56 protein-coding genes and 1 riboswitch are annotated in these 54,913 nt (G+C 66.3%); of the genes, 34 read left to right on the plus strand and 22 right to left on the minus strand.

Annotated features, from left to right (window positions below; all coding sequences use genetic code 11):
- Window positions 1-201: 201 nt before the first annotated feature.
- Together ACVILH_RS18315 and ACVILH_RS18320 are read right to left on the minus strand one after the other, a co-directional pair.
- The gene (locus ACVILH_RS18315; protein ID WP_456714125.1) at window positions 202-471 is read right to left on the minus strand and encodes a hypothetical protein; all 270 of its coding nucleotides are present in this window, start codon (window positions 469-471) and stop codon (window positions 202-204) included.
- A gap of 192 nt (window positions 472-663) precedes the next feature.
- The gene (locus ACVILH_RS18320; protein WP_456714126.1) at window positions 664-1,485 is read right to left on the minus strand and encodes an AraC family transcriptional regulator; all 822 of its coding nucleotides are present in this window, start codon (window positions 1,483-1,485) and stop codon (window positions 664-666) included.
- A gap of 73 nt (window positions 1,486-1,558) precedes the next feature.
- Between ACVILH_RS18320 and ACVILH_RS18325 the strand changes: the two genes are divergently transcribed.
- Window positions 1,559-2,497 carry an NmrA family NAD(P)-binding protein gene (locus ACVILH_RS18325; protein ID WP_456714127.1) on the plus strand — a complete coding sequence of 313 codons (939 nt, stop codon included), beginning with the start codon at window positions 1,559-1,561 and terminating at the stop codon, window positions 2,495-2,497.
- Window positions 2,498-2,532: 35 nt separating this feature from the next.
- Here the strand turns inward: ACVILH_RS18325 and ACVILH_RS18330 are convergent, their stop codons facing one another.
- The gene (locus tag ACVILH_RS18330) at window positions 2,533-3,525 is read right to left on the minus strand and encodes an alpha/beta hydrolase family protein (RefSeq protein WP_456714128.1); all 993 of its coding nucleotides are present in this window, start codon (window positions 3,523-3,525) and stop codon (window positions 2,533-2,535) included.
- Between the two features lie 869 nt (window positions 3,526-4,394).
- On the opposite strand from ACVILH_RS18330, the gene ACVILH_RS18335 reads away from it, so the two are divergent.
- A complete protein-coding gene (locus tag ACVILH_RS18335; protein WP_006610660.1) occupies window positions 4,395-4,784 on the plus strand; it encodes a DUF1236 domain-containing protein in 390 nt (129 codons plus the stop codon).
- 52 nt (window positions 4,785-4,836) lie between these two features.
- Here ACVILH_RS18335 and ACVILH_RS18340 read toward each other — a convergent pair whose 3' ends face one another.
- Window positions 4,837-5,190, minus strand: a complete 354-nt coding sequence (locus ACVILH_RS18340) for a VanZ family protein (RefSeq protein ID WP_456714129.1) — start codon at window positions 5,188-5,190, stop codon at window positions 4,837-4,839.
- 232 nt (window positions 5,191-5,422) lie between these two features.
- On the opposite strand from ACVILH_RS18340, the gene ACVILH_RS18345 reads away from it, so the two are divergent.
- Entirely contained in the window at window positions 5,423-5,851 is a 429-nt protein-coding gene (locus ACVILH_RS18345; protein ID WP_456714130.1) for a hypothetical protein, read from the plus strand.
- Window positions 5,824-6,036 carry a hypothetical protein gene (locus ACVILH_RS18350; RefSeq protein ID WP_006610655.1) on the plus strand — a complete coding sequence of 71 codons (213 nt, stop codon included), beginning with the start codon at window positions 5,824-5,826 and terminating at the stop codon, window positions 6,034-6,036. Before ACVILH_RS18345 ends, ACVILH_RS18350 begins: the two co-directional genes overlap by 28 nt.
- 9 nt (window positions 6,037-6,045) lie before the next feature.
- On the opposite strand, the gene ACVILH_RS18355 is transcribed toward ACVILH_RS18350, so the two are convergent.
- Together ACVILH_RS18355 and ACVILH_RS18360 are read right to left on the minus strand one after the other, a co-directional pair.
- The gene (locus tag ACVILH_RS18355; RefSeq protein WP_456714131.1) at window positions 6,046-6,609 is read right to left on the minus strand and encodes an N-acetyltransferase family protein; all 564 of its coding nucleotides are present in this window, start codon (window positions 6,607-6,609) and stop codon (window positions 6,046-6,048) included.
- A gap of 8 nt (window positions 6,610-6,617) precedes the next feature.
- Entirely contained in the window at window positions 6,618-8,975 is a 2,358-nt protein-coding gene (locus tag ACVILH_RS18360) for an Orn/Lys/Arg family decarboxylase (protein WP_456714132.1), read from the minus strand.
- 208 nt (window positions 8,976-9,183) lie between these two features.
- Here ACVILH_RS18360 and cobT point away from each other — a divergent pair, with 208 nt between their 5' ends.
- The 3 genes from cobT to cobS are packed head-to-tail and all read left to right on the plus strand — an operon-like array spanning window position 9,184 to window position 11,548.
- A complete protein-coding gene (cobT, locus tag ACVILH_RS18365; protein ID WP_456714133.1) occupies window positions 9,184-10,239 on the plus strand; it encodes a nicotinate-nucleotide--dimethylbenzimidazole phosphoribosyltransferase in 1,056 nt (351 codons plus the stop codon).
- Entirely contained in the window at window positions 10,239-10,832 is a 594-nt protein-coding gene (locus ACVILH_RS18370) for a histidine phosphatase family protein (protein WP_456714134.1), read from the plus strand. The genes cobT and ACVILH_RS18370 overlap by 1 nt, the downstream gene beginning before the upstream one ends.
- Window positions 10,829-11,548, plus strand: coding sequence for an adenosylcobinamide-GDP ribazoletransferase (cobS, locus tag ACVILH_RS18375; protein WP_456714135.1), 720 nt, complete (start codon window positions 10,829-10,831; stop codon window positions 11,546-11,548). The genes ACVILH_RS18370 and cobS overlap by 4 nt, the downstream gene beginning before the upstream one ends.
- On the opposite strand, the gene cobD is transcribed toward cobS, so the two are convergent.
- A complete protein-coding gene (cobD, locus tag ACVILH_RS18380; RefSeq protein WP_456714136.1) occupies window positions 11,545-12,570 on the minus strand; it encodes a threonine-phosphate decarboxylase CobD in 1,026 nt (341 codons plus the stop codon). The genes cobS and cobD overlap by 4 nt on opposite strands.
- A gap of 22 nt (window positions 12,571-12,592) precedes the next feature.
- Here cobD and cbiB point away from each other — a divergent pair, with 22 nt between their 5' ends.
- Entirely contained in the window at window positions 12,593-13,564 is a 972-nt protein-coding gene (gene cbiB / locus ACVILH_RS18385; RefSeq protein ID WP_456714137.1) for an adenosylcobinamide-phosphate synthase CbiB, read from the plus strand.
- On the opposite strand, the gene ACVILH_RS18390 is transcribed toward cbiB, so the two are convergent.
- From ACVILH_RS18390 to cobU, 3 genes are read right to left on the minus strand one after another with little or no spacing between them, the layout of a single operon-like run.
- Complete coding sequence (locus tag ACVILH_RS18390) at window positions 13,559-15,043, minus strand: cobyric acid synthase (RefSeq protein ID WP_456714138.1); 1,485 nt, start codon at window positions 15,041-15,043, stop codon at window positions 13,559-13,561. The two genes, cbiB and ACVILH_RS18390, sit on opposite strands and share 6 nt — an antisense overlap.
- 3 nt (window positions 15,044-15,046) lie before the next feature.
- Window positions 15,047-15,655: a cob(I)yrinic acid a,c-diamide adenosyltransferase gene (cobO, locus tag ACVILH_RS18395; protein WP_456714139.1), complete on the minus strand. Its 609-nt coding sequence runs from the start codon at window positions 15,653-15,655 to the stop codon at window positions 15,047-15,049.
- A 16-nt stretch (window positions 15,656-15,671) separates the two neighbouring features.
- Complete coding sequence (gene cobU / locus ACVILH_RS18400; protein WP_456714140.1) at window positions 15,672-16,208, minus strand: bifunctional adenosylcobinamide kinase/adenosylcobinamide-phosphate guanylyltransferase; 537 nt, start codon at window positions 16,206-16,208, stop codon at window positions 15,672-15,674.
- A 34-nt stretch (window positions 16,209-16,242) separates the two neighbouring features.
- Window positions 16,243-16,434, plus strand: a riboswitch (cobalamin riboswitch).
- Between the two features lie 121 nt (window positions 16,435-16,555).
- Between cobU and ACVILH_RS18405 the strand changes: the two genes are divergently transcribed.
- The 8 genes from ACVILH_RS18405 to cobJ are packed head-to-tail and all read left to right on the plus strand — an operon-like array spanning window position 16,556 to window position 25,475.
- Window positions 16,556-17,188 (plus strand): HupE/UreJ family protein, encoded by a 633-nt coding sequence (locus ACVILH_RS18405; RefSeq protein ID WP_456714141.1) that lies wholly within the window; start codon window positions 16,556-16,558, stop codon window positions 17,186-17,188.
- 3 nt (window positions 17,189-17,191) lie between these two features.
- Entirely contained in the window at window positions 17,192-17,587 is a 396-nt protein-coding gene (locus ACVILH_RS18410; protein ID WP_456714142.1) for a DUF1636 domain-containing protein, read from the plus strand.
- A gap of 12 nt (window positions 17,588-17,599) precedes the next feature.
- Window positions 17,600-18,637 carry a cobalamin biosynthesis protein CobW gene (gene cobW, locus ACVILH_RS18415; protein ID WP_456714143.1) on the plus strand — a complete coding sequence of 346 codons (1,038 nt, stop codon included), beginning with the start codon at window positions 17,600-17,602 and terminating at the stop codon, window positions 18,635-18,637.
- A 9-nt stretch (window positions 18,638-18,646) separates the two neighbouring features.
- Complete coding sequence (cobN, locus tag ACVILH_RS18420) at window positions 18,647-22,066, plus strand: cobaltochelatase subunit CobN (RefSeq protein ID WP_456714144.1); 3,420 nt, start codon at window positions 18,647-18,649, stop codon at window positions 22,064-22,066.
- Window positions 22,063-23,334, plus strand: coding sequence for a precorrin-3B synthase (gene cobG, locus ACVILH_RS18425; RefSeq protein ID WP_456714145.1), 1,272 nt, complete (start codon window positions 22,063-22,065; stop codon window positions 23,332-23,334). The genes cobN and cobG overlap by 4 nt, the downstream gene beginning before the upstream one ends.
- Entirely contained in the window at window positions 23,327-23,959 is a 633-nt protein-coding gene (locus ACVILH_RS18430; RefSeq protein ID WP_456714146.1) for a precorrin-8X methylmutase, read from the plus strand. Before cobG ends, ACVILH_RS18430 begins: the two co-directional genes overlap by 8 nt.
- The gene (locus ACVILH_RS18435) at window positions 23,956-24,714 is read left to right on the plus strand and encodes a precorrin-2 C(20)-methyltransferase (protein ID WP_456714147.1); all 759 of its coding nucleotides are present in this window, start codon (window positions 23,956-23,958) and stop codon (window positions 24,712-24,714) included. Before ACVILH_RS18430 ends, ACVILH_RS18435 begins: the two co-directional genes overlap by 4 nt.
- A complete protein-coding gene (gene cobJ / locus ACVILH_RS18440; RefSeq protein WP_456714148.1) occupies window positions 24,711-25,475 on the plus strand; it encodes a precorrin-3B C(17)-methyltransferase in 765 nt (254 codons plus the stop codon). Before ACVILH_RS18435 ends, cobJ begins: the two co-directional genes overlap by 4 nt.
- Here cobJ and ACVILH_RS18445 read toward each other — a convergent pair.
- Entirely contained in the window at window positions 25,439-26,212 is a 774-nt protein-coding gene (locus ACVILH_RS18445; RefSeq protein WP_456714149.1) for a cobalt-precorrin-6A reductase, read from the minus strand. The genes cobJ and ACVILH_RS18445 overlap by 37 nt on opposite strands.
- Before the next feature lie 14 nt (window positions 26,213-26,226).
- Between ACVILH_RS18445 and cbiE the strand changes: the two genes are divergently transcribed.
- Genes cbiE through cobM form a run of 3 tightly spaced genes read left to right on the plus strand, consistent with a single transcriptional unit; the run spans window position 26,227 to window position 28,615 of the window.
- Window positions 26,227-27,462: a precorrin-6y C5,15-methyltransferase (decarboxylating) subunit CbiE gene (gene cbiE, locus ACVILH_RS18450; RefSeq protein WP_456714150.1), complete on the plus strand. Its 1,236-nt coding sequence runs from the start codon at window positions 26,227-26,229 to the stop codon at window positions 27,460-27,462.
- Entirely contained in the window at window positions 27,459-27,857 is a 399-nt protein-coding gene (locus ACVILH_RS18455) for a cobalamin biosynthesis protein (protein ID WP_456714151.1), read from the plus strand. Before cbiE ends, ACVILH_RS18455 begins: the two co-directional genes overlap by 4 nt.
- Entirely contained in the window at window positions 27,854-28,615 is a 762-nt protein-coding gene (gene cobM, locus ACVILH_RS18460; RefSeq protein ID WP_456714152.1) for a precorrin-4 C(11)-methyltransferase, read from the plus strand. The genes ACVILH_RS18455 and cobM overlap by 4 nt, the downstream gene beginning before the upstream one ends.
- Here cobM and ACVILH_RS18465 read toward each other — a convergent pair.
- On the minus strand, window positions 28,585-29,715 hold the full coding sequence (locus tag ACVILH_RS18465) for a cobalt-precorrin-5B (C(1))-methyltransferase (RefSeq protein WP_456714153.1): 1,131 nt from the start codon (window positions 29,713-29,715) through the stop codon (window positions 28,585-28,587). The two genes, cobM and ACVILH_RS18465, sit on opposite strands and share 31 nt — an antisense overlap.
- Window positions 29,716-29,762: 47 nt before the next feature.
- On the opposite strand from ACVILH_RS18465, the gene ACVILH_RS18470 reads away from it, so the two are divergent.
- A complete protein-coding gene (locus ACVILH_RS18470) occupies window positions 29,763-31,103 on the plus strand; it encodes a cobyrinate a,c-diamide synthase (protein ID WP_456714154.1) in 1,341 nt (446 codons plus the stop codon).
- The gene (gene bluB / locus ACVILH_RS18475; protein ID WP_456714155.1) at window positions 31,100-31,756 is read left to right on the plus strand and encodes a 5,6-dimethylbenzimidazole synthase; all 657 of its coding nucleotides are present in this window, start codon (window positions 31,100-31,102) and stop codon (window positions 31,754-31,756) included. The genes ACVILH_RS18470 and bluB overlap by 4 nt, the downstream gene beginning before the upstream one ends.
- Here bluB and ACVILH_RS18480 read toward each other — a convergent pair whose 3' ends face one another.
- The 3 genes from ACVILH_RS18480 to ACVILH_RS18490 form a co-directional block, all read right to left on the minus strand.
- Window positions 31,757-32,482, minus strand: coding sequence for a formyltransferase family protein (locus ACVILH_RS18480; RefSeq protein ID WP_456714156.1), 726 nt, complete (start codon window positions 32,480-32,482; stop codon window positions 31,757-31,759).
- 21 nt (window positions 32,483-32,503) lie between these two features.
- Window positions 32,504-33,829, minus strand: a complete 1,326-nt coding sequence (locus tag ACVILH_RS18485) for a hypothetical protein (protein WP_456714157.1) — start codon at window positions 33,827-33,829, stop codon at window positions 32,504-32,506.
- A gap of 495 nt (window positions 33,830-34,324) precedes the next feature.
- A complete protein-coding gene (locus ACVILH_RS18490; RefSeq protein WP_456714158.1) occupies window positions 34,325-34,546 on the minus strand; it encodes a hypothetical protein in 222 nt (73 codons plus the stop codon).
- Window positions 34,547-34,750: 204 nt separating this feature from the next.
- Between ACVILH_RS18490 and ACVILH_RS18495 the strand changes: the two genes are divergently transcribed.
- From ACVILH_RS18495 to cyoB, 13 genes are all read left to right on the plus strand, one after another.
- Window positions 34,751-35,455, plus strand: coding sequence for an RNA polymerase sigma factor (locus tag ACVILH_RS18495; RefSeq protein WP_456714159.1), 705 nt, complete (start codon window positions 34,751-34,753; stop codon window positions 35,453-35,455).
- 154 nt (window positions 35,456-35,609) lie between these two features.
- Complete coding sequence (locus ACVILH_RS18500) at window positions 35,610-36,437, plus strand: flagellin (RefSeq protein ID WP_456714160.1); 828 nt, start codon at window positions 35,610-35,612, stop codon at window positions 36,435-36,437.
- A 61-nt stretch (window positions 36,438-36,498) separates the two neighbouring features.
- Window positions 36,499-38,214 carry a flagellar filament capping protein FliD gene (gene fliD / locus ACVILH_RS18505; RefSeq protein WP_456714161.1) on the plus strand — a complete coding sequence of 572 codons (1,716 nt, stop codon included), beginning with the start codon at window positions 36,499-36,501 and terminating at the stop codon, window positions 38,212-38,214.
- Entirely contained in the window at window positions 38,214-38,639 is a 426-nt protein-coding gene (locus tag ACVILH_RS18510; protein WP_456714162.1) for a flagellar export chaperone FliS, read from the plus strand. Before fliD ends, ACVILH_RS18510 begins: the two co-directional genes overlap by 1 nt.
- 234 nt (window positions 38,640-38,873) lie before the next feature.
- Window positions 38,874-39,146 carry a hypothetical protein gene (locus tag ACVILH_RS18515; RefSeq protein ID WP_456714163.1) on the plus strand — a complete coding sequence of 91 codons (273 nt, stop codon included), beginning with the start codon at window positions 38,874-38,876 and terminating at the stop codon, window positions 39,144-39,146.
- A 354-nt stretch (window positions 39,147-39,500) separates the two neighbouring features.
- Entirely contained in the window at window positions 39,501-40,166 is a 666-nt protein-coding gene (locus ACVILH_RS18520; RefSeq protein WP_456714164.1) for a flagellar hook assembly protein FlgD, read from the plus strand.
- A gap of 22 nt (window positions 40,167-40,188) precedes the next feature.
- Window positions 40,189-41,427: a flagellar hook protein FlgE gene (flgE, locus tag ACVILH_RS18525; protein WP_456714165.1), complete on the plus strand. Its 1,239-nt coding sequence runs from the start codon at window positions 40,189-40,191 to the stop codon at window positions 41,425-41,427.
- 2 nt (window positions 41,428-41,429) lie between these two features.
- Window positions 41,430-41,699 carry a hypothetical protein gene (locus ACVILH_RS18530; RefSeq protein WP_456714166.1) on the plus strand — a complete coding sequence of 90 codons (270 nt, stop codon included), beginning with the start codon at window positions 41,430-41,432 and terminating at the stop codon, window positions 41,697-41,699.
- A gap of 16 nt (window positions 41,700-41,715) precedes the next feature.
- Complete coding sequence (locus tag ACVILH_RS18535; RefSeq protein WP_456714167.1) at window positions 41,716-42,168, plus strand: flagellar protein FlgN; 453 nt, start codon at window positions 41,716-41,718, stop codon at window positions 42,166-42,168.
- A gap of 25 nt (window positions 42,169-42,193) precedes the next feature.
- Window positions 42,194-43,951, plus strand: coding sequence for a flagellar hook-associated protein FlgK (gene flgK / locus ACVILH_RS18540; RefSeq protein ID WP_456714168.1), 1,758 nt, complete (start codon window positions 42,194-42,196; stop codon window positions 43,949-43,951).
- A 15-nt stretch (window positions 43,952-43,966) separates the two neighbouring features.
- Window positions 43,967-44,875: a flagellin gene (locus tag ACVILH_RS18545; RefSeq protein WP_456714169.1), complete on the plus strand. Its 909-nt coding sequence runs from the start codon at window positions 43,967-43,969 to the stop codon at window positions 44,873-44,875.
- A 105-nt stretch (window positions 44,876-44,980) separates the two neighbouring features.
- On the plus strand, window positions 44,981-46,750 hold the full coding sequence (locus tag ACVILH_RS18550) for an SDR family oxidoreductase (protein WP_456714170.1): 1,770 nt from the start codon (window positions 44,981-44,983) through the stop codon (window positions 46,748-46,750).
- Window positions 46,751-46,762: 12 nt separating this feature from the next.
- On the plus strand, window positions 46,763-48,763 hold the full coding sequence (cyoB, locus tag ACVILH_RS18555; protein ID WP_456714171.1) for a cytochrome o ubiquinol oxidase subunit I: 2,001 nt from the start codon (window positions 46,763-46,765) through the stop codon (window positions 48,761-48,763).
- 53 nt (window positions 48,764-48,816) lie between these two features.
- Here cyoB and ACVILH_RS18560 read toward each other — a convergent pair whose 3' ends face one another.
- The 7 genes from ACVILH_RS18560 to ACVILH_RS18590 form a co-directional block, all read right to left on the minus strand.
- Window positions 48,817-49,359, minus strand: a complete 543-nt coding sequence (locus ACVILH_RS18560) for a hypothetical protein (protein WP_456714172.1) — start codon at window positions 49,357-49,359, stop codon at window positions 48,817-48,819.
- Window positions 49,360-49,477: 118 nt separating this feature from the next.
- Entirely contained in the window at window positions 49,478-49,891 is a 414-nt protein-coding gene (locus ACVILH_RS18565; RefSeq protein WP_456714173.1) for a BA14K family protein, read from the minus strand.
- Between the two features lie 155 nt (window positions 49,892-50,046).
- Window positions 50,047-50,433 (minus strand): hypothetical protein, encoded by a 387-nt coding sequence (locus tag ACVILH_RS18570; protein WP_456714174.1) that lies wholly within the window; start codon window positions 50,431-50,433, stop codon window positions 50,047-50,049.
- Between the two features lie 123 nt (window positions 50,434-50,556).
- Complete coding sequence (locus tag ACVILH_RS18575; protein ID WP_456714175.1) at window positions 50,557-51,339, minus strand: alpha/beta fold hydrolase; 783 nt, start codon at window positions 51,337-51,339, stop codon at window positions 50,557-50,559.
- A 3-nt stretch (window positions 51,340-51,342) separates the two neighbouring features.
- Window positions 51,343-52,638, minus strand: a complete 1,296-nt coding sequence (locus ACVILH_RS18580) for an O-acetylhomoserine aminocarboxypropyltransferase (RefSeq protein WP_456714176.1) — start codon at window positions 52,636-52,638, stop codon at window positions 51,343-51,345.
- 353 nt (window positions 52,639-52,991) lie between these two features.
- On the minus strand, window positions 52,992-53,612 hold the full coding sequence (locus tag ACVILH_RS18585) for a nitroreductase family protein (RefSeq protein ID WP_456714177.1): 621 nt from the start codon (window positions 53,610-53,612) through the stop codon (window positions 52,992-52,994).
- 269 nt (window positions 53,613-53,881) lie between these two features.
- Window positions 53,882-54,814, minus strand: a complete 933-nt coding sequence (locus ACVILH_RS18590) for an aliphatic sulfonate ABC transporter substrate-binding protein (protein WP_456717022.1) — start codon at window positions 54,812-54,814, stop codon at window positions 53,882-53,884.
- Window positions 54,815-54,913: the final 99 nt, after the last annotated feature.

Raw genomic sequence — 54,913 nt, forward strand, 5'->3', positions numbered from 1 at the left:
CGATGGATGGCCGGCCCTACCGCATTCCTCTCGGAGCGTCCACGGGCAAGCGCAGCGGGGCTCACCGCGCGCGATCGGATGAATCTCAATGGCGCCAAGCATCCGCACCGATACGTCGATCCCTGACGATATCAGTGGTGCCGTTCAGAAGATCGTAGTCGTCGGCAGAGCACCGGCCGTGATGCAGATCTTCACGCGAGGTCAGGTCTTGAAGCCGAGGCTCGAGCAGTACCACCAGATGTCATTGGTCCGCCAACCCATCTTGATCGAGGCCGAATGGCAATCGGCATAATCCTTGAACTGGTACACGTTCTTGCAAGCCGCAAAGGCGGGCCACACGCCGCCGGTGCAGCCGAGGCCTGTGGCCGGGCTTTGAGCGGGCCCCGCGTGCAGCGCACGCCGGTCCTCCGCATTGGCGGGCGCGACCGCAGCCGCCACCAGAGTCAGAGCCAAGACGAACAAGACTTTCATCGTCATCTCCTCTCGGTTGAGCACAATCACGAGAGGTATGGTAGCATGGCGTCTACCGCCGGAACAGTGAGCTTCCGAACTCGACCTGTGACGTCTGAAGCCCGCCGGTGTTATGACGACAGTGCATATAATTAGTATCTGAATCTGTGCACTGTCACCGAATAACGGTGGCCCCTCGCTTGGTAAGTTGGTTCAGGTCGCCGGCCCGCCGTCGAGGGTCGCAAAGTAGCGCGTCGGCGTGGCCCCCATCGCCTTCTTGAACATGACGATGAAGGCCGTCACCGATTCGTAGCCCAGCTCGCTCGAGACCCGCTGCACCGTCGCGCCGCCGGCGAGCTCGCGCAGGGCGATGACGAGGTGCAATTGCCGCCGCCACTGGCCGAAGGTGAGCCCGGTTTCCTGCACCATCAGCCGCTTCAGGGTGCGCTCGCTCACGGCGACGTGGACGGCCCATGCGGCGAGCGTGCGGCGGTCGCTCGGATTAGCGATCAGCGCCGCGGTGATCGCCGCGATCTTGGGATGGCCGGAGGCGGGCAACTCGAGCCGCTCGATCGGCATCAGCGCCAGCTCGTCCAGCAACACCCGCACCAGGCGGCTCATATGATCGTCGGACACGGCGTTGCCGGATGCGCCGGCCAGCCGGAGGATCATCTCGCGCAGCATCGGCGACACAGAAAGCGTGCAGCAGCTCTGCGGCATCGCGGCCGCGCCGGGCTCGACGAACAGGTAGCACAACCGGGCATTGGACGTGACGCGATTGCTGTGCGGCACGCCGCCGGGAATCCAGACGCCGCAGCCCGGCGGCACGATCCAGAGTCCGCTTGCGGCGGTGCAGGTGACGGCGCCATGCAGGGCCAGGATGAGCTGGCCCTGCCGGTGCTGATGCTCCGGCACCTCGGCGGCGTAAGCGCTGAAATCGAGATGGACGGCGGTGGCCGGCCCCGACCACGCCTCCGGGTCGAGGTCGTCGTCGCAGCGGCGCAGCTGCAGGGATTGGCCGGATTTAGCGATCATATGGCATTATCTCCAAATTCCGCCGCGGCGGCAATTCGCTACATGGGGATCGAACAACCCTGTGGAGACTGCCATGCGCATTGCTGTCGTCGGCGCCACCGGCCGGATCGGTGCCAAGCTCACCCGCACGCTGCTCAGCGCGGGGCATCAGGTGAAAGCGCTATCGCGCGGCGGTCCTGGCCTCGACGCGCTCGTGAAACTCGGCGCCGAACCATGCCTCGGCAGCTTCGACACCGGCACTGGGGCGCTCGACACGGTCTTCGCGGATGCCGAGGCCGCGTTCCTCATGGTCAAGACCGATTGGAGCAACATTCACGGTCATTATCCGGCCGTCGCCCGCCGCTTCGTCGATGCGCTGCGTGCATCGCCCGTGAAGCGCGCGGTGAGCCTGACCGCGATCGGCTCGGAGGTCGAAGGACGGACCGGGCATTTCGAGAGCTTCTACCATCTGGACCAGACGCTGAACGAGCTCGGCACCATTGATCTCGTCCACCTGCGCGCCGGCTGGTTCATGGAGAACATGCTATTCTTCAGCGGGGCGGTGGCCAGACACGGCCGCATCGCCTGGTCGCTTAATCCCGATGTGAAGCTGTCCTGGATCGCGACGCAGGACATCGCCGATATCGCCGCCAAGGAGCTGACGCAGCCGACCGGCGAGCACCGCGTCATTCGCGAGGTCGGCGCGGAGGATCTCACCATGCTGGAGGTGACCGCGATGATCGGCAGGCAAATCGACCGTCCCGTCGCTTATCGGTTGGTCGACCGGCGGCGCAAGGAGATCGAGGCCGAGTATCTCAAGAGGTTCGGCACGCCCGCACAATGGCTCGACGACAGCCTGACGCTTGACGCCCTCAACGACCGCCGCGTCCGCTTCCATAGCGCCCGCCCGCCGCTGCCCACGACCATGGAGGCTTTCATCAGGGACACCTGGAAGCCGCGTTATCTGCAGTCATTGGCGAACGATGGCGAGCCTGAAACATTCCAGACGTGGACCGCGAACCTGGACGCGTGAGACGCTCTTCCCACGGCAAAGAGCATGATCGAGCGCTATCGCGGCGCGGGTTCGGCGAAGTGACGTCGGAAGAATGCCACGACATCCGCGTGGAGCTTGCGATGGAAGTCCACGCGATCGAAGCCCGGCGGATCGGTGCATATCGTCGGAGTGGCCTCCACTTCCTTCGGCGTGCAGGTGGCCAGGAACGAAAAGTGCTTGGCGTTTGGGACGACATGCCGCTCTGCCTTGACCGGAAGGCGCTGACTGATCGCGGCCGCGCAGCACCCGGACAGACCATCCGCGCTTTGCGCCGGGTCAGAGCTCCACAATTGGACCGGAGCGGATATTCCGCTCAAACCGTCATCTGCAAACACGAACACGGGGTAGGGATCGATGATGACCGCGGCCTTGATGCGTGGATCATGGACGATCGGTTGGTCCGGCTGTTCACCGCTTTCGAGTTCTTTGCATGCGCGCAAGCCGGAGGTCTGGCAATTGGGCAAGCCTTTCCGCAATTCGGGACGGCCGCCGATGGCGACAAGGCCCGTGTAGCCTCCGAAGGAGAAGCCGTAGAGTCCGATACGCTCGGGATCGAGGCGGGACGCATCCGGCCAGCCATCTAGCATATAGTCGACCAGCCGCTTGATATCTGCTGGCCGTTCAACGAGGACGGAGAGACTGTCGGTGCGGCTTGTATCGCGCCAAGTGTCGCCGGGATGATTGAGCGCTGCAACCACAAATCCGGCATCCGCCAACGCCGCTGCCGTATCGTGGTGACCGCCGAACCATCCTCGCCTGCCGTGCGATATCACGACCAGCGGAAGCTTTTGCCCCGCGACCTGACACCCCGGCACGGCAAAGAACGTTGCTCCGCGCGCGTCCATTTCCTGCGGAGCCTCGACGCAGGGAGTCCAGACCAATAAGCGGATCGCCGGACCCGCCGCGCTGGCAGGAATATCAAAGTTTCTCACTCCGGCCGCCTGCGCCGCAGACATTCCAATGAGGATCACGAGCGAGAACACGCTTTTGCAAAGCCTTGTCTTCATCACGTTCGTGCGTCTCCCATTTGTGGAGGACGGCATCATTCGGCCGTCGAGGACTGTGTCCCCGTTGCTCGTCGGGCAAATCACCTGCGTCGATTTGCGCGATCCTAGCAGGAAGCCTGGTCTCCAGCCGTGCTGGAGGGCGTGCGCGTTGGAAATGATTTCGCAAGGCAATTCAATGGGAAGCCATTGAAGACGCCGAAAGGCAGAAAAATTCGTCTTTCGTTTTGTCAGAAATCGTGCATCATGTCGCCATCCCGTTTCGCCGAGAGGGGCGTTGCGCGCGATCGTCACGACACGTGAGGCGGGGATGCGGTGGCCGTGAGGTGTCGCAGCATGTGCTTGCACGTGCGGACGAACGACACATCACGGACGCGAAGTCGTGTGGTCCTGGCCTCCCGATGCCGAGGTCAAGGCCGTGTCGAGGGCGTTTGCCCTTGCGCGGACGACGGGGTCAATCAGCCGGTCCCCGAGGAGAGCGCGAAAGAAGCGTTAAGACCGCCGCGCAGGGAATGCCGGATGACCGGCTGAACCTGTGGTACCTGCCGCCTGCATTCTTGTTCGCAGGCGGGCCATGGGTTGCGGCCAGCACCCGGCATTCCCTGCGCCCTCTCGATTCATCGAAGGGCCCTGTCGATCGCAGGACTCGGGCGTGATCCGCCGCGAGACGGCGAACGCGCGTGCGCTGTTTGAAGCGTGGATAGTCATGAGACATCTCTCCGCCTTGGGCGCAGAGCGCCGGCCTCTGTCTCTGCTGCCGTCGCGCTATTTCGTTCCTGCTGACATGATGAAGTTTCGGCCATCTGGAACCGGAACCACAGGCGATCTCCCGGTGTTGAGCGGGCACCTTGAACACACTGGAGGAGAGAATGATGAGGACCCGTCTTGCCGTTTCGCTGATCGCCGGCTCGCTGCTGGCGTCGACCGCTGCCTTCGCCCAGTCCACCACCGTCGAAGGCGCCGCCAATGGCGCAGCCGCTGGTGGTGCTGTTGCCGGTCCGGTTGGCGCCATGGTTGGCGGCACCGTCGGTGCGGCCGTCGGCGCTGGCCTGGAGATCCCGAATGCGGTGATCAACTCGATCGACGCCGAGCGTTATCCGTCCGTCGTGGTGCGTGAGCGCGTTGTGGTCGGCGAGCCGCTGCCGGATACGGTCGAGCTGCGGCCGGTGCCGCGCTACACCGAGTATCGCTATGCCGTGGTGAACGATCGCCGCGTGATCGTCGATCCGCGCACCCGCCGCGTCATCAAGATCATCGAGTGATCTGACACTGTGACCATGAGGGGCCTCGCCGCCGTCGCGGCGGGGCCTCTTGTCACGCCGTCTGGGGGCGGAGCTGCCGGATGAGCCAGTCGATCGCCGCAGCAAGACCAAAGCCTGCGCAGGCCGCCGCAGCGTCGACGATGAAATCCTCCAAACGCGCGTGCCGTCCGGGCGCCACGAACTGGGCGAGCTCGAGGGCTCCTATCAGGACGACTGCGATCCCCGCCGTCAACAGCCGATGGCCGCGATAGGCAAGGCCGAACGCAAGCCCGACCAGAATGAAGGCGAGGGCGTGCTCGCCATCTTGCCCGAGATGGGAATGCGGGCGATATTTTGGTGGGCCCAGCGTAGCGAACGCGACCGCTGCGGCGAGCAGCCAGGCCGACAGGCGAATGACGATCTTCATGCCCCGCTGCATAGCATGGTCCGGGCCAACAGCCGCCTTCAAAGCCGCTCAAGGCAACGGTGTCGTTAACGCGGCTGCTGGAGCGGCCGGGGCCGTCTCATCGTACCGAGCCGCGGGCGGTCGCGGGGCCCGATCGACCGCGAGCCCTGACCGCGCGACAGGCGCGGTGCCGCGATACGGTCCGAGTGACGCCGGAGCAGCGAGAGTGGGTCAAGGGCGGAGAGAAGATTTCATGCGTCGCAGGCCGCAGCGCAGCAATGAATCTTCTCTCCAGAGCGGCCGCGGCGACGCAGCCATTGCTATTTTTGCCGCCGTCTCGACAGCCGGCAGGGGGCCGATCATTTTTCTAAGCAGCGCCATGAGCTTGAGCCTGATCTTTCGCTCGGCGCCGAAGGGAAAATGGTCCGATGCGCCGGTTGAATGCCATCCTGAAATCCGCTCCTGGCCGCGTGCGGCGCGCGGTGTCCAGGTTCGTGGCCATCGCCGCCGCGAGCCTGCCTGCCGCCGGCGCCTGAGCGCCGGTTCCGCCTGCTGCATCAAATATTTGCGTCGGCCGCTTGATATCGGTCAACAGCGGACCGCGAGGCGCGGTAACATCAGCTTCGAGCACTGCTTCAAGGGCAGGGAGGTTGCATGTCGCGCTATGTCATCCATTTCATGAAGGACGTGCTGGGCGAGAACGGCCGCCAGTGCGAAATCTGCCAGAGCACGCTGGAGGTTGAGGCCGAGAGCGAAGGCGAGGCGGCGGAGATCGCCAAGCAGGAATTCTGCAAGACGCAGAATTTGCGCGACTGGTCGCTGCACGCCGACCGCATGCAGGTGAAGGCGGCGGATTTCCCGTCCTGACGGAAAGGCTCAGCGGGCCGGCGCCTCGGCCGAGCCGGGGCCGAGGGATCGCTGGACCATCACGGTGTCTGACCAGCGGCCGTAACGGTAGGCGACGCCCGGCAGCAGGCCGACCCGTTTGAAGCCGAAGCGCTCGTGGATGCCGAGCGAGGCGGTGTTGTCGGCATCGATGTAGCCGATCATCTGCCGATAGCCCGCGGCGGCGGAGGCATCGATCAGGGCTTGCATGAGTAGCCGGCCGACGCCGCGGCCGAGATGCTCGTGATGGACATAGATCGAGTGCTTCACGGCGAAGCGATAGGCCGGGCGTTTGCGGAACTGCACGACATAGGCATATCCGACGACCTCGCCGCGAAACGTCGCGACGAGATGCGGCAGGCGATGATTGCGCAAATTCTTGCGCCGCTGCTTGAGATCGTCAGGCTCCGGCGCGCCGGTGCCGGCCGCGCTGTCCTCGACCCCGCGGCGGATGTGCCGGCGGTAGATCGCAAGCATCGCCTCGACGTCCTCGTCACGCGAGGGCCGGACGAAGACTTGCGGTTCGGTCTCGAGCGCCGGGATCGTGGTGTCCATGGGGGGAATTACTCTGCGCAGACATAGGTATAGAGCCGGATCCGCCCAGCCTCGTCGATCTCCTTATACAATCCCTGAATCTCGACGTCGAAGCCCGGGAAGGTATTGAACGCGCGCTCGAACATCTTGAGGTAATCGATCATCGGCTTGGCGCGCTCCGACAGCCGCTCGCCCGGCACGATGGTGGCGATGCCCGGCGGGTAGACCACGAAGGGCGTGGTCGCGATCCGGCCGGCGATCTGGTCGATCGGCAGGTAGTCGACCTCGTTGCGCATCAGCGCCCGCGCCGCCTCGCGCGGCGACAGCGCGATCTCCGGCAGATGCTGCGGCTGGAACTGCTTGGCCTGCAGCGCGCTCACCTCGGCCTCGCGATAGAAGCGGTGCATCTCGCCGCAGAGGTCGCGCAGCCGCACCTTGCCGTAGCGGCCGAAGCGGCGGCGGGTGAACTCGGGGATGGCGTCCTCAAGCAGCACGTTGTCATCATGCAGGCGCTTGAAGGCGACGAGCCCGCTGATCAAGGTGCCGGCCTTGCTGGCCTCGACCCCCGGCGTCAGCAGGAAGAGCAGCGAGTTGAGGTCGTTCTTCTCGGCGACGATGCGGTTCTCGCGCAGATATTGCGCGACGACGGGCGCGGGGATGCCGTGCTCGGCATAGCCGCCAGAGGCGCGGTCGAAGCCGGGAGTGAGCAGGGTCAGCTTGTTCGGGTCGGTCATGGCGAAGCCGGGCGCGAGATCCGGAAAGCCGTGCCACGCTTCGCCCGGCGCGAGCTGCCAGAGCGAGGCATCGGTGGCGAGCTGGTCGGTCGAGATCGCCTCCCAGGCGACGTCGTGGCGGCCGCCGGGGCTCGCCGCATCGGGGATCGAGACCCGGTCGGGCACGAACGGCTCGAAGAACCAGCGCCGCGCCGGATCCTTCTCCTTCTCGTCGAACTCCCGGCGCATCGCCCGGATCTTCTTGCGCAATTCGATGCCGAGCCGGATCGTGTCGTCCCACAGCACCTCGCCGGAGCGGCCCTTCATCATCTGCGCGCCGACATCGAGCGAGGCGAACAGCGGATAGAACGGCGAGGTCGAGGCGTGTTGCATGAAGCTTTCGTTGAAGCGGCGATGCTCGACGCGGCGGCGCTGGCCCTTGATGTGGCGGTCCTTGATGTGGATCTGCGACGCCTGGGAGAAGCTCGCGAGCTGCTTGTGGGTCGATTGCGTCGCGATGATGCCGGGCGCATCGGGGCCGAGCTCGGACAGGCCCATCGCGAAGCGGCCGGCATAGAGCGGGTGGAACTTCATGAAGCCCGCCCAGGCCTCGTCGAACATGATGTAGTCGCAGAGGTGCCCGATGCGCTTGAGGATCATCTCGGCGCTATGGATCGTGCCGTCATAGGTGCACTGCTCGACAACGGCGACCCGGAACGGCCGCTCCTTGCGCCAGGCGTCGGGGTCCTTGACGAGGGGATTGTTGCGGATCTGCTGCCGCAGATGCTCCTCGTCGAGCAGATCCCAGCGCATCGGCCCGATCAGGCCCCAGGCGTTGCGGACGGTGGAGACATAGATCGGAACGCCGCCCGAGATCAGCAGCGCGCCGTGATGCGCGGCCTTGTGATTGTTGCGGTCGAACAGCACGAGGTCGCCGTCGGTGACCAGCGATCCCAGCACCACCTTGTTGGAGGTCGAGGTGCCGTTGAGCACGAAATAGGTCTTCTCGGCGCCGAAGATCTGCGCCGCTTCCTTCTGCGCCCGCAGCGCCGGGCCCTCATGGGTGAGGAGGTCGCCGAGGTCGAGCACGGAATTGTCGAGGTCGTCGCGGAACACGGCCTCGCCGAGATGCTCGACGAATATCCGGCCGATTGGGCTCCTGCTGTAGAACACGCCGCCATTGTGCCCGGGGCAGGTCCAGAGCTGGTTGCCTTCCTCGGCATAGTCGACCAGCGTGCCGAAGAACGGCGTCTTCAAGGTCTCGGCATATTGCTTCAGCCGGCTGATCAAATTCTTGGCGATGAACGCCGGCGTCTCCTCGGAGAGGAAGACGTAGCCGTCGATGAAGTCGAGCACCTCGACCGGCAGATCCTCGAACCGCTTGCGGCGAATCAAGAGGATGATCGGGAAGTCGAGGCCGCGGCGGCGCATCAGATTGATTAGCGACGCCGTCTTGCCCTCCAGTCCCTTCTTGCCCCAGTCCACCACCATGCAGCCGATCGCCGCATCCGTCTGCACCGCGATCTCGGCATCCTCCAGCTTGCGGGCGCGGACGACCTCGAAGCCCGAGCGCTGGATCTCCTCGATGATCTGGTTGAAGCGGACGCCGGCAAGGTCGTCGGTCTCGAACACCGGCGCGGCGAACAGGAAGGTGAAGCGGCGGAAGTAATCCATGGACGTCTTTCGAGCTGGGTGGGGCAGCCACCTGTCAACGCGTTCGATGACAGTTGCATGACAATCGGGCCGTCGGCCGCAGCCGGTTCTGCCGATGGCCCAGCTCCGTTCGCGTGCTGTCCCTCGGCGGCAGTGGCCCGGCAGCGCTTGCCACGGAGGTGAGCCGGTGGCAATCGTCCGGGACCGAGCAACGCCAAAAGGACAGATCGTGCTCCCTGACTGGATCAATTCGGAGTGTCCGGCGCCGTCCGAGGTGCACCGAACAGCGGCCCTTGCGCGCCAGGCGCAACTGACCAAGCCGCTCGGCGCACTCGGCCGGCTGGAGGAGGTCGCTGTCGAATTGGCGGCGCTGCAGGCCGTGGAGCGGCCGGGTGCGGATCGAGTCCCCGTGGTGCTGTTCGCCGGCGACCACGGCATCGCAGCGCAGGGAGTTTCGGCCTATCCGCCGGAAGTGACGGTGCAGATGCTACACAATTTCGCTGGCGGCGGTGCGGCGATCTCGGTCCTGGCGCGGACCCTGGGCTGCCCATTGGAGGTGGTCGACGTCGGGACGCTGGCCGACGAGGCGGTGCGCGGTGTGGTCGTCGACAAGCCGCGACACGGGACGCGCGACTTCAGCGCCGAGCGGGCGCTGACGCCGGACGAGGTGGCGTTCGCCTGCGAGGCCGGGCGTCGGGCGGTCGCACGGCAGGCCGACCATTCGCCTGATCTCGTGATCTTCGGCGAGATGGGAATCGGCAACACGACGTCGGCGGCGGCGATCGCGGCCGCGCTGCTGTCGTGTGCACCCGCCGACATCGTCGGCAGCGGCACAGGCCTCGATGCCGATGGGCGGGCGCGAAAGGCAAAGGTCATCGCTGATGCGTTGACGCGGCATGGTCTGGCTCCGGGACAGCCCGTTGCGGAGGTTCTCACTGCCGTCGGCGGCCTCGAGATCATCGCGATGTCCGGCGCGATCATCGCGGCTGCGCAGCGGCGATGGCCGGTGCTTGTCGATGGCTTCATCGTCTCGGTCGCGGCGCTGGTGGCGGTCAGGCTCAATCCGTCGTGCCGGCCCTGGCTGCTGTTCTCGCATCGCTCCGCCGAGCGCGGCCACGCTCTGGTGCTCGAAGCCCTCGGCGCCCGTGCGCTGATCGATCTCGACCTGAGGCTCGGCGAAGCCTCGGGCGCGGCGACCGCGCTGCCGATCGTCCGGCTCGCCTGTGCGCTCCACCGGGGCATGGCGACCTTCGCGGAGGCCGCCGTCTCCGGGCGCGAGGCCTGATGCGGCTCGACCTGCTGCGGCATGGCACCACCGGGCGCGATGGCTATCTCGACGGCCGCACCGATCCGCCGCTGAGCGAGGCGGGCTTCGAGCAATTCCGGCGGCAGACGCAGAGCAGGGCATGGCGCCGCATCGTGAGCTCGCCCTTGGTCCGGGCGCGTGCGGCAGCGGAGGACTATGCCCGACATGCTGGGGGCGAGTTGCACGTCGATCCCGATTGGAGCGAACTGCATTTCGGACGATGGGACGGACGTAAGCGCAGCGACATCATGAGCGACCCTGAAGGGGCCGCCTCGCTCGAGGCCTTCTACGCTGATCCGGCCGTCGCAGCGCCGGACGGAGAGAGCTGGGGGGATCTGCAAACCCGGGTGTCGCGCGCGGTGGACCGCATCCTTACCACGCCCGAGCCTGCGCCGGTCCTGGTGGTCACGCATGGCGGCGCGATCCGCGCCGCGCTGGCGCATCTGCTCGGCTGGCCCTTGCACCAGCTGTGGAGTCTGCGCATTCATCCCGGCACCCGTCTCACCCTCGAAGCCGGGCAGGGCGCGGACGGCGCGCCGTGGGCCGAAATCGTCGAGATCGTCCAGCCATGAGTGTGCGTGAATTCTGGATCGCCCTGCAGTTCCTGACGCGTCTGCCGACACCACGCGTGGCGGAATCTCGGCCCGATGATCTGGCGCGGGCGTCGATGTGGTTTCCCGCCGCGGGCCTGGTGATCGGCGCCTGTCTCGCGATTCTCGCCCGGGTGTTTCAAAGCGCTGATCCGTGGATCGTTGCGCTTGCCGTCCTCGTCGGCTGGATCTGGATCACCGGCGCGCTGCATCTCGACGGGCTCGGCGATGTCGCCGACGCGTTCGGCGCCTCGCATGGCAAGCCCGAGCGTTTCGTCGCCGTGCTCGGCGATCCCCACGCCGGCAGCTTCGCCGTCGTTGCGATCGCGCTGCAGATCGCTACGAAGCTGGTGTTGATCGCGGAGCTGGCAACCGGGCCGACGGCCTGGGCGCTCGTGCTGATCCCGGCCTGGGCGCGCTTGGGGACGTTGGTCTGCAGCAAGACGCTGCTGTCGCTGAAGCCCGGCCTCGGCGCCAGCGTCTCCAACAGCGTGGGCTGGAATGTCATCGTCGGGTGGGGCGGCTTGCTCGCCGTCGGCGCGCTCGTGGGGGCAGTTCCGAGCTTGATCGCCATCGCGCTGATCCCGGTCATCGCCTTCTACTGGCAATGGCGTCTCGGCGGCATCACCGGCGACTGTCACGGCGCGAGCATCGAGGTGACGGAAACGCTGCTGCTCGCAGCCTGCGTGCTCGGCTAGCCGGCAAGCGCGTCCGCGAGCCGCTGCCACTGCGCTTCATCGCCCGGCAGTCCGAAACGCAGCCAACTCGGCTGCGACGGGAAGAGCCTGACGTGAATGCCGTGACGCGCGAGGCGCTCGGCGATATCGCTCGCAGTGGCGGATGCGACCAGCCGGAACAGCGGCGTGCCGCCGATGGCCATACAGCCAGCTTGGGATAGAAGCGCGTCAATGCGCACGCAATCCTTGGCGAGGCGCGCGCGTGTCTGATGCAGCCACGCCTCGTCGGCCAGCGCGGCCGCTCCGACGGCGAGCGCTGGCCCCGACACCGCCCACGGCCCGAGCTCGTCGCGGATCTGCTGTATGATGTCGTCGGAGCTGATCGCAAAGCCGAGGCGGATCCCCGCCAGACCGTAGACCTTGCCGAAGGAGCGCAGCACGACCGTGCCCGGCGGCAGATCGGCCGCGAGGCTTGCTTCAGGAGGATAGAGGTCCACGAAGGCTTCATCGGTGATCATCAGGCCGTCGCGCCGGCGCAACGTCGATGCCAGGCGGACCAGCGCATCGCGCGGCTGCAGGCGGCCGGTCGGATTGTTGGGATTGACGATTACCGCGACATCGGCCCCGGCGAGCGCATCGAGGTCGTCGACCAGTTCGACCTGATGGCCACAGCGGCGCCAGCACAGCGCGTGCTCCTCATAGGTCGGCGCGAGCACGGCGACGCGCGAGCGCGGACGCAGTCTTGGGAGCACCTGCAGCAACGCCTGCGTGCCCGGCGCGGCAACGATCGTCTCGCAGTCCGAGACGCCGTAGCGCGCCGCGGCCGCGGCCAGCAGCGCGCGCTCCTCGGCCTTGCTCGGCAAGCACGCCCAACTGGCGGGCGCAAGCTCTGCCAGAGGATAGGGAACGGGATTGATGCCGGTCGACAGATCGATCCAGGGGCGCGGCGCATCGGGATAGCTGCGGCTGATCGCATCGAGATCGCCGCCATGAACGATGGCTTCCGGTGCCTCGGATCGCGTGCTAGTCGCTTTGTCGTCCATGTCTGTCCCTTAGCGGAGATCGATGTTCGTCTCTCTCGCGCTCGCGGCGCTCCTCATCGAGGCGGCCGCTGGTTACCCGCAAATCCTGGTGCAGCGCATCGGCCATCCCGTGATGTGGATCGGCGCGCTGATAGCATGGGCCGACCGCCGCTGGAACGGGGACGGCGATGGCTTTGCGACGCGCCGGGCTTACGGCCTCGCGCTCGTAGCCCTGCTCGTGGCCGGGATGGCCGCCATCGGCCTGGCTGCGACCTGGCTCTTCACGGCGGCCCTCGGCGATATCGCCGCGACGATCGTCCTCGCTGTGCTGGCGAGCAGCCTGCTGGCGCAGCGCAGCCTCGATACGCATGTCGCCGCCGTCGCGGAGGGACTGGAGACCTCAGGCCTCGACGGTGGACGTCGCGCGGTGGCGATGATCGTCGGGCGGGATCCCGAGCGGTTGGATGAAGCCGGCGTGTCGCGCGCGGCGATCGAGAGTCTCGCCGAGAATTTTTCGGATGGCGTCGTCGCACCATTGTTCTGGCTGTTCGTCGGCGGGCTCCCGGGCATCCTGATCTACAAGGCGGTCAACACCGCCGACAGCATGATCGGACATTTATCTGAGCGCCACCGTGCGTTCGGCTGGGCTGCGGCGCGGCTCGATGATCTCATCAACCTGCCGGCCTCGCGGTTGTCCGCGGTATGGATTGCGGCGGCAGCCAGCTGTGTTGCCGGCGCGTCATCCGAGGCTGCCCTGCAAACCGTCGCACGCGACGCCGCCAAGCATCGCTCGCCGAATGCCGGCTGGCCTGAGGCCGCGATGGCGGGGGCACTGGGACTACGCCTGGCCGGGCCGCGCGTCTATCACGGTGATCTCGTCACCGATTCCTGGATGGGAAACGGTCGCGCCGATCTGAATGCCGCCGACATCCGGCGCGCATTGCGGCTCTACCGGCTGGCGTGCCTGGTTCAGGCTCTCGTCATCGGCGGCATTTTCCTCATCCAGGTGCTATGAGCTGCCACGCGGGATGGGCGCGCGCGCCAGCGCAAGAAGGCCGCTGACATCGACATGGCGCTCCAGATGCACCGCGAGCGCATCCAGGGTGGCGTCGACGTCACGCTCATAGGCGAGGCCGGTCGTCGTCGCACCGAGTTGCCGCAGCCAATGCGCGCGCAGGCCATCATCGGCGAACAGGCCATGCACGTAGCAGCCGGCGATCTGGCCGTCGGCTGCAACAGCGCCGTCGGTGCGGCCGTCGGCGAAGGTCAGGAAAGGGCTTTCGGTGGCTGGACCTTCCGTGCGGCCGATATGCATCTCGTAGCCGCGGAACGATACCTGATCGTGCATCAGCGTGCCCTGGACCTCGCGGAGCGCCTTGTCGTCCGTGAGAGTTGTGGTGACATCGAGCAGTCCGAGGCCTTCGACAGAAGCTGGCTCTCCCTCCCGTCCGTCGGGGTCGCTGATCGCCTGTCCGAGCATCTGATAGCCGCCGCAGATGCCGAGGACGCGGCCGCCGCGGCGCAGATGCGCCACGAGATCGACGTCCCAGCCTGTCTCGCGCAAGGCGGCGAGATCGGCGATGGTCGCCTTCGAGCCGGGCAGGATGACGATGGCGGCATCACCGGGGATCGGCGTGCCCGGCCGCAGGAAGTGCAGGTCGATGCCATCCTCGAGGCGAAGCGGATCGAACTCGTCGAAATTGGAGATGCGGGGATAAGCCAGCACGACGGCTTTGGGGCGTTGTCCACTGCCTGCGCCGCGCTCCGCGAGCCCCAGCGCATCCTCCGCGGGCAGACGGCGCGCGTCGGGAAAATGCGGGATGAGGCCGAGCGACGTCCAGCCGGTCCGTGTCGCGATTTCGCTCATGCCGGATGCAAACAAAGCGGGGTCACCACGAAACTTGTTGACGAGAAAGCCCGCGACTAGGCTGGCATCCTCCACGGCGAGCACCGCCTTGGTGCCGACGAGGCTAGCGATCACCCCGCCGCGATCGATGTCGCCGATGATGACGACCGGAGTTCGCGTCGCCTGCGCGAAGCCCATATTTGCGATGTCGCCGGCGCGCAGATTGATCTCGGAGGCCGAGCCTGCGCCTTCGACCAGCACGACATCGGCATCGGCAGCCAAATGATGGAAGCTGTCGAGCACGGCGCTCATCAGCTGCGGCTTCATGGCTTGATAGGCGGACGCCTTGGCGTTGCCGATGACGCGGCCCTGCACCACGACCTGTGAGCCGATCTCGCTTTGCGGCTTCAGCAGCACCGGGTTCATGTGCACGGTCATCGGCCGCCGGGCCGCGCGCGCCTGCAGCGCCTGGGCGCGGCCGATCTCGCCGCCGTCGGCGGTGACGGCCGCGTTGTTCGACATGTTCTGCGGCTTGAACGGCGCCACTGTCAGCCCGCGCAACGTCAGCGCGCGCGCGAGCCCGGCGACGATCAGCGATTTGCCGATGTCGGAGCCGGTGCCCTGGAACATGATGGCGCGCGCGCTCATGGTTTAGAACTCGATGCCTTCCTGCGCCTTCACGCCGGCGGAGAAGTGATGCTTGACGAGAGTCATTTCAGTGACGAGATCGGCCGCCTCGATCAACTCGGGCTTGGCATTGCGTCCGGTAACCACGACGTGGAGATCGGGACGGCGCGCGACGAGCGCCGCCACCACGTCCGCGATCGGCAGATGATCATAGCGCAGCGCGATGTTGAGCTCGTCGAGGATCAGAAGCCTGATGGCAGGATCGGCCATCAGCTCCTTCGCCTTGGCCCAGGCGCGCTCGGCTGCCGCGACGTCGCGGGCGCGATCTTGTGTTTCCCAGGTGAAGCCCTCGCCGAGCGTGTGCCACGACAGCTGATCGCCAAAGGCTGCGATCGCCTTGCGCTCGCCGGTCTCCCATGCGCCTTTGCCGAACTGCACGACACCGATGCGGAAGCCGCGGCCGAGCGCGCGCAGCATCAGGCCCCACGCCGCCGTCGACTTGCCTTTGCCTTTGCCGGTGTGGACGATCAGCAGGCCCTTCTCGACGGTCTTCGACGCGACCTCGGCATCCTGCACCGCCTTGCGGTTCTCCATCTTCGCCTTGTGGCGCGAATCGTCGGCGCTCTCGGTCATCGGTTCGTCCTCTTGTTCATTTCAAGGTGAGCGGCAGACCGGCCGCCATCAGGATCACGCGATCCGCCAGCGCCGCGACGTCCTGGTTCAGCTGCCCCTGAGCATCGCGGAAGGCGCGCGCCAGCGCGTTGTCCGGCACGATGCCGAGACCGACCTCGTTGGAGACGGCGACGATCGGGCCGCGCGCCGTTCTGAGCGCATCGATCAACTCGGCGCAAGCTGCTGGAACATCCCTGTCGGCAAGCATGACGTTGCTCAGCCACAGCGTGAGGCAATCGATCAGCACCGGCGCTGGCTGTTCCGCGCGCTCACGGATGAGGCCGGCGAGATCTTGCGTCGTCTCCAGCGTCTGCCATCCCTCAGCACGTCGCGCCTTGTGATGGGCGATGCGCTCGGCCATTTCGTCATCGAAGGCTTGCGCAGTCGCAACATAGATCCAGGGCGGCGGCTCGGCGGTGACCAGCGCCTCGGCATAGCGGCTCTTGCCCGAACGCGCGCCGCCGAGCACCAGGGTCAGGCGCGGCAGAGCGGGGTGCGGCGGGGCAGGGGGCATGGGGACGATTCCGATTGACGGGCTTTGGCCCGACCCGTATCTAACAGATGACGGTTCTCCGAAAGGAGAGATTTAGGGAACACGGTGCGGGTTCGCGCCTTAGGCCGTGGCTGCCCCCGCAACTGTAATCGGCGAGTGTGAGGCCAAGACACCACTGGGCAACCGGGAAGGTGGTCTCACGCAGCGACCCGAGAGCCAGGAGACCTGCCGTCGACATTGCTGTTGGCCGACCCGTCGCGCGGGGAGTCGCGATGCTGGTTCTGATCCTGCCGAGGAATCGGCGGGATGCCGTCGGATGCAGCGCATCGTCCGGTCCTCTGGGGAGCCGGCAAGCGACGGAGGCGGCCATGAGATTCACGCGTACCACGACATTTGCCATCACGAGCTTCATCCTGCTCGCGGCCCAGCCTGCGTTCGCGCATCACATGATGGGCGGCAAGCTGCCGCAGACCTTTGCGCAGGGCCTGCTCTCCGGCCTCGGCCATCCCGTGATCGGCCTCGATCATCTCGCCGCCATCCTTGGGGCCGGGATCGTCGCCGCGCTGCTCGGACGCGGCTTCGCCCCTGTGCTCGCCTTCACCACGGCCATGATCGCCGGTGTCGGCCTGCATCTGGCAAAGGCCAACATTCCCGCAGCCGAGCTGCTGGTCGGCCTGTCGACCGCCGTGATCGGCTTGGTCGTGGTGATGCGCGGCCGTTTCGGCGTGCTGCCGGTCGCCGTTCTGTTCGCCTTGACCGGACTCGTGCACGGCTACGCGCTCGGCGAGTCGATCGTCGGCGCCGAGACCACGCCGCTCGGCGCTTATCTCGCCGGCCTGCTGGTGATTCAGAGCCTCATCGCCGCCGGCGCATTTCTCGGGACCAAATTGCTGTCTGCGAAGGCAGACGCGGTCGCGCCGCTGGCCTTGCGGATCGCAGGTGCAGCCATCGTGCTGGTGGGCGGCGTCGCTGCGGCCACGGCTGCCGGCGTGATCGGCTGATCGATGTCATCATCAGAGATCGGCGCGACGACGCTGTTCGTCTGCGTCACCTGCCGGGCGCAGGTCCCCGACGCGGCTTCATCTGATCAGCCGCGTGCGGGGGCCCGTCTGCTCTCCGCGATCGAGGCCGTGCCCGCCGAGCAGCGCGCCGGCGTGACCTTGGTCGGTGTCGAGTGCCTGTCCAACTGCAATCGCGCCTGCACGGTTGCGGTGACGGCGCCGGGCAAATGGACCTATGTGCTCGGCGCGCTCGATCCGGATCTGCATGCGCAGGATGTCCTGACATTCGCGCAACTGCATCAGCGCCACGAGGCCGGTCTGCCGGCGTGGCGCGAGCGTCCGGAATACATCCGCAAAAACACCGTTGCGCGCGTGCCTGCGCTGGCGACGCCGAACTGAGAAGAGGTCGCCATGACCAAGTCCTATGCCAAAACGCCCTGCACGATCGTCACCGGTTTTCTCGGTGCCGGGAAGACCACGCTGGTGCGCAACCTGATCGAGACCGCCAATGGCCGCCGGCTGGCGATCATCGTCAACGAGTTCGGCGATGTCGGCATCGACGGCGATATCCTCAAGGGTTGCGGCGTGCCGGATTGTCCGGAGGATCGCATCGTCGAGCTCTCTAATGGATGCCTGTGCTGCACCGTCGCGGATGATTTCGTGCCGGCGCTCAAGAGCCTGCTGGACCAGAAGGAGCCGCCCGAGCACATCGTGATCGAGACGTCGGGGCTGGCGCTGCCGAAGCCGCTGGTGCAGGCATTCAACTGGCCGGAGATCGCAACGCGCGTGACCGTGGATGGCGTCGTGGCGGTGGTCGACGGCCCCGCCGTCGTGGCGGGGCGGTTCGCCGACGATCCCGAGGCGCTCGCGGCGCAGCGCGCGGCTGATGATTCGCTCGATCACGACAATCCGCTCGAGGAGGTCTACCAAGATCAATTGCTCTGCGCCGATCTCGTCGTGATGAACAAGAGCGACCTGATGAGCGACGAGGAGCGCAAGGCGGTTGCGTCCGAGATCGCTGCGAAGGTGCAGCGCGCCGTCAAGGTGATCGCGACCGAGCACGGCCAGCTCTCGGCGTCCGTGTTGCTCGGACTTGGTGCTGCCGCGGAAGACGATCTCGCGGCCCGGCCGTCGCATCACGACAACGAGGCCGAGCACGATCACGACGATTTCGAGAGCTTCGTGCTCGATGTGCCGCCGCAGACCTCGCCCGAGGTGCTGGTCGACCGCATCGCCGCGGCCGTCGATGCGCATGACGTGCTGCGTGTGAAAGGCTTCGTCGAAGTCGCCGGCAAGCCGCTGCGCCTGCTGGTGCAGGCCGTCGGCAGCCGCATCCAGCATCAGTTCGAGCGTCCGTGGCGCTCGGACGAATCGCGGCAGGGCCGGCTCGTGATCATCGGCGAGCGCGGGCTCGATGCGGCCGCGATCAGAAGCGTGATCGCAGGCTAGGCGAGGGCGATGCACCTTCTGGCGACATCCGGCGCAGATCTGGACGACCTCGAACAGGCCGTTGATCTCGCGCAGTCGCCAGCCGACATCGTCGTGCTGTCGTTCTCCGACAGCGATCTGTCGGCGCTGGGCGAGGCCTGGACCGGGGCGTCGGCCGAGCTGCCGACGCTGCGGCTGGCCAGCCTGAAGCGGCTGAAGCATCCGATGTCGGTGGATTTGTACATCGACAACGTCATTGTCGGGGCCCGCGCCGTGGTGGTGCGCTGCCTCGGCGGGCTCGATTATTGGCGCTACGGGATGGAGCGGATCGCGGCCGTTTGCCGAAGCCGCAAGATCCTGTTCGCGGCGCTGCCCGGCGACGACCGCGCCGATGACCGCCTCGATGATCTCTCGACGCTGCAGAAGGATGCGACCGCGCGGCTCTACGGCTATCTGCACGAAGGCGGCGTCGGCAACGCGCTAGAGGCGTTGCGCTATCTTGCCACGCTGCTCGGCCGCGCGATGCCATTCGCCGAGCCGGTTGCGATCGGCTCGATCGTCGGCTTCGTGCCGGATCGCGGCGCCGTTGCCGTCGACGACCTCTTCCAAAGCGATGCACGCCCCACTGCGCTGATCGTGTTCTACCGGGCGAGCCTGCTCGCAGCTGACACTGCGGCCATCGCGGAGCTGATGCGTGCGCTGGCACGCGAAGGTCTGGCGGCCGTGGCCGTCGCGGTCACCAGCCTGAAGGATCCGAGCATTGCCGATGCGCTGGTGCGGTTGATCCGGCAGCGGTGTCCGGCGATCATCCTGAATGCGACCGCCTTCTCGGCGCTGCGCGATGACGGCACGACGGTCCTGGATGTCGCTGATGTCCCGGTGCTGCAGATCGTGCAGGCGCAGAGCACGGAGGAGGCGTGGGCGTCCTCGTCGCGCGGCTTATCGCCGACGGACCTCGCGATGAATGTCGTGCTGCCCGAGCTCGATGGGCGGCTGCTGGCGCGGCCGATCGCGTTCAAGGGCGAGATGCCAGTCGATCCGCGCCTGCAATTCGGCGCCGCGCGCTATGTGCCGCAGCAGGATCGCATCGGCTTCGTCGCGCGGCTCGCCGCGCGCTGGGCGCGCTTGCGCGCGTTGCCGGCTGCGGAACGCCGCGTCGCGCTGATGTTGTCGGATTATCCCGCGCGCGGCGGACGGCGCGGTTATGCCGTCGGCCTCGACACCAGCGCAAGCGCCGCAGGGATCGCCGGGCTGTTGGCGGAGGCTGGCTATGACGTGCGCGATGCGCCTCCGGCTGCTGACGCGGTCGAAGCCCTGCTGCGGGACGAGGCCGATGAGATGGCCGTGCCGCTTGCGTTCTATCAGCGCGCATTGGCGCTGTTGCCTGACGATCTCCAGCGCGCCTTGCAGGAGAGCTGGGGGGACGCGGACGCCGATCCGGCGTTCCGCGATGGCGCGTTTCGGTTTCCCGTGCTGCGGGCAGGCAAGCTCGTCATCCTGCTGCAGCCGGATCGCGGCAGCCGTGCCGATCGCAAATCCGGCTATCACGACATCACCGTGCCGCCGCGGCATGCCTATGTCGCGCTCTATGCGCATCTGCGCGAGGCCGAGACGGTCGACGCGCTGATTCATCTCGGCGCGCACGGCACGCTGGAATGGCTGCCGGGAAAGGCGCTGGCGCTGTCGAGCGCGTGTTGGCCCGAAGCGGTGCTCGGGCCGCTGCCGGTGATCTATCCGTTCATCGTCAACAATCCCGGCGAGGCGATGCAGGCCAAGCGCAGGCTCGGCGCGCTTACGCTCGGGCATCTGACGCCGCCGCTGTCGCAAGCGGGTCTGCATGGTCCGCTGCTCGAGCTGGAAGGGCTGGTCGAGGAATATGCCGAGGCCGACGGTCTCGACAAGCGACGGCTGAAATTGCTGGAGGACGAGATCATCGCGCGCGCCTGGCAGAGCGGCCTCGCCGCGGATTGCGGGCTTGATCGGACGATGAGCGGACGCGAGGCCATCGCGCAGCTCGATGCGCAATTGTGCGACATCAAGGAGCTGGCCGTGCGCGATTGTCTTCATGTGTTCGGCCAAGCTCCCGAGGCCGCCGCGATCGGTCTCCTGGTGGACGCGATGACGGCAGCCGCAGACCAAGCTGGCAGCGCTCTCCATCGCACGGACGTCGAAGCTCGGCTTGAGGCGAGCGCGGCGGCCGAGCGGAGCGCGCTGCTTGCGGCGCTCGATGGTCGCCGCGTGGCGGCAGGTCCTGCCGGCGCGCCGAGCCGCGGGCGGCTCGACGTGCTGCCGACCGGGCGCAATCTCACGGCGATCGATCCGCGGTCGATCCCGACGCGGACGGCTGCGTTGGTCGGCGTACGCGCGGCCGATGAAGTCATTCGGCGCTATCTGCAGGACCACGGCGACTATCCGCGCTCGCTGATGCTCGATCTCTGGGCCTCGGCGTCGCTGCGCACCGGCGGGGACGATCTCGCCCAGGCCTTGGCCTATCTCGGCGTGCGGCCGCGCTGGGATCTCAATTCCAATCGCGTCACCGGCGTCGACGTGCTGCCGCTGGCGAGGCTCGACCGGCCACGCATCGATGCGACCCTGAGAATCTCGGGCCTGTTCCGGGATCTGTTCGAAGCCCAGATCGCGTTGTTCGATCTTGCGGTGCAGACGGTGGCGGCGCTCGACGAGGATGACGCCGACAATCCCTTGGCCGCGGCCCGCCGGCGTGGCGAGAGTCTCGCGCGCGTGTTCGGCGGCGCGCCCGGAAGCTACGGTGCCGTTGCCGCCGATCTCGCGCTCGGCATGGCCTGGGACAGCCGCGCGCAGCTTGGCGAGGCCTATCTCGACGGCGCGAGCTACAGTTTCGGCGGCGAGCGCGAGGGCGTGTCGGCGTCTGACACGTTCCGCGAGCGCGTCCGCAGCGCCGATGCGCTCGTCCATGCGCAGGACGACCGCGAGCGCGATCTGCTCGATGGTGAGGAGGTCGCCGATTTCGCCGGCGGATTTGCAGCGGCCGCCGCCTCGCTCGGCGCGGCGCCTGCGCTGCTGCATCTCGACACCAGCCGGCCGGAGGCGCCGAAGGCGCGGAGCTTTGGCGAGGAGATCGCCCGCGTGGTGCGCGGCCGCGTCGCCAATCCGCGCTGGATCTCGGGCATGCTGGCGCATGGCTATCGCGGTGTCGCCGAGATCGCGCAGGCGATCGATGCGCTCTATGCGTTCGCGGCCACATTCGACACCGTTCCCGAGCATCTGTTTGATCTGGCGCATGGGGCGCTGCTGCGCGACGAGGCAGTGTTGGATGCCATGGTCGCGCGCAATCCCGCGGCTGTCGCCACGATGGCTGCTCGCTTCGAGGACCTGCTCCGCCGGCGGCTGTGGGTGCCGCGTCGGAATGCGGTGGCCGACGAGCTCGCGGTCGTGCGGTCGCGCCTCACGCAGACGGAGAATGTGTCGTGACCGCCGCGATCGAGATCAAGGGCTGGTGCCCGGGCGCGCGACGGCCGATGCCGAGCGGCGACGGATTGATCGTGCGCGTTCGCCCTCACGGTGGCGTGTTGTCGGTCAGCGCCTTGCGTGAGCTTGCCGCAGCAGCGCAGCGCTTCGGCAATGGCGAGATCGATCTCACCCGCCGCGCCAATCTGCAGATCCGGGGCGTGCGTCCCGAGACGCTGGCGTCGCTCTGGGAGCTGATGGCCTCCCTCGGCGTGCTGGACGACAGTGCCGAGCTGGAGGCGATCCGCAATATCGTGATCAATCCGCTGGCCGGACTGGATCCGGCCGAGGTCGTCGACATGCGCCCGGTCGCAGCCGCTCTGGAAGCGTCGCTCGCGTCTGATGACGCGCTGCAGGGGCTGCCTGCCAAGTTCGGCTTCGCGCTCGATGGCGGCGGCAGGCTGCCGCTGACGGATCTCGCTGCGGATATTCGCCTCGTCGCGTGTGGCTCGGCTGATGGTCGTCACATTGCCGTCGGTCTGACCGGGCCCAATGGCGTCGAGTGGCTTGGGTCGACGGCTATCGCTGTTGCTGCAGTCGTAGCGGCGAAGCTGGCGCGGTTCGTTCTGCAGCACAGCCCAACGCGGCGCTCGGCGACGCTGCCGGCAAACGCGAGCGCGATGGTCGCTGCCGAGCTGGGCCTCGATGCAAGCGAGGCGATCGCCTCAGGTGCAGCTTCGCCGCGGCTGGGTCTCATGCCGCTGGCCGCGGACACAAAGGCCGTCGGGCTCGGCATTCCATTCGGCCGGATCGGCAGCGAAACCTTGGAGCAACTCACCGCGCTGCTCGCATCATTGGATGTGTCCGAGGTTCGTCTGTCGCCATGGCGCGCGTTGTATGTTGTTGCGAAGACTGATTCAGCAGCAAGGCTGGTTGCAGATGCGGCTCGGCTCGGCCTGATCGTCAACGATGCCGATCCCTTGATGCGCATCGACGCCTGCTCGGGCGCCGGCTGCTGCACGTCGACGGCGCTCGCGACCCGCCAGCATGCCCGCGTGCTGGCGGTTGCGATGATCCGTACCGGGTTCGCCGGCACGCTGCATGTCTCCGGCTGCGCCAAGGGCTGCGCGCGCTCCGCATCCGCTGACGTCGTGCTGGTCGGCGGCGGTGATCACTACGACATCGTCCGCAACGGCACCGTGAAAAACGAGGCCTGCGGCGTGATCGATCCGGCGGATCTGGCGGCCGCGGCCGATGGACTGTTCAAAGTGCGGGAGAAGGCCCATGTCTGACCTGCGCGACTACATCAAGGACGGCGCCGAGATCTATCGCCGCTCGTTCGCGACCATCCGCTCGGAGGCCGATCTGTCGCGCTTCCATGGTTTGGAAGAGAAGATCGCCGTGCGCATCATTCATGCCTGCGGCATGGTCGAGATCACCTCCGACATCGAGATGTCCCAACAGTTCGCGGCCGAGGCGCGCGCCGCGCTCGATCGCGGCGCGCCGATCCTGTGTGATGCCAAGATGGTCGCGCAAGGCATCACGCGGCCGCGGCTGCCGGCTGACAACGAGATCATCTGTACGCTCGATGACCCCCGAGTGCCTGCGCTCGCTGCACAGCTCGGCACGACACGATCCGCCGCGGCGCTGGAGCTTTGGCGGCCGCATCTCGGCGGCGCGCTGGTGGCGATCGGCAACGCGCCGACCTCACTGTTTCATCTGCTCGACATGCTCGACCAGGGCGCGCCGCGCCCGGCGGCGGTGATCGGAACGGCGGTGGGCTTCGTCGGCGCGCGCGAATCCAAGGAGGCATTGGCCGCCGACGGCCGCGTGCCCTATCTGATCGTCAGGGGACGCAAGGGCGGCAGCGCCATGGCGGTTGCGGCCGTGAACGCCATCGCGAGCGACGTCGAATGAGCCTGCTCGACACCATCGCAGGCTCCGCCAGCGCCCGCACGCTCTATGGCATCGGCGTCGGGCCCGGCGATGTGCGTTATCTGACCTTGCGCGCGGCCGGCCTGATCCGCTCTGTCGACGTGGTGGCGTTCTTCGCCAAGCGCGGCATCGAGGGCAACGCGCGGCGGATCGTGGCGCCGCTGATGGAGGCCGGCCGTCACGAGTTGCGTCTCGAATATCCGGTCACCGAGGAGGTGCCGGTCGCCGATCCCTCTTATCAGGCGCAGATCGGCGACTTCTATCGCCGCGCAGCCGACAGCATCGCGGCGCATCTGGCCGAGGGCCGCTCCGTCGGCTTGTTGTCGGAGGGCGATCCGTTCTTCTATGGCTCGTTCATGCATATGTGGCGGCGGCTCGAGCGTGACCATCCGGTCGAGGTCGTCCCCGGCGTCACCGGCATGTCCGGATGCTGGACCAAGGCCAATGTTCCGATCACCTGGGGCGATGACGTTCTCTCCGTGCTGCCGGGCACGTTGGCGGAGGATGTCTTGCACGATCGGCTGACGCGCTGCGAGGCCGCGGTGATCATGAAGGTCGGCCGCAATCTCACCAAGGTGAAGCGGGCCGTTACGCAGGCGGGACTGCTCGCGCGCGCGATCTATGTCGAGCGCGGCACGATGGAGGCGCAACGCGTGACGCCGCTGGCAGAGGTGGAGCTGGATCGCGGCCCGTATTTCTCGATGATCCTGATCCCCGGGCAGGGGCGGCGGCTGTGACGGGCAGGCTCACCATCGTCGGCGTTGGTCCGGGTCGGTCCGAGCTGATGACGCCGGCGGCCTCGGCAGCGATCGCGGCTGCGACGGATCTGATCGGCTACGGTCCCTATCTCGACCGGGTGACGATCCATCCCGGGCAGATCCGCCACGCCAGCGACAACCGTGTCGAGCTCGATCGTGCCCGACATGCGCTCACGCTGGCGAGCGACGACCGCAAGGTGGCGGTGGTGTCGGGCGGCGATCCCGGCGTATTCGCGATGGCGGCCGCCGTGTTCGAGGCGGTCGAGACGGGGCCGGCGGAGTGGCGCGAGCTCGACATCCGCGTGGAGCCCGGCGTCACCGCGATGCTGGCGGCTGCGGCGGAAGTTGGAGCGCCGCTGGGCGGCGATTTCTGCGCGATCTCGCTGTCCGACAATCTCAAGAGCTGGACCACGATCCGGCGACGCCTGGAGGCCGCAGCCGGCGCCGACTTCGTCATAGCTTTGTACAATCCGCTGTCCAAGGCACGGCCGCATCAGCTCGGTGAAGCCTTCGCACTGCTGCGACAGATCAAGCCGGCCTCGACCGTGGTCGTCATGGTGCGCGCCGCCGGCAGCGGCGAAGTCAGCCGGATCATCACGACGCTGGGCGAGGTGGATCCCGCGAAGGCCGACATGCGCACGCTCGTTCTGATCGGATCGACGGCGACGCGTCTGATCGCGCGCGATGAGAAGCCGCCGTTTGTCTACACGTTGCGCCGTGAAGTCGAGGACGGCCGATGAGCAAGCTGTCCCTCCAGCCAGGTTACCGCGGCCCGCGCGCTCTCCAGCGGCACGCCATGCGGCTTGTCGGGGCGCGCGATCATCACCACGGGGATGTTCAGCCGCCGTGCGGCGGCGATCTTCGGATAGGTCGCTGCGCCACCGGAGTTCTTCGACACGACGACAGCGATGCGCTCCTCGATCAAGAAGGTCTCTTCCTTGGCTTCATCGAACGGCCCGCGATCGAACACGAAGCGGATGTCGGGCGGCAGCGCGATGTCGCCGGGCGGATCGATCGTGCGCGCGATATAGTGGTGCTGCGGAGCTGCGGCAAAGGCGGCGAGCTCCAGCCGGCCCAGGCTGAGAAACACGCGTGCAGGATCCTGTCCGAGGGCCGACACCGCGGCCTGCGGCGTAGCAACGTCGATCCAGCGATCACCATCCTGGCGCGGCCAGGCCTCGCGGCGGATCGACGCCAGCGGCAGCGCGAGGCCCTCGCAGGCCGCGACGGCATGCCGCGACATCTGGTCGGCGTAAGGATGCGTCGCGTCGATCACCGCCTCGACGGCATGATCGCCCAGCCACGCCTGCAGTCCCGCAATGCCGCCGAAGCCGCCCATGCGCGTCGGCAAGGGTTGCGGCTTGGGCGAGACGGTGCGGCCGGCGAGCGAGAGCGTGGCCTCGAAGCGGCTGTCGCCGGCGAGCAACCGCGCCAGCTCCGACGCCTCGGTCGTCCCGCCGAGGATGAGAATACGCATGCGGGGCAGGGTCCATGGTGAGTCCGGCTGCAGCTTGCAACGCGACGCGCTGGCTGTCCATCGTTGGGATCGGCGAGGACGGCATCGATGGCCTCACGGCCCATGCACGCCGTCTGATCGCACAGGCGGCTCTCGTCGCCGGCGGTGCGCGGCATCTCGAGCTCGCAGCAGCGTTGATCTCCGGCCAGCGGCTGGCCTGGCCGAGCCCGCTGCATCTTGCGTTCGAGCAGATCGCGGCGCGCAGCGGCGAGCCGGTCGTCGTGCTCGCCAGTGGCGACCCTTTCAACTATGGCGTCGGCAAGCAGCTGATGCAGCGCTTCGATGTGGGTGAGATGCTCTGCATCCCGCAGCCCTCGGCGTTCAGTCTCGCCGCCGCGCGGCTCGGCTGGTCGCTGCAGGACGTGGCCCAAGTCACGCTGCATGGCCGCGCGCTCGAAGGCATCATCCGCCATCTCTCGCCCGGTGCCCGCATCCTGGCGCTCGCCTGGGATGGATCGACCGCGGCCAAGCTCGCAGCGCTGCTGACGTCACGCCGGATGGGGCGCTCGCGGTTGACAGTGCTGGAGGCGATGGGCGGACCGCAGGAGCGGGTGCGTCGTGCGTCGGCGGAAGCGTTCGACCTGTCGGATATTCATCCGCTGACGACCCTTGCGCTTGAAGTTGAAGCCGACCCCGGTGCGCCGTTGATCCCGCTGAGCTCGGGCCTTGCCGATGATCTGTTCGAGCATGACGGCCAGCTCACGAAGCGCGATGTCCGGGCGGTGACGCTGTCTGCGCTCGCGCCAAGGCCGGGCGAGCTGCTGTGGGACGTCGGTCTGGGATCGGGGTCGGTCGCGATCGAGTGGCTGCTGCGTCACGGCTCGCTGCGTGCAATCGGCATCGAGGCGCGAGAGGAGCGTGCCGATCGCGCCCTGCGCAACGCGCTTGCGCTCGGCACGCCCGACCTGAAGCTGGTGTTGGGGCGAGCGCCGGCGGTCCTCGCGGATCTTGAATCGCCTGATGCAGCTTTCATCGGCGGCGGGATCTCGGAGCCGGGCGTGTTCGACGCCGTCTGGTCGAAGCTGAAGCCGGGCGGCCGTCTCGTGGCCAATGTCATTTCGCTCGAAGGCGAGGCGCGGCTGATCGATCTGTTCGGCAAGCATGGCGGCGAATTGGTCCGCATCGCGGTGTCGCGCATCGAGCCGGTTGGGCGCATGCATGGCTGGCGATCCGCGATGCCGGTCACGCAATGGCGGGTGACCAAGCCATGATCGCGCTCGGCATCGGCTGTCGCCGCGACGCACGTCCCGCCGAGATCGAGGCGGTGATCGCGCAGGCCCTGAGTGCCGCGCGTCTGGGAGCTCAGGAGATCGACGTCGTTGCGACCGCCGCAGACAAGCTGCAGGAGCCCGGCGTGATCGATGCGGCGCAGCGGCTGGGTCGGCCGCTCCGAGGCCTTGCTCAGCATGACCTTGCGGCTGTCGCCGATCTCGCGATCACACACAGTGATCGCGTGCAACGTCTCAAGGGTGTCCCCTCCGTAGCTGAGACTGCGGCGCTCGCCGCTGCGGGGCGCAACCCGCGTCTCATCCTGCCGCGCATCGCCAATGCATCTGCGACCTGTGCGCTCGCCCAGGGCGAGGGTGCTCCGGAGGATCGCCGATGACGGTGCACTTCATCGGCGCCGGCCCCGGCGCGCCGGACCTGATCACCTTGCGCGGCCGCGACCTGATCGCGCGCTGTCCCGTGTGCCTCTATGCGGGCTCGCTCGTCCCCAAGGCGCTGCTCGATCATTGTCCGACAGGCGCGCGCATCGTCGACACGGCGCCGTTGTCGCTCGACGAGATCGTCGCGGAGTTCGTGCGGGCCACCTCGGCCGGCGAGGACGTCGCGCGGCTGCATTCGGGCGATCTGTCGATCTGGAGCGCGCTCGGCGAGCAGCTGCGGCGCCTCGATGCGCTCGACATTCCCTACACGGTGACGCCCGGCGTTCCCTCGTTCTCGGCCGCAGCCGCCGCGCTCGGCCGCGAGCTGACGCTGCCCGGACTGGCGCAATCGGTGGTGCTGACGCGCACCTCCGGCCGCGCCTCCGCCATGCCCGAGACGGAGCAGTTGGCGCTGTTCGCGCAGTCGCAGGCGACGCTCGCGATCCATCTGTCGATCCATGTGCTCGACAAGGTTGTCGACGAGCTGCGTCCGCATTACGGCGCGGATTGTCCGGTCGCGATCGTCTATCGCGCGAGCTGGCCGGAGCAGCGCGTCGTGACCGGGACGCTCGCCACCATCGTCGAGCAGGTAGCGGCGAGCGCGATGGAGCGCACGGCCCTCATCCTGGTGGGCCGCGCGCTCGATCCCGAGGATTTTCGCAACAGCGCGCTGTACGATGCCGACTATCAGCGGCGCTTTCGCGGGAGGGGCGAGTGAGCCGGCCCTTGGCATTGTCCGACCAGCCGCCCGTCGCGATCGAACACCGCGATATCGAGCGCAACAGCGTCGTTGCCGAGCGCGCGGTGCGCCGTCTGCCAGGCGGCGCGCGCGACCACCTCGCCGGCTGCGAATCCGCATCTGTCAGCCTCCTGCAGCACCTGGAGTGCCGTGTTGGCGCTGCGCGCGGTCGTGACCAACGCCTCCGGCGCGCCGGCGTCGCTCAGCGCCGTGGCCAGCCAATCGGGATCCACCTCGCCGGCGCGCGAATGCAGGTCGAGCAGGCCCTGGCCGAGCTTGGTCATCTTGGCGAAGCCGCCAGCGACGGTGACACGCGCGACGGGATGACGGCGCAGATATTTGAGCATGCCGCCGGCGAAGTCGCCCATGTCGATCAGCGCCGCTTCGGGGAGGCCGTACAGCTGCTGCACGGCCTTCTCCGACGTGCTGCCGGTGGCGCCGGCGATATGCGGCAGGCCGGCGGCGCGCGCGACATCGATGCCGCGATAGATCGAGTGAATCCACGCGGCACAGCTGAACGGCACGACGATGCCGGTAGTGCCGAGGATCGACAGGCCGCCGATGATGCCGAGCCGCGGGTTCAGCGTTTTCCTCGCGAGCTCCTCGCCGCCTGGAATCGAAATCTCGACGATGACGTCGCGCGTGCCGCCGAGCGCTGCAGCAGCTTCGTGGATCGCGGCCGTGATCATCTCGCGCGGCACCGGATTGATGGCCGGCTCCCCCGGCGGCAATGGCAGGCCCGGCCGCGTCACGGTGCCGACGCCGGCGCCGGCGCGGAACGTGATGCCGGAGCCCTGGGCTGCGCGTCGCACGGTCGTCTTGATCAGCGCGCCATGCGTGACATCGGGATCATCACCGGCGTCCTTCACGACGCCGGCAGTGGCGCCCGCATCGCTCCCCTCATGCATCGCCACGGCGAAGCTGACGCGACGTCCGCCGGGCAGGGCGATCTCGACCATGGCGGGACAGCCGCCGGTGATCAGCAGCTCATAGCCCGCACGTGCAGCCGCGGTGGCGCAGCTGCCCGTCGTCCAGCCACGCTTCAGCGGTCGTTTCGGCGCATCAGCAGGTCCCGTCATGCCCGATCGCATAGCACATTTTGCCCGGACACGCCGGTGCTCTGGCCATGACCACTGCGCGCCCCAAGGGAATCATCATCGCTGCTCCGCGCTCGGGGGCGGGCAAGACGACGGTGACGCTCGGGCTGCTGCGGGCGCTGGCGATGCGTGGCTCCGTCGTGCAGCCGTTCAAATGCGGGCCTGACTACATCGATCTCGCCTTTCACAGCGTTGCGGCCCAACGGACGAGCTACAATCTGGACAGCTGGGCCATGTCGGCGGCGCAGCTGACGGGGCTCGTCTCCGGCGTCGCCACCGGCACAGACATCTGCATCGTCGAGGGGGTGATGGGCCTGTTCGATGGCGCGCCGCAGCCGGGCCGGGCCGGCCGCGGCGCGGCGGCGGATCTCGCGGCCTTGCTGGGCTGGCCGGTGGTGCTCGTGCTCGACGTCAGCGGGCAGACCGAGACGGCCGCGGCGGTCGCCCTGGGCTGCGCCCGGTTCCGCGATGATGTCGAGGTCGCCGGCGTGATTCTCAATCGCGTCGCCAGTCCGCGGCATCGCGCCCTGATCGAGCCGGCCTTCGCGCGCATCGAGATCAGCGTGCTGGGCGCGCTCGGGCGCGACGCGCAGCTGACTTTGCCCGAGCGGCATCTCGGCCTCGTCCAGGCGCAGGAGATCACGGCGATCGAGACGCATCTCGACCGTCTCGCCTCGTCCATCGCCGCATCGGTCGACCTGGAGGCGGTCCGTGCCCTTGCGCGGCCGATCAGCGCGGTGGCCGAGGCTGCACCAGCGCACGGCTTCGGCATCGCGCCGCCGGCGCAGCGCATTGCGCTTGCGTCGGATGCTGCGTTCTCGTTCTGCTATCCGCATCTCCTCGACCATTGGCGCAGATGCGGCGCGGAGATCCTGCCGTTCTCGCCACTGAACGATGAGCCGCCCGATCCGGCGGCAGGCGCGGTGTGGCTGCCGGGCGGCTATCCCGAATTGCACGCCGGCCGGTTGGCGTCCGCAGCAAGGTTCCTCGACGGCCTGCGCGCCATGGCCGCGCGCGGCGTCCCCGTCCATGGCGAGTGCGGTGGCTACATGACCTTGGGGAAGGGGCTCGAGGACGCCAATGGCGAGCGGCACGCAATGGCCGGGCTGTTGTCGCTGGAGACGTCCTTCGCCAAGCGACGGCTGCATCTCGGCTATCGTCACGCGATGCTGCTGGCCGATTGCAGCCTCGGTCGCAAGGGCTCTTCCATTCACGGCCACGAGTTCCACTACGCGACGATCCTCAGCGAGGCCGACGATCCGCTGATCGATTGCCGCGATGCCGCCGGCCGCGCCATCGCCGAACGCGGCTCGCGTCGCGGACGTGTGACCGGATCGTTCCTGCACGTCCTGAGCGGCGAGGGCGCATGAGCGATCGGAGATCAACGCCACCGCAATTCGATACCTCGTTCAGGCAAAGCTTTGCCGAGCTGGTGCGCTGGCGCCGCGACGTCCGGCGCTTCCGCACAGATCCGGTGAACCCGGAGCTGATCGAGCAGCTTCTTGCGCTCGCCATTCATGCGCCATCCGTCGGCTTCTGTCAGCCCTGGCGCTTCGTGCTCGTCGAGAGTCCCGCGCGGCGAGCGGCAATCATCGAGAACTTCAAGCAGGCGAACCAATCTGCGCTCGCCGGCTATGACGGCGAGCGCCGCGCGCTCTATGCCGGGCTCAAGCTCGAAGGCCTGAGCCAGGCGCCGGTGCATCTCGCCGTTTGCGCGGATGAAGGGGCTGAGACCGGTCATCGCCTTGGTCGCGCAACAATGCCCGAGACGCTGCGCTACTCCGTCGTTGCCGCGATCCAGACATTCTGGCTTGCGGCGAGGGCGGAAGGATTGGGGGTCGGTTGGGTCTCGATCCTCGATCCTGCGGCCGCAGGTCGGGAGCTCGAATTGCCACCCGACTGGACGCTGATCGCCTATCTCTGCATCGGCTGGCCGCAGGAGGAGCATGACGATCCCGAGCTGGAACGTCACGGCTGGGAAGCGCGGCTCGATCCGGATGTGGTCAAGCCGCTCAGGCGTTGATCAGGACGCCATCGCGAGCGCAGGTGCTTCCACGATGAGCGGCTCGGCGCTCGGCCGTGCCGGCACGGCGAGCTGAAACCGCGTGCCGTGCACCGTCACGGTCAGCGGGATGCCGCGGAAATCGTCGTGGAACGCACTGACGCGGCGCTGCATCTCCGCTGCATCGATGTCGGCCGGCATGTCGCACATGTCAGCATACATCCGCTTCGTGCTCTTGGTCCCGCTCCAACTGATCGGAAGGGTCGGCAGTGCGCCGGCATCGCAGGCGAGATCGCGCGACATCCGCCAGAACAGATAAGCGAGGCGTACGAATGTCATCTGCTCGAGGCCGCGGACATCTACGCCGGGCGGGATGTCGAACGTCTCGACACCGACGATGGCGCCGCAATCGACGCGGGCTTCCATCACATGCGCGGTCGCACCGAAGCACGTTGCGCCGTCATACATCGCAAAATGCGCCGGCGCCCAGCCTGGATAGTTCGGCGGCGCCGGATGGAAGTTGTAGGCACCGTGCCCGAGAGCCTGAAGAATGTCGGCGGGAACGATCACGCCGGTGGTGAAGGCGAGCAGGCGGGATCTCGCGAGCACGCTGCGCTCGATCGCGCGCAGGTCCTCCAGGCTGACCGCGCAGCGAAACGATAGTGCCGGATTGTGCGCCCTGAGGAGCTCCGTCAGCGCGAGTTGCTGATCGCGGCTGCCGGTCAGGAGGATGATCGTGTCGAGCATGGTGTGGCTCCAGTGTTGGGCTCAACGCCCTCGGGCGATGTTGGTGGGAAATCGCGCAGCGTCGGACGCGGCGATCGCGCGGAACAGGTTGGGCGGCAGATGCTGTCCCGGCGTCACCTCGACCACGCGATTGGCGGCGAGAAGGGCGGCCTCTCGAGCCAGACGCGCATCCTCTGGCCAAGGACAAAGCGAGAGCTCGAGGCGCGAGAAGCCGCCATGATCCCTGGTGAACGCCTGGGTGAGCGCCTCGATGCTTGCCGCAGTGATGCGCGCATTGGAGGCTTCGGCGCCGCTCAGGATGACCGTGACGGCCGTCTTGCAGGGCTGGTTGGCCTCGATCACCAGCAGGGGATCGCGCGCGCCGGCGCGACCGGCGCGCCGGGCGGACCGAACCATCTCGGCAAAGCCCGCATCGGGACCGAGGTCGGCGGTGGTCGGTGTGAGATTGTGAACGATCGCCGCACTGCGGGCTCCGGTCTCGCCGGCGATGGAATGATAGGAGCGGGGAAGCCAGACCGTATCGAGCGGCAGCTGTGACGAGACGAGGCTCCAGGCTTGATCGATGAGATAGCCGTCCCAGACGTCAGGGTAGGAGGAGGCGATCTCATGCCACGTGGTCAGCATCATCTCGGCGGCTCGCGATCGGCCGAAATAGAGCGTACGCGCGGACATCTCCCAGCCATTCCACTTGTGAACGGCGAAGTCGCAATCGGCGAGCAGCGGCAGCGTCGGTGCCGCCTGCAGGATGACGTCGGGATCGACGAACAGCAGCGGTGCCGCATGCCGCTGCCGCATCTGATGGATGAAGCTGGCCTTCTCGGCCGCGCCCACGACGCCTTGATCACGCGTGGCGATCGGCTCCAGCGTGAACGGAAGCCCGAGGCGCTGCAGCGAGCGGCGGAGATGATAGATGTGAAGATCGCCGAGAGTGTTCGGATGACAGGAGACGACATGCAGCGCATCGGCCGGCAGCGTGAGGCTCGGCAGACGCCAGGCGAGTCCTCCCCACCATAATTCGTGCGGTCCTTCGGCGGAGGCCGCGACCGTGCCGAATTCGGTCAGCTTCGATTTGAGAAAGTCGAAGGCGGGATTTTCCCCGAACGGGATCACGACCGCGTCATGCGTCGCCAGCGAGCGGTAGAGCAGCTCGGCTCCGGCGCCGGTCGGCGGATCGATGACCACGACGGTGCGACCGCCGCGCGGCGAAACGCCATCGCTCCATGAAACGAGCGGGCCGAATGTTCGCGACAGCCATTGCAGGCGGCGTCGTTGTTGCTGGCTGACGCCGCAGCCGCGGAGCGCCTCCATGGCATCATCATCCGTGCCGTTTGAATGTCGTCCCGTCATGCCGCGTCCTCCTGAACATCAAACGGATGACGCGTGCCAATCAGGCGCGTGGATCACGTCCGATGACGTGGATCATGCCGAGTGTTCGAGTGTGTCTCGGTGTCCCGACACGTCATGCGCGCTGTTTGTTTCGAAACATTGCCCGACTGCTGCATGACGTTGCTGCAAGTGAGGCGGGCCGAAGTTTTTTAACAGTGGTTGATGACGCGCTCCGCTCTCCAAGACAGAGGGAGTCGGGCCGGCATCGCGCGTTATCTCAACAGAAAGGCGATTGCCGTCGATATCACTGCTTGAGTGAGTTGTTAGCTGGGTGACAAGCGCGAAACATCGCGAAATGTTTCGCTCGATTTTGTTTCTGAGATGTAACTCATAGGCGCGCAGCATTGCGCGGCCGATACGTGATGTCGATCGCGGTGCCTTTCAGAGCTGTCAGCTCATACAACGGACGAAACTGCATGATCAGGCGCACAGCGATGCAAAAAATCGTCATGCGATTCAAAAATCGAACAGGCGACAACTGACAGCGCCGAAAAATGCGATAGCTTCGTCGATGTGATTCGGAAAAATTTGCCGGGTGCGATCAGCGCTCCGCGCGGCGTCCGGATCGTACGTAGCCGCTTTTGTCTGATGTCCAGCGGCTTGCTCGAAGGTCGCGTTACTACGTGTTGTCACTGCGTCTTCTGTTGAAATCGTCTTCCGGAATGAATCCTTGGCCATGCCGACCTGCGGCTCTGTGCTCCCCATGATGTCCTGGCACGCTCGCAATGTGCGGCAGAATTTGCCCGGCGCCCGGCAAAACATTCCACCTAAGCATCTGAAAAATAACGAAAATACTCCGCCTGTTTGTTCCGGTTGCGGCGTTCAACGATCGGAAGCCGTCTGCGAGCTGCGCATTCGGCATTGCGGGTTGGAGATGCGGAAATGAGCTACGCGCTGGACGTCTGGGCCCCGGCCGATGGCGTGTCTTCGAACGAGCCGGCAGCGGCCGAGATCGCCGTGGTGCCGTGGAGCGAGACGGCTCCGACCGTTCCTGACTGTGAGCCCGTGGTCGAAGCCGCCGTGTTCGACGAGGACAAGGAGCTGCTCGACCGGCTGGCCACGGGAGAGGAGCTGGCATTCCGTCTCCTGGTCGAGCGGCACGTCGACCGCGCCTATGCGATCGCGCTGCGCATCGTCGGCAATGCCGCCGATGCCGAGGATGTCGTGCAGGATACGATGCTGAAGGTGTGGACGCATCGCGGTCGCTGGCAGCACGGCCGCGCGAAGTTCTCCACCTGGCTGTATCGTGTCGTCAGTAACCGCTGCATCGATCTCCGCCGCAAGCCGCGCACCGAGAATGTCGACGTCGTTCCCGAGGTCGCGGACGGCAAGCCCGATGCGGTGAGCGTAATCGAGCGTGCCGAGATGAGCGACATCCTCGAAGCGGCGATGCAGCGGCTGCCGGAGCAGCAGCGGGTGGCCGTGATCCTCTCGTATCACGAGAACATGAGCAACGGTGAGATCGCCGAGGTGATGGACACGACCGTGTCCGCCGTGGAGTCGCTGCTCAAGCGCGGGCGTCAGCAGCTTCGCGACATGCTGCGTCGGCACGAGCGCGACATCCGCGGCGCCTTTACTGATTGCTGAATTTACTGATTGCTAACCATGACATTCCCGGCGCAGGAGAATTCGCGCCTGATTCCCGCGAGTCCTTCCGTTTGATCCATCAGACGGGGCTGATCCGCACCGTCAGTCCTTCCACGATGCGGCGTGTCTTGCCGATCACCCAGGAGTTCTCACCGTGCCCGCCATTTCGACCAACGTCGCCGCCAACTCGGCCGTCCGCTACCTGAACATCAACTCCGCGCAGGAGACCAGCTCGCTCTCGAAGCTGTCGAGCGGCTCCCGCATCACCTCGGCCTCCGACGACGCCGCCGGTCTTGCGATCTCCACACGCATCTCCTCGGATATCACTACGCTGCAGCAGGCGGCGACGAACGCCTCGCAGGCGACCTCGATCCTGCAGACCGCCGATGGCGGCGCCTCCAACATCAGCGACATCCTGGCGCGCATGAAGTCGCTGGCATCCGAATCCGCCTCGGGCACCACCGTCGACAGCAGCAGCCGCAGCTACATCCAGTCGGAATTCTCGCAGCTCATCAGCGAAATCGATTCGATCGCGACCGGCACCCGTTACTCCGGAACCAGCCTGCTGGACGGCACCAGCTCGTTCTCGGCGGGCGTGTCGGTGCTGGTCGGCTCCTCGGCCAGCGACACGATCAGCATCCACCTGTCGAGCCTCACCTCGACCGCGCTGGGCGTGACCTCACTCGACGTCAGCACCCAGACCGGCGCGACGGCGGCGCTGACCGCGCTCGATACGGCGATCAGCAACGTATCCCAGGCGCGAGCCGATATCGGTGCGCAGGAATCGCGCTTCAACTTCTCGGCCGACTCGATCTCCACGCAGACGCAGAACCTGCAATCCGCCAATTCGGCGATCAAGGACGTGGATATCGCCTCCGAGCAGGCGAAGCTGTCCTCGGCGCAGGTGAAGACCCAGGCCGCCGTGTCGGCGGAAGCCGCCGCCAACCAGATCCCGCAGTACCTCTTGAAGCTGCTGGGCTGAGCCGTGACCCGCCGGACCGGCGTCGTGCCGGTCCGGCGATGTTCTTGGAGGATGTGGACGAATGACCGTGAGCAGCGCCACCTCGAGCACCAGCGGCACGACGTCCTCTTCCTCTTCGTCGTCGTCGAGCTCCAGCAGCTCGCTCACGACCTCGGGCACGAGCACCACGAGCACGATCGACTGGAGCGCACTGATCAGCTCGGCCGTCGATGCGAAGCTCACGCAGGCGACCCAGATCTCCACCAAGATCACCGCCAACGAAGCCAAGATCACGGCGTATCAGACGTTGCAGACCGACTTGAAGACGCTGTCGTCGGGTCTGGCGTCCTTGGCGACGTCGGTGGTCAACTCGCTCGCGACCAACGTGTTCGCGACGCGGTCGGCCACGATCAGCGCGACGGGGGACGTCAGCGCATCGTCAGCGCTCTCGATGTCGGTGAGCAACGGCGCCGCGACCGGCAGCCATACGCTGACCATCAGCCAGATCGCCACCGCGCAGAAGGTGACGGGAACGGCGCAGTCGAGCCAGACCGACGCCCTCGGCTATTCCGGAACGTTCTCGCTCGGCCTCTCCGGAGGCTCCACGGCCGACATCACGGTGACGAGCAGCATGTCCCTTCAGGACGTGGTCAGCGCGATCAATGCGCAGTCCTCGACTACGAACGTCGAGGCGTCGATCGTCCAGGTGTCGAACGGGTCGTACCAAATGGTGCTCACGGGCACCAAGGACGCAGCCGACATCACCTATTCCAGCTCATCCGGCGACGACATCCTCAATAAGCTCGGCGTGACCGACAGCTCGGGGGCGTTCTCGACGGTGCTTCAGACGGCACAAGCCGCCGAGTTCACCCTCGACGGCATCAGCCTCACCCGCGACACCAACGACATCACCGACGTGCTCAGCGGCGTCACCTTCGATCTGTTGCAGGCGACGCCGTCCGGGACAACTCTCAACGTCACGATCGGCACGGATACGAGCCAAATCTCGTCCGCGCTGCAGACCTTCGTCACCAACTACAACGCGTTCCGTGATGCCGTGGTGGCGCAGCAGGCGACGAATTCCGATGGCACGGCCTCGTCGAGCGCAGTGCTGTTCGGCGACGGCACCATGCGCCAGATCATGAATTCGCTCCAGGCCGTGCTCGGCACTTCGGTCGGCGGCCTGACGATGGCGGATCTCGGTCTCTCGTTCAATGAGAAGAACGAGCTCGAGCTGGACACCAGTACGCTGTCGACCATCCTCAGCACCAACCTCAGCGGCGTCACGACGCTGCTGTCGGCTCAGACCAAGACGTCGTCGAGCCAGCTCAGCGTCGTCAACACCGGAACGTCGCCGCAGTCCTTCACGCTGGACCTCACGGTGGATTCGTCGGGGACTCTGACGGGAGCGTCGGTCGGCGGCGACAGCTCGCTGTTCACGGTGAGCGGGAGCACCATCGTCGGCAATTCCGGAACCATCTATGCCGGCATGGCCTTCACCTATAGCGGCTCGACCTCGCAATCGATCACAGTGACCTCGACGCAGGGGCTGGCGACGCAGATCTACCAGATTGCGAAGACGGCTTCGTCCACCAGCGGCTCGTTGCAGACATTGATCGACAATCTGACGTCCCAGGACGAAACGATGCAGTCCAAGGTCAACGACATCGAAAGCGCCGCCGCAACCTTCAAGACGCAGCTCACGGCACAATACGCCAAATATCAGGCCGCCATCGAGAGCGCCAACAATACGCTGACCTACTTGAAAGCCCTTCTCAACGCGAGTTCGAGTAACTGATGACCCAGAGTTCGATGGCCCAATTCGCGAGCCAGGCCTATCGCGGCGCAGCCGTAGCCGTCCCGCCGTTGCGCGCGGTGATCATGCTGCTCAATGGGGCCGTGAGCTATCTGCAGAAATGCCTGCAGGCCCAGGAGGCGCGCCGGTTCGAGGAGGCGCATGCGCACCTGACGCGCGCGACCGCGATCCTGCGCGGATTGAGCCTGCACCTCGATCCCGCACGCGGCGGCGCAGTGGCGGACCGGCTGTTCGAGACCTACAATGCGCTGATCCTCGCCGCCTTGCGTGCCTATGGCCGGCCCCACATGCGCGAGAATTTCCGGCGCATCATCGACAGCCTGCTGGACCTGCGGCAATCCTGGGAGGCGGTCGACGCGGCTGCGCGGGGCGCGCGCGCTCCGAGTGATTCGGCCAACCGGCGGTAGTCCCGGCGAATCAGACGAGGTTGCATCGCGGAAATTTCGCGAAACCGAGCAGAAATGGGCTGCATTGTCGGCCCCTTTGGGTAACCGGTGCAGCCTCTCGTGCATACGCATCCCGGAATTTACGGGTTTTCGGACGCAAGTCCGGCGCTCGCTCGTCCCCATCGGCCGATATCAATTTCGTTCGTTCGCTGAATGCTTTATGAAGCATCCAGAGAGCGCTGGATCGAGCGGACGATGGACGTCAGGGAATTCGAGGATCTGATCGATCGCCTGGGGGAGGACATCTCCCAGTGGCCCGCCGCGCAGCGCCAGGCGGCGTCTGACCTGCTCGCGATCTCTGCCGAAGCTGTCCGATTGGTCTCCGAGGCTCGCCTCGTTCGCGAGGCGCTGGCCTCGCCGCCGGTTCGAGCGCCGGCAGGCCTGGCAGGCCGCATCCTGGCCGAGGCCCAGCGTCTCACGCCTGAAGAGCCGGCAAGCGCCGCAGCCGACGCCCATCAGCCTGGCTGAGGTGGGGGCTGCGGCTCGTCCGCGAAGCCTGTGTGCTGCGCTTGCGGTCAGCCAGTTCTCACACGCCGGCCTCCGACACCAGACTGTAGTCAGCCTCCGATGCCAGAGATGATGCCGCCGCAACAGGTGGCAGCCGCGTGCAGATCTTGCAATAGCCAAGCTCTGCACCCGGCGATTTTTGCCTGCCATGCCCAATTGCTCGGCGGCAAATTCTGCCGTCAAATCAACTAATTCGACCAACTAATTGTGCGCCTGAATTCGGCTCTCCGGCCGTTTGATCAGCAAACGCCTCCATGACGATCGGAGGTGCGCTGTGTCCCACCGCCGTCGGCGGTGCGAGCCGGAGTTCAGCCCATGACAGTTTCCGCGACGAGCTCGTCAACCGCAACCACCGCCACATCGACTTCCTCGTCGAGCGACTCGCGGACGACGCTCAGCTCGACCGATTTTCTCCAGCTTCTGACGAGCGAGCTGCAGAACCAGGATCCGCTCAACGCCACGAGCGTGACCGATTTCGTCAACCAGATGACGTCCTACGCCAATTACACGTCGCAGCAATCGCTCAACACCAGCATGACCTCGCTGGCCAGCTCGTTCTCGAGCCTCGTGACGCTGAACTCGGTCAACTACATCGGCCACACCGTCGAGGCCAAGACGGATACTGCCGTGCTCTCCAACGGCTCGGCAACCTACGGCTATTCGCTGTCGTCGGCGGCCTCGAACGTCTCGATCGCGGTCAAGGATTCCTCGGGAAACACGGTCTGGTCCGGCACCGGAACCGGCAACAAGGGGACCAACTCGTTCACCTGGGACGGGACCGATTCCAGCGGCAATCAGCTCAGCGACGGCGGCCAGTACACCATCTCCGTGACCGCGACCGACTCCGCGGGAAATTCGGTGCTCAACTACACCACGGTCACCGGAACGGTGACGGGGATCGACACCTCGACCAGCACGCCCTCGCTCACTGTCGGCGGCGTTTCGGTCAGCGCCAGCAACATCATCGGCGTCACCTCCTGACAGCAGCATTCGGAGTAAGCACATGAGTCTATCTGGAGCCTTGTCTTCGGCGATCTCGGCGCTCAACGCGCAGAGCTCGTCGCTGGCCATGATCAGCGATAACATCTCCAATGCGGACACGACCGGATACAAGACCACGTCCGGCCTGTTCGAGCAGCTGGTGACGGCGTCGAGCAGCGCCAAGTCGTACTCGTCCGGCGGCGTATCGGTGTCAGGCCGATCGAACATCACGCAGCAGGGCCTGCTCGCCGCCACGACCAATGCGACCGATGTCGCCATCCAGGGCTCCGGCTTCTTCGTTGCAACCAGTTCCACGGGAGCAGGCGGCGAGACGGTCTATACGCGCAATGGCGCATTCACGACCGACAATGCTGGCTATCTCGAGAACAGCGGCTACTACCTCGAAGGCTGGCGCACCGATGCGAGCGGGAACGTGACCGGTAACGGTCTCGAGCCGATCAACACCAAGGTGGCGCTGACGAATGGCGGCGCGACCACCAAGACATCGCTCGCGGCCAATTTGCCGGCCGATGCGGCCAGCGGCGACACGTTCAGCAGCTCGATGACGGTGTACGACTCGCTGGGCCAGTCGCACACGCTCAACGTCACCTGGACCAAGAGCGCGACCGCCAACCAATGGACCGCCGATATCGCGCCGGCCACCGCGTCGGACGGCACGGTAACCAGCGGGACCTATACGATCAACTTCAACTCGGACGGCTCGCTCAGCACCGTTTCCTCGACCAATCTGGGGATCAACTGGACCAACGGCGCCGCGGCCAGCTCGATCACGCTCAGCTTCGGCACGACGGGCGGCGGTACCGACGGTCTGACGCAGCTGGCGTCGGGCAGCACGACGCCGAGCGTCTCGAATTTCAGCGCCGATTCCGACGGCATTTCCTTCGGAACCTTGAGCAGCATCGCGGTTGGTAAGAATGGCCTTGTCGAGGCGACCTATTCGAATGGACAGACCGTCCCGATCTACAAGATTGCGGTGGCGACCTTTGCCGATCCTAACGGCCTCGTGGCCCATAGCGGCGGCATGTACACATCGACGGCGACATCGGGGAATGCGACCTTGCAGGCGTCCGGCGAGAACGGTGCGGGGACGATCTACGGCAGCGAGCTGGAGTCGAGCACGACCGACACCACAGGTCAGTTCAGCAACATGATCTCGGCGCAGCAGGCCTATTCGGCGGCATCGCAGGTCGTCTCGGCGGTGAACAAAATGTACGACACGCTGATCTCGTCGATGAGGTGATCATGGCCGAGCTGAAGAGGGAGCGGATCGGCGAGGGCGAGGCTCTGCTGAAAAAGCTGCGCAGGCTGAAGCTGCGCACTGCGGCCGCCGGAAAGGACGACCGCGCGCTGCTGCTGGCGCTGATGGACGATATCGAGACGGTCCGGCGCAAGCTGCTGCGCGAATGCGCGCAGCTCGAGGAAGAGTTCAAGGTCGCCGCCGTTCGTGTGACGGCCTTGAACACCTACGCAAAGGTTGCGCAAGCGAGCCGCCGGCCGCTGCGTCAGCACTGAGATTGGGAGCGACAGGATGAGACACGCAATCCAGGCCGATCAGCCGGCCGCGACCGAGAACGAGGTGCGGACGTTGATCGCGCTGATCGACGAGCTGATCACGGTGGTGATGGAGGAGAACATGGAGCTCGCCAAGGGTCTGCCGGCCTCGCGCTCCAAGCAGCTCGACGACAAGAACAGGCTGGCAGGCCTGTTCGAGCAGAGGGTCGCCGAATGCGCCAGGCGGACGGCGAGCCTGAATGTGCGTGACCGTGTGCTGCGCGAGCAGCTGATGGAGCATATTCTCAACCTCCGCCTGGCAATGGACGAAAATCTCATGCGTCTGCGGGCCGCCATCGAAGCGAGCAACCGCCGCATCGACGCGATCATGCAGGCCATCCGGGAGCAGATCGCAAGCGCCTCGCCTTATGGTGCGAGCGGGCGGCGCACGGCGCGTGCGACCTCCTGCGGAACGAATCTCAGAGCATGAGCGATCAAGCTGCGGGAGGTGGGCGATGTCGCTCGATATAGCACGGCTGGTCGCGTTCAGCGGCATCTCCGCCACTGAGCTGCAGATCAGTGTAGCCTCGTCGAACATCTCGAATGCCGACACCGAGGGCTACACAAGGAAGTCGGCCACCCAGGTGGCGGATGTCACCGGTGGAGTGGGAACCGGGGTCTCCATCACCGGAATATCGAGCAGTGTGGACAAGCTGCTGCTGAAATCCCTGATCGGGGCGAACTCGGAGCTCGGGGCGGCTGACAGCACCAACAGCTATCTAACACAGCTGCAGCAGCTGTTCGGCAGTTCGTCGACATCGGGCACCTCGACCACCGGCACGTCGCTGGCAAATTCGCTGGCGTCGCTGGAGTCCGCGTTGTCGTCGCTGGCAAGCTCGCCGAGCAGCGTTTCGCTGCAATCTGCCGTCGTCAGCGCGCTGGATGATTTCGCCGGCCAGCTGCGTAGCACGTCGAGCGGCGTCCAAACCCTGCGCGGCAATGCCGACAAGGATATCGCCTCGTCGCTCAAGAGCGTGAACGATGATCTGCAGCAGATCGCGGATCTCAACGTCGAGATCCGCAAGATGGCCGCGTCGGGTCAATCGACGGCGGATCTGGAGGACGAGCGCAACACGGCGCTGCAGGATCTGTCGTCCTACATGAACGTCAGCTATTACACGGCGTCCAACGGCGACCTCCAGGTCTACACCTCCTCGGGACGGGCGCTCGTCGACAGCTCGGCGCACAAGCTGAGCTATACGGCTTCGGCGAATGTGTCGGCGTCGACGAGCTATGCCTCCGGCGGCCTCAGCGGCATTACGGTCGACGGGGTGGACGTCACGTCGCAGATCACGTCCGGCAAGATCGGCAGCCTGATCACGCTGCGCGACACCACGCTTCCTGCGGTACAGAGCCAGCTCGATCAGCTTGCATCGCAGCTGACATCCGCGCTGAACAGCGTCACCAACGGCGCCTCGGCGGTGCCGCCGCCGACCAGCCTGACCGGATCGGCGAGCGTCAGCAGCACGACGGCGATGTCGGCGTCGGGCACCTTGCGCATCGCGGTCGCCGACCAGGGCGGCAATCTGGTCTCCTACCAGGATCTCGATTTGTCCTCCTACGCGACGGTGGGGGATCTGGTCACCGCCCTCAACGGCATCTCCGGAGTCTCTGCGTCGCTCGATTCCAGCGGGCATTTGTCGATCAGCGCCACCTCGTCGTCCAACGGCATTGCGATCAACGACATGACGAGCGCGATCGGCGGCAGCGGATTCTCTGACTATTTCGGCATGAACGATCTCGTGACCGGAACCGGCGCGTCCAATTTCGCGGTCAACAGCAGCATTCTGAGCGGGGCTTCGGGCCTGCCGACCGGCACGCTGGATGGCTCTGCGACATTGACGACCGGAAGCCAGGTCCTGACATCGGGCTCGGCCTCCGTCATCAACCAGCTTTACGACGCCTTGACCGGCTCGACCAGCTTCGCGTCGGCCGGCGGCTTGAGCGCGACGACCGGCTCCTTCGCGGATTACGCGGCTGCGATCGTCGCCAACGTGGCCAGCAAGGCCTCTCAGGCCTCCAGCGCCTATACCGCCAAGTCCACGGCGCAATCGAGCTATGCCAGCTCTCTGTCGTCGCAGTCGGGCGTCAATATCGACGAGGAGACGGCCCGGGTCAGCGCGCTGCAGAACAAATATGCCGCGGCTTCGCAGCTGATCTCTGTCGTCAACAGCATGTTCTCGTCGCTGCTCACCGCCGTGCAGTCGAACTAGTCCGGAGCGTACGCCATGACGATGCGGGTCGCGACCTTTGCGAATTCCGACCAGATGATCTCCGGCGCGCTGCGTACGCAGGCGACCATGAGCACGCTTCAGGTCCAGGAATCCTCGGGGCTGAAGGCGCAGTATCTCGCCGGCTACGGCGCCGACACCCAGCACATCGTCAATCTTCAGGTCTCGGTGACGCGGGCGCAGTCCTATATCGATGCTGCGACCCTGGCCGACAGCAAGGTGCAGGTGATGTATTCTGCCGTGGGACAGGTGTCGGATATCGTCAGCCAGTTGCGGACGGCGCTCAGTGCTGCGAGCTCCGGCAGCAGCACGGGGACGACGTCGGCCATCAGCTCCGCGCAGCAATTGCTGCAGCAGATGTCCGGCATCCTGAACACGCAGTATGACGGGCAATATCTGTTCGCCGGTGCGCGGACCTCGACGGCAGCCGTCGACACCTCGGCCTTTGCGTCCGGCACGGGATCGCTGACCACCGCGGATACGAGCTATTACCAGGGAGACAGCGAGCTTGCTTCGGTCCGGGTCTCCGACGGCCAGTCCGTCACCTATGGCGTGACCGCCGACAATTCCGCGTTCGAAGAGGTGATGCGCGCCCTGAAATTCGTGGCCAACAGCTCGTCCCTGTCGGGAACCGACATCACCTCGGCGCTCACGCTGGCGGATCAGGCGGTGGACGATGTCGCCACTGTCCAAGCCAAATTGTCCGACGCCGCATCCCGGATCGAGAGCGCGAAGTCGCAACAGACCGACTTCAAGAGCTATGCCGAGAGCCTCGCGACCGATCTCACCAGCGTCGATGTGGCGGCCGTCACCGCGCAACTCTCGACTTACCAAGCGCAATTGACTGCATCCTACAGCGCCATTTCCAAGATTCAGGGACTCAATCTCGCGGATTATCTGCGATAAGGCGCCGGCACGCCCGACGCTCCGTGCGGGAACTTCCGCAGCTGTGATTGAAACCATGATGCGTCGAGAAGGTTTGTTGACGGGCCAACCGTCGGCGGACCTTTCATGGATCAAGCAACTCAGCCTCGAATCATCGGCCACGGCTTGCGGCCGGTGGCGGACAATGTCTGGATCGTCGATGCCGGCCGGATCAACGCCGCCGGCCTGCCGCTTCCCGTCCGCATGACGGTCATCAGGCTGTCGAGCGGGGATCTGCTGCTGCACTCGCCGACCCGTTTTTCCCATGCCTTGCGCGAGGAGCTGGAACAGCTCGGACCGATCAAATATCTGCTCGCGCCGAACGTCGCGCATTGGATGTTCGTGCCGGATTGGCAGGCCGCGCTCCCCAATGCCCGGGTATACGCCGCGCCCGGCCTGGCCGATCGGCAGCAGGTGCGCCGCAGCGGCCTGCGCATCGATCGCGAGCTGACCGACGTCACACCCGACGAGTGGTCTGAAGACCTCCAACTCGTGCTGGTCACCGCGCCGATGTTCACTGAGGTTGCGGTGTTCCATCGGCCGAGTCGGACCCTTGTCCTGACCGACCTCGTGCAGAACCTTGCGCCCGAAGGCCTCGGCATCCTGTCTCGTGGGGCTGCGCATCTGCTCGGGATCACCGCGCCGGACGGCAAGGCTCCTGCTTATCTCAGGCTGCTGCTTCGCCTGGGTGGTCGCGCCGTGCAACTCGCTGCCGCCCATCTGGTCGCGCTCGCGCCAGAGCGCGTCATCTTCGCCCATGGCCGATGGTTCGAAACGGGCGGCACCCAGCAATTGCGACGTTCGCTCGGGTGGCTGCTGGATGGCTCGCCCGAGGCCCGCCGGCTGATGCGCGATCTCAGGGGGAAACGCGTCGTGATCACGGGCGCCTCCAGCGGCATCGGCCGCGCGACGGCGCTTGCTCTGGCGCGCGAAGGGGCGAGCCTGGTCTTGGCAGCGCGGCGCGAGGACGTGCTGAAGGACGTGGCGGCCGAATGCGAGACGTTCGGTGGACGCGCCGTCGCGGTCGGGACCGACGTGGCAAACGCAGATGCTGTCAAGCAACTGGCGGAGCGGGCGGTGCAGACCTTCGGCGGCATCGACGTCTGGATCAACAATGCCGGCACCGGTGTTTTCGGCGCTTATCAGGACGCCGACATTGCGCTCCACCGCAAGACCATCGAGGTCAATCTGCTGGGCACGATGAACGGCGCTTATGCCGCCCTGCCGGTGTTCCTGCGGCAGCGACGGGGCACGCTGATCAACAACATCTCGCTCGGTGGCTGGGCGCCGACGCCGTTCGCGGCGGCGTATACGGCGAGCAAGTTTGGCCTGCGCGGCTTTTCCGCCAGCCTGCGCCAGGAGCTCGCCGCTCACCGCGATATCCATGTCTGCAGCGTGTTCCCAGCCATGGTGGACACCCCCGGTTTTGTGCACGGCGCCAATGTCTCCGGCCGGAATCTTGATCCCGGGCCGCTGTTGTATCGCCCCGAAGATGTCGCCGAGACGTTCGTTCAATTGATCCGCGCCCCCCGCGATGAAGTGGCCGTCGGCTGGCCGGCGCGGCTCGGCCAGATCTCCTATGCGCTCGCTCGCTGGCCGACCGAACGGCTCATGAGCACGGCGTTCCGCGTCCTGCTGTCGCGCGCCAAGATCGCGCCGCGCAGCTCCGGCGCCGTGCTTGCGCCGATCCCGGCCGGCACAAGCGTGAGCGGCGGCTGGCTCGCACGCAAGAAGCTGCCGCCCGCCGGACAGCTCAGCAAGATCGGCCTCGCCGTCGGACTTGGCGGCGTCGCTCTGCTCTTGGCGACACGAAGCCGTGCTGCGCGCCCGCTGCCGCGCAAGCGTTCGCATCGCTGATCTGGAGGCATCATGCTGGGGAAGCTCACCTGGTCGGCCATTCCGTTCGGCCAGCCGATTCCGCTGATCGCCGCAGGCATCGTTCTCGCCGGCGTCCTCGGCGTGCTCGTCTGGGTCGTCGTCAAGGGCTACGTGCCCTATCTCTGGCGGGAGTGGATCACGAGCGTCGATCACAAGCGGATCGGCGTGATGTATATCCTGCTCGCCTTCGTCATGCTGCTGCGTGGCGGCACCGACGCCATCATGATGCGCACACAGCAGGCCGTGGCGTTTCATTCCAACGGCTATCTGCCGCCGGAGCACTACAACCAGATCTTCTCGGCGCACGGCACGATCATGATCTTCTTCGTGGCGATGCCGTTCGTGATCGGGCTGATGAACCTGATCGTGCCGTTGCAGCTCGGCGTCCGTGACGTTGCATTTCCCACGCTGAACTCGGTTGGATTTTGGCTGACCGCGTCGGGTGCGCTGCTGGTGAATGTCTCGCTGGTGGTCGGCGAGTTCGCCCGCACCGGCTGGCTGCCGTTCCCGCCATTGTCCGAGGTGACCTATTCGCCGGGGGTGGGAGTGGACTACTACATCTGGGCACTGGAAATATCGGGGGTGGGGACGCTGGTCGCCGGCATCAATCTGGTCACGACCGTGCTGAAGCTGCGCACCAGGGGCATGAGCTATCTGCGGATGCCGATGTTCTGCTGGACCACGCTCGCCTCCAATCTCCTCATCGTCGCGGCGTTTCCGATCCTCACGGCCACGCTGACCATGCTGATGCTCGACCGCTATTTCGGCTTCCACTTCTTCACCAATGAAGCTGGCGGCAACATGATGATGTTCATGAACCTGATCTGGGCCTGGGGGCATCCCGAGGTCTACATCCTGGTCCTGCCGGCGTTCGGCATCTATTCGGAGGTCGTCGCGACATTCTCGAGCAAGTCGCTGTTCGGCTACCGCTCGATGGTGCTGGCGACGATGGCGATCTGCGTCATCTCGTTCATGGTCTGGCTGCACCATTTCTTCACGATGGGCGCCGGACCCAACGTGAACGCGATCTTCGGCATTGCCAGCATGGTCATCGCGGTGCCGACCGGCGTGAAGATCTACAATTGGCTGTTCACGATGTATGGCGGGCGGGTGCGCTTCACCACACCGATGCTGTGGTCGGTCGGCTTCATGATCACCTTCATGATCGGCGGGCTGACGGGCGTGCTGGTCGCAGTGCCGCCGGCGGACTTCCTGCTGCACAACAGCCTGTTCCTGGTCGCGCATTTCCACAACGTCATCATCGGCGGGGTGCTGTTCGGTGCGTTCGCGGGGGTCACCTATTGGTTTCCGAAGGCCTTTGGCTTTCGTCTCTATGAGAGCTGGGGCAAGGCGGCGTTCTGGTTCACGCTGATTGGTTTCTACGCCACCTTCATGCCGCTCTATGTCGTCGGTCTGCTCGGCATGACCCGGCGCATGCAGCATTATGACGTCGCCGAATGGCGGCCCTGGCTGGCGGCGGCGACGTTCGGCACGGCGCTGCTGGCGATCGGCGTCATCCTGCAGATCCTCCAGCTCGTCTTCAGCATCCGCGATCGCGCGCTACTGCGCGACACGACCGGTGATCCCTGGGATGGCCGCTCGCTGGAATGGGCCACCTCGTCGCCGCCGCCGGTGTTCAACTTCGCGGTGCTGCCGAATGTGACGGGGCAGGATGCGTATTGGCGGATCAAGGAAAACGCCAAAAGCCAGCAGCTACACACCAGGGACAAGGACTATCAGGATATCGAGCTGCCAAGGAATTCCCCGACCGGTTTCGTCTGCGCGTTCTTCGCCACGCTGATGGGCTTCGCGCTGATCTGGCACATCTGGTGGATGGTCGCGCTCGGCGCAATAGGGGCGTTCGCGACATTCGTGGTGTTCGCCTGGCGCGATCACGATGAGTATGTGATCCCGGCTGCGGAGGTGGCGCGGATCGATCGCGGGATGATCGAGGCGCGGCAGGGACTCTCGTCGGCGGCCGGCGACGCCTGAGAACGCGAATGGCCGGTGCGGGCGGGGTCGCCGCCCGCACCGGCCGTTTCACATCACCAGCGATGATGCGTGCTGATCACGCCATGGCCGTGCCGGTGGCCGAAGTGCCGGCCGCCATACAGGCCATGATGATGATGACCCCAGCCCGGGCCACGGTAATAGCCGTAGCTGTGCCGCCACGGCCGCGGGCCGTAGGAATAGCCGTAGCTGCGATACACCGGACGCGGCGCGTAGGTGTATCCGTAGCCGCCATAATACGGACGGGAGCCGTAATAGCCGCCGTAGCCGTAGGGGGACGAGGCGTAGCGATATCCGCCGTAGTATGGGTAGGGCGCATAGCCGCCGCCATAATAAGACGGCGCGGCGACCGCCGAGCCGATCACGGCGCCGGCCAGGAGACCCGCGCCGATCGCGGCGCCGCCACCCCAGCCGCCATGCCAGCCATCATAGTGGACCTGGACCGCGTTTAAGCTCTCGGTGCCCGTCTTTGCCGCGGCAGAGAGCGACGTCAGCGGTGCGGCGGAGGCGGATTGCAGCGTTGCAAAAGATAATGCGCCGGCGAAGGCGAGTGTCGCGGCGGCTTTCAAGGTGACCATCCTGGGTTCTCCTGTTGATGTCAGGGGCGTTGCTCAAGCCGGATGTGGGGATCTTCGTTGCAGCTGTCGCGGCGGACCGATTGTCGCGCCACATGGGCCTTACGGAACGTCGATGTCGTTATCGACAGGAATGGCGGCGGCCGTCATGGCCGAGATAAGTGCCCGAGCGCGGGTCGTAGGAGCGGTAGCGCTGGGCGCAGGAGATATCGGCGTCGCTCGCCTGGGCGCGGCTGTTGGCAATCGCGCCGCCGATGATCGCACCGGCCGCAAGGCCGCCGAGCACGGCCGCACCGGAGCCATTGTGATGGTGGCGATAGCCGTACTGATAGCCATGGCGGCGGCCGAGACCGGGGTGCCAATCATGTCCGCCGCGCCAATGGCGGTACTGAACCTGCTGAATGCCGGCCGAGTCGTTCACGGCAGATGCCGGCGCCGGATTGTTCGGCATCAGCGGGGCGGCGGCGAGTGGCGTCACCGCGGACAATGTCATGGTGCCGATGGCGGCGACCGTCAAAAGTTTGCGCAGCTGCATCTGCGTGCTCCTTTCTCGTTCTTGAGATATGAGGAGCAACGTTTCGCCACAACTGCCCGTTCCGCGTCATGCTGCCGCCTCAGCGGTGGCACAAGGTCGCAATCGCGCCACAACGTCGCAGCGGCTCACGCAGCCGCTGCGACGTGTTGTGCGCGTCAGCGCGGCGGGATGACGCCGTTCGACGGCGGCGTGGTTGAGTTGCGCATGCCGGGCGGGCTCGATGCGCCCTGGCCACCTCGCTCGACATGGCTCGGTCCGCCGCCACCCGCGCTGCCCGATCCGGTGCCGCCGCTCGATCCTCCGGCAGATCCGCCTGCGCCAGCGCCAGCACCACCGGCTCCGCCCGCTCCGGCGCCACCAGCGCCCGCACCACCAGCACCCGAGCCGCCAGCCCCGGCACCCGCGCCGCCGCCGGCTCCACCACCTGCGCCGCCGCCCGCACCGCCGCCAGAGCCACCGCCGCCGCCTTGCGCGAAGGCTGCACCGACCGAGCCAGCCGCGATCACGGTCGCGGCGAGTAGCGTGAGAATTGTCTTTCGCATTGTTAGCGCTCCTTGAGGTTTCACCAACCACCAATGGAGCCCGTCACAGCGCGTTCCTAATTCTCGTGAGCGCGAACGTCACAGCATAGTTCGATCCCGATCCGGAACCGCGCGCGTCTCGAACTAATCGATCAACGCATCGAGCAGCGCATCCGGACATTCCGCCATCATCGTATGTCCCGCACCGGGCAGCACGATCGTGCGCGCCTGCGCAATCGCCGCGGCGAGCGCCTTGCCGGCCTTCACCGGCGTCATCATGTCCTTCTCGCCGAGGATCATCCGCGTCGGCACCTTGATCCGGGCCGCCGATGCCAGCGCATCCTGATAGGTGTTGCAGGCGGAGAGATCGTTGAACAGCACGCCGGGCGCGCAGCGCTCCAACGTCGCCTGCGCGCCCCCATGCATCCACAGGCCCGGCGCGCGGCTGCCGCCGAGCTCCGCCGCAAAACCGAGGCCCCAGATCGAGACCATGTCGATCGCGGCATGATCATTGGCTTCCGCGGCCTTCAGAAGATCCGGCCCCACGGTCATCGTCGCCGCCGTGCCGATCAGGCTCAGCGCCGAAACGTGATCCGGATGACGCGCCGCGGTGTCGAGCGCGATCAGCGACCCCATCGAATGGCCGATCAGATGGGCAGGCTTGGCGTTCACCGCCTGCAACAGCGCGACGGTCCAGTCGGCCATGTCCGCGATCGTCGGCAGCGCCGGTCCAGCGGAGCGGCCATGACCGGGCAGGTCGGGCGCCAGCACGGCAAAGCCGTGATGCGCGAACCAGCGGCTGTGCAAGGCCCAGACCGAATGATCGAAGCCGGCGCCATGGATGAACACCACAGCGGGCAGGGACGAATCGAAGGCGCGGCCGCCCGTGGCGACGAAGACGTCATGATCTCTGATGGACAGCTGCATGGCTCACACCTTCTGCGAGGCGCGCAGCGCCTGTCCGAGATCGTCGATGATATCAGAGGCAGCCTCGATGCCGACCGACAGCCGGATCAGCTCCTCGCCGATCCCTGCGGCCGCGAGCTGCGCGGCGTCCATCTGCTGATGCGTGGTGGAGGCCGGATGAATCACCAGCGTCTTGGCGTCGCCGACATTGGCGAGATGACTGATCAGCTTGAGGCTCTCGATGAGCTTGCGGCCCGCGGGGCGGCCGCCCTTGATGCCGAACGAGATGATCGAGCCGGCGCCGCGCGGCAACAGCTCCTTTGCCAGTGCGTGGTCCGGATGGTTCTCCAGCGACGGATGCAGCACCCAGTCGACGGCCTTGTTGGTGGTCAGCGCCTCCAGCACCGCGCGCGTGTTCGCGACATGGCGCTCCATGCGCAAAGGCAAGGTCTCGACGCCCTGCAAGAGATGGAAGGCATTGGTCGGCGACAGGCAGGCGCCGAAATCGCGCAGGCCTTCGGTGCGCGCGCGCATGATGAAGGCCGCCGTGCCGAACTGCTCGTCGAAGACGATGCCGTGATAGCCGGCATAGGGCTCGGTGAGCTGCGGGAATTTGCCCGAGCCTCGCCAGTCGAACCGGCCACCGTCCACGAGCGCGCCGCCGATCGCGATGCCATGGCCGCCGAGCCACTTCGTCGCGGAGTGCATCACGATATCAGCGCCTTGCGCGATCGGCTGGCTGAGATAGGGCGTTGCGAACGTGTTGTCGATCAGGAGCGGGATGCCCGCTGCGTGCGCGATGGCTGAGACCTTGGGAATGTCGAGCACTTCGAGGCCGGGATTTCCCAGCGTCTCCCCGATGACGAGGCGTGTGTTGGGCTTGATTGCTGCGCGGAATCCATCCAGGTCACGCGGCTTGACGAAGCTCGTGGTGATGCCGAAGCGCGGTAGCGTGTGCGCGAGCAGGTTGATGGTGCCGCCATAGAGCGAGGAGGAGGCGACGATGTGATCGCCGGCATTGAGGATCGTGGCGATCGCCAGATGCAGGGCGGCCTGGCCGCTCGCGGTGCAGACGGCGCCGACGCCGCCTTCGAGCGCGGCGAGCCGCTCCTCGAGCACTGATGTGGTCGGGTTGGAGATGCGGGTGTAGATGTGGCCGGCGCGTTCGAGATTGAACAGCGCTGCGGCGTGCTCGGTGTCGTCGAACACGTAGGACGTGGTCTGATAGATCGGCACCGCGCGGGCGCCGGTCGCGGGATCCGGATGCTGGCCCGCATGCAGGCTCAGGGTCTCGAAGGCAGGTGGTTTCGGCGGCGGCATGCGGGTCTCTGCTTTCGTCTGACGATGGTCCTGCTTTCTGCCATAGAATTCACCGGGCGTCAGCGACCGGTGGCCTCATGGTTCGAGACGCGCCGCGCGGCGGCGCTCATCATCATGAGGTTCTGGCACCCAACGGGGTCCTGCACACCGACCATGAACACGCCGAGAGGCGTGTTCATGGAGAGGGGTGAGAGTTCGCACGCGGAGCAGGGAGTTCGCGGGCAAGTGCTGTTATCTCTCCAACGTCCCCGTATCGTCCCCTGCTCGGCGGGCGTCTCAAAGGATGGGTGCGAGCACGGATCGCCCGTCCAGTAGGGGCGACATTGTCACGCCGCCCCCCGGGGATCAGAATCTCAGCCGCCGAAGCTCTTCGGAAACAGACCCGCGGCAGCGATCTCGGCGATGGCGAGCCGGGGGCTCGGCTTCTCGCGCTCCTTGAGCATGGCCGGCAGCTTCTCGCCCTCGCCCTTGCGGCCGACCGCGATCGCGATCTCCACGGCGAAATCGTCGGGCACGCCGAGCGCGGTCTGCGCGGCGGCGACGTCGAAGCCGCTCATGCCGTGGGTGGCCCAGCCGGACAGGGCGGCTTGGTTGGCGAAGTTGGCCCAGGCGGCGCCGGCATCAAAGGAATGCGTGCGGGTCGGCGCCGGCTCGGTCTTGCCGGCCGGGATGAAGGTCTTCTTCGACAGCACATAGACGAGGGCTGCCGCATGCTGCGCCCAGCCGCGGTTGAACTCGATCAGCGGCGCCAGGAAGGTGTCGAACGTAGTCTGGCCGCGCAGCGCGTAGAGGAAGCGCCAGGGCTGCGAATTGTAGGAGGAGGGCGCCCAGCGCGCCGCCTCGATGAAGGTGAGCAGCTCGCTCTCGGGCAGCGCCTCATCGGTGAAGCCGCGCGGCGACCAGCGGTCGACGAAGAGGCGGTGCGCGGGGTGCTCGGTGATGCGGTCGGTCGGCGGGGGAAGATGGGCGGTCACGGTGGTCTCCTTACGTGCAGATCGTTTGATCCGCGGGGGTCATAAAGCATCGGCCTTTGTGGCCGAAGGGAAAAGCTTGCCCAAAATTTCACCTCTCCCCAGCGGGGAGAGGTCGGCGCGCCAGCGCCGGGTGAGGGGGCTCTCCAGACGACGGCTCGCACCTCGATCCCTCACCCGGATTGCATCTGCCGATGCAATCCGACCTCTCCCTTCGGGAGAGGTGAAAGCCGCGGCGCTCGCGTGCCACAATCGATGCGTTGCGTCCTTTATCACGGCGCTCGTGGTGTCCAGATCGCCAACGCAGATGTGTCCACCTTGGCCGGCAACACGCGTTCGGCGAGAAAAGCGTCGGCGATCTTCTGCTGCTCGGCGAGGCCGGCCGCGGTCACCGCGCCGACCTGGTAGGAGCGGTGGCTGTTGGCCTCCTCGACGGTGGCGGCATCGATGCCCCAAAGCGTGGCGAGCTGGCTCGCCGCCGCGGCCGGATTGGCCTTCACCCATTTGCCGGTCTCGACCAGCCTGCCATAGATGACGTTGAGCGCGTCGCCATGCTTGGCGGCATAGTCGGCCGAGGCGAGGTAATAGCGCTTGTAGCTGGCGAGCCCGTCGCTGCCGTCGGCGAGCACGCGGGCGCCGGACTGACGGATCGTGCTGGAGAGGAACGGATCCCACGCCACCCAGGCATCGACATTGTTGCTGACGAAAGCGGTGCGGCCGTCGGCCGGCGGCAGATAGGCCGGGGTGATGTCCTTGAAAGAGAGGCCGGCCTTGGCGAGCGCCGACAGCAGCAGATAGTGGCTGCCGGCCCCCTTGGTTACCGCGATCTTCTTGCCCTTGAGCTCGGCCAGCGTCTTCACCGGCGAGGCGGTGGCCACAAGGATCGCCTGTGCGGAGGGCGAGGCGGCTTCCTCCGCGACATAAGCGAGCTTGGCGCCCGCGGCTTGCGCGAACACCGGCACGGTGTCGGCAACGTCAGCGCCAAAATCGATGCTGCCGATGTTGATGGCCTCGAGCAGCGGCAGGCCGCTGGAGAATTCGTGCCAGGACACCTTGATGTCGAGCGGCGCCAGCGCCTTTTCCAGCTCGCCATTGGTCTTGAGCAGCGCGATCAGCGTGGAGGATTTCTGATATCCAATGCGTAGCGTCTCGGCCGCTTCTGCGCGCGGCGTGGCGAGTGTGCCGAGCAGGGCGACGCCCATCATCAGGATGCTGCGGCGGGCGAAGGCCGGGAGCCGCTGTTGGCGCGAGCCGCCGAGGGAACGTGTCATCCGAAAATCTCCTGACGTATGATTGTATGCAGA

The organism is Bradyrhizobium sp. USDA 4353, from assembly GCF_054063215.1.

Bases quoted from the DNA above. Each gene is read 5' to 3' on its own strand.
- ACVILH_RS18430 (WP_456714146.1), top strand. From the start codon at position 23,327: ATGTCTGACCTGCGCGACTACATCAAGGACGGCGCCGAGATCTATCGC.
- cobN (WP_456714144.1), top strand. From the start codon at position 18,647: ATGCACCTTCTGGCGACATCCGGCGCAGATCTGGACGACCTCGAACAG.
- ACVILH_RS18360 (WP_456714132.1), bottom strand. From the start codon at position 8,975: ATGGATTACTTCCGCCGCTTCACCTTCCTGTTCGCCGCGCCGGTGTTC.
- ACVILH_RS18410 (WP_456714142.1), top strand. From the start codon at position 17,192: ATGTCATCATCAGAGATCGGCGCGACGACGCTGTTCGTCTGCGTCACC.
- cobU (WP_456714140.1), bottom strand. From the start codon at position 16,208: ATGCCCCCTGCCCCGCCGCACCCCGCTCTGCCGCGCCTGACCCTGGTG.
- ACVILH_RS18315 (WP_456714125.1), bottom strand. From the start codon at position 471: ATGAAAGTCTTGTTCGTCTTGGCTCTGACTCTGGTGGCGGCTGCGGTC.
- ACVILH_RS18545 (WP_456714169.1), top strand. From the start codon at position 43,967: ATGACGATGCGGGTCGCGACCTTTGCGAATTCCGACCAGATGATCTCC.
- cobM (WP_456714152.1), top strand. From the start codon at position 27,854: ATGACGGTGCACTTCATCGGCGCCGGCCCCGGCGCGCCGGACCTGATC.
- ACVILH_RS18350 (WP_006610655.1), top strand. From the start codon at position 5,824: ATGTCGCGCTATGTCATCCATTTCATGAAGGACGTGCTGGGCGAGAAC.
- ACVILH_RS18330 (WP_456714128.1), bottom strand. From the start codon at position 3,525: ATGAAGACAAGGCTTTGCAAAAGCGTGTTCTCGCTCGTGATCCTCATT.
- ACVILH_RS18480 (WP_456714156.1), bottom strand. From the start codon at position 32,482: ATGCTCGACACGATCATCCTCCTGACCGGCAGCCGCGATCAGCAACTC.
- ACVILH_RS18580 (WP_456714176.1), bottom strand. From the start codon at position 52,638: ATGCCGCCGCCGAAACCACCTGCCTTCGAGACCCTGAGCCTGCATGCG.
- ACVILH_RS18535 (WP_456714167.1), top strand. From the start codon at position 41,716: ATGAGACACGCAATCCAGGCCGATCAGCCGGCCGCGACCGAGAACGAG.
- cobO (WP_456714139.1), bottom strand. From the start codon at position 15,655: ATGACCGAGAGCGCCGACGATTCGCGCCACAAGGCGAAGATGGAGAAC.
- ACVILH_RS18325 (WP_456714127.1), top strand. From the start codon at position 1,559: ATGCGCATTGCTGTCGTCGGCGCCACCGGCCGGATCGGTGCCAAGCTC.
- ACVILH_RS18490 (WP_456714158.1), bottom strand. From the start codon at position 34,546: ATGGCCAAGGATTCATTCCGGAAGACGATTTCAACAGAAGACGCAGTG.
- ACVILH_RS18510 (WP_456714162.1), top strand. From the start codon at position 38,214: ATGACCCAGAGTTCGATGGCCCAATTCGCGAGCCAGGCCTATCGCGGC.
- fliD (WP_456714161.1), top strand. From the start codon at position 36,499: ATGACCGTGAGCAGCGCCACCTCGAGCACCAGCGGCACGACGTCCTCT.
- cbiB (WP_456714137.1), top strand. From the start codon at position 12,593: ATGTTCGTCTCTCTCGCGCTCGCGGCGCTCCTCATCGAGGCGGCCGCT.
- ACVILH_RS18355 (WP_456714131.1), bottom strand. From the start codon at position 6,609: ATGGACACCACGATCCCGGCGCTCGAGACCGAACCGCAAGTCTTCGTC.
- ACVILH_RS18335 (WP_006610660.1), top strand. From the start codon at position 4,395: ATGAGGACCCGTCTTGCCGTTTCGCTGATCGCCGGCTCGCTGCTGGCG.
- ACVILH_RS18495 (WP_456714159.1), top strand. From the start codon at position 34,751: ATGAGCTACGCGCTGGACGTCTGGGCCCCGGCCGATGGCGTGTCTTCG.
- cbiE (WP_456714150.1), top strand. From the start codon at position 26,227: ATGGTGAGTCCGGCTGCAGCTTGCAACGCGACGCGCTGGCTGTCCATC.
- ACVILH_RS18390 (WP_456714138.1), bottom strand. From the start codon at position 15,043: ATGAGCGCGCGCGCCATCATGTTCCAGGGCACCGGCTCCGACATCGGC.
- ACVILH_RS18445 (WP_456714149.1), bottom strand. From the start codon at position 26,212: ATGCGTATTCTCATCCTCGGCGGGACGACCGAGGCGTCGGAGCTGGCG.
- ACVILH_RS18565 (WP_456714173.1), bottom strand. From the start codon at position 49,891: ATGCAGCTGCGCAAACTTTTGACGGTCGCCGCCATCGGCACCATGACA.
- ACVILH_RS18560 (WP_456714172.1), bottom strand. From the start codon at position 49,359: ATGGTCACCTTGAAAGCCGCCGCGACACTCGCCTTCGCCGGCGCATTA.
- ACVILH_RS18575 (WP_456714175.1), bottom strand. From the start codon at position 51,339: ATGCAGCTGTCCATCAGAGATCATGACGTCTTCGTCGCCACGGGCGGC.
- ACVILH_RS18550 (WP_456714170.1), top strand. From the start codon at position 44,981: ATGGATCAAGCAACTCAGCCTCGAATCATCGGCCACGGCTTGCGGCCG.
- ACVILH_RS18515 (WP_456714163.1), top strand. From the start codon at position 38,874: ATGGACGTCAGGGAATTCGAGGATCTGATCGATCGCCTGGGGGAGGAC.
- cobD (WP_456714136.1), bottom strand. From the start codon at position 12,570: ATGGACGACAAAGCGACTAGCACGCGATCCGAGGCACCGGAAGCCATC.
- ACVILH_RS18370 (WP_456714134.1), top strand. From the start codon at position 10,239: ATGCGGCTCGACCTGCTGCGGCATGGCACCACCGGGCGCGATGGCTAT.
- cobW (WP_456714143.1), top strand. From the start codon at position 17,600: ATGACCAAGTCCTATGCCAAAACGCCCTGCACGATCGTCACCGGTTTT.
- ACVILH_RS18520 (WP_456714164.1), top strand. From the start codon at position 39,501: ATGACAGTTTCCGCGACGAGCTCGTCAACCGCAACCACCGCCACATCG.
- ACVILH_RS18465 (WP_456714153.1), bottom strand. From the start codon at position 29,715: ATGACGGGACCTGCTGATGCGCCGAAACGACCGCTGAAGCGTGGCTGG.
- cyoB (WP_456714171.1), top strand. From the start codon at position 46,763: ATGCTGGGGAAGCTCACCTGGTCGGCCATTCCGTTCGGCCAGCCGATT.
- ACVILH_RS18435 (WP_456714147.1), top strand. From the start codon at position 23,956: ATGAGCCTGCTCGACACCATCGCAGGCTCCGCCAGCGCCCGCACGCTC.
- ACVILH_RS18570 (WP_456714174.1), bottom strand. From the start codon at position 50,433: ATGCGAAAGACAATTCTCACGCTACTCGCCGCGACCGTGATCGCGGCT.
- flgE (WP_456714165.1), top strand. From the start codon at position 40,189: ATGAGTCTATCTGGAGCCTTGTCTTCGGCGATCTCGGCGCTCAACGCG.
- ACVILH_RS18485 (WP_456714157.1), bottom strand. From the start codon at position 33,829: ATGACGGGACGACATTCAAACGGCACGGATGATGATGCCATGGAGGCG.
- ACVILH_RS18470 (WP_456714154.1), top strand. From the start codon at position 29,763: ATGACCACTGCGCGCCCCAAGGGAATCATCATCGCTGCTCCGCGCTCG.
- cobS (WP_456714135.1), top strand. From the start codon at position 10,829: ATGAGTGTGCGTGAATTCTGGATCGCCCTGCAGTTCCTGACGCGTCTG.
- ACVILH_RS18340 (WP_456714129.1), bottom strand. From the start codon at position 5,190: ATGAAGATCGTCATTCGCCTGTCGGCCTGGCTGCTCGCCGCAGCGGTC.
- ACVILH_RS18455 (WP_456714151.1), top strand. From the start codon at position 27,459: ATGATCGCGCTCGGCATCGGCTGTCGCCGCGACGCACGTCCCGCCGAG.
- ACVILH_RS18405 (WP_456714141.1), top strand. From the start codon at position 16,556: ATGAGATTCACGCGTACCACGACATTTGCCATCACGAGCTTCATCCTG.
- ACVILH_RS18530 (WP_456714166.1), top strand. From the start codon at position 41,430: ATGGCCGAGCTGAAGAGGGAGCGGATCGGCGAGGGCGAGGCTCTGCTG.
- ACVILH_RS18345 (WP_456714130.1), top strand. From the start codon at position 5,423: ATGCGTCGCAGGCCGCAGCGCAGCAATGAATCTTCTCTCCAGAGCGGC.
- ACVILH_RS18590 (WP_456717022.1), bottom strand. From the start codon at position 54,814: ATGATGGGCGTCGCCCTGCTCGGCACACTCGCCACGCCGCGCGCAGAA.
- bluB (WP_456714155.1), top strand. From the start codon at position 31,100: ATGAGCGATCGGAGATCAACGCCACCGCAATTCGATACCTCGTTCAGG.
- ACVILH_RS18320 (WP_456714126.1), bottom strand. From the start codon at position 1,485: ATGATCGCTAAATCCGGCCAATCCCTGCAGCTGCGCCGCTGCGACGAC.
- flgK (WP_456714168.1), top strand. From the start codon at position 42,194: ATGTCGCTCGATATAGCACGGCTGGTCGCGTTCAGCGGCATCTCCGCC.